The organism is Mycobacterium sp. (assembly GCF_032159765.1).
Classification (GTDB): Bacteria; Actinomycetota; Actinomycetes; order Mycobacteriales; family Mycobacteriaceae; genus Mycobacterium.
The window spans coordinates 1-55,486 of record NZ_JAVHWM010000109.1; the positions used below are offsets into that span (position 1 = coordinate 1).

General features: G+C 65.5%; 52 protein-coding genes, 2 tRNA genes and 4 pseudogenes. 37 read left to right on the forward strand and 21 right to left on the reverse strand.

Annotation, left to right across the window (positions count from 1 at the left end; all coding sequences use genetic code 11):
• Together QOH60_RS12460 and QOH60_RS12465 are read right to left on the reverse strand one after the other, a co-directional pair.
• Positions 1–779, reverse strand: a 779-nt coding sequence (locus QOH60_RS12460) for a ferredoxin-like domain-containing protein (protein ID WP_526420672.1), incomplete at its 3' end; no start/stop codon positions are given.
• A 110-nt stretch (positions 780–889) separates the two neighbouring features.
• On the reverse strand, positions 890–982 hold the full coding sequence (locus QOH60_RS12465; protein ID WP_526420674.1) for an Ms4527A family Cys-rich leader peptide: 93 nt from the start codon (positions 980–982) through the stop codon (positions 890–892).
• A gap of 102 nt (positions 983–1,084) precedes the next feature.
• Here QOH60_RS12465 and hemW point away from each other — a divergent pair, with 102 nt between their 5' ends.
• The gene (gene hemW / locus QOH60_RS12470; protein WP_526420771.1) at positions 1,085–2,212 is read left to right on the forward strand and encodes a radical SAM family heme chaperone HemW; all 1,128 of its coding nucleotides are present in this window, start codon (positions 1,085–1,087) and stop codon (positions 2,210–2,212) included.
• Positions 2,213–2,314: 102 nt separating this feature from the next.
• Here the strand turns inward: hemW and QOH60_RS12475 are convergent, their stop codons facing one another.
• Positions 2,315–2,629 carry a type II toxin-antitoxin system VapB family antitoxin gene (locus tag QOH60_RS12475; protein ID WP_526420676.1) on the reverse strand — a complete coding sequence of 105 codons (315 nt, stop codon included), beginning with the start codon at positions 2,627–2,629 and terminating at the stop codon, positions 2,315–2,317.
• 148 nt (positions 2,630–2,777) lie between these two features.
• Between QOH60_RS12475 and hrcA the strand changes: the two genes are divergently transcribed.
• The 10 genes and pseudogenes from hrcA to era all read left to right on the forward strand — a co-directional run bounded on the left by hrcA (position 2,778) and on the right by era (position 11,133).
• Positions 2,778–3,809 carry a heat-inducible transcriptional repressor HrcA gene (gene hrcA / locus QOH60_RS12480; protein ID WP_526420678.1) on the forward strand — a complete coding sequence of 344 codons (1,032 nt, stop codon included), beginning with the start codon at positions 2,778–2,780 and terminating at the stop codon, positions 3,807–3,809.
• 39 nt (positions 3,810–3,848) lie between these two features.
• Positions 3,849–4,979: a molecular chaperone DnaJ gene (dnaJ, locus tag QOH60_RS12485; protein ID WP_526420680.1), complete on the forward strand. Its 1,131-nt coding sequence runs from the start codon at positions 3,849–3,851 to the stop codon at positions 4,977–4,979.
• 3 nt (positions 4,980–4,982) lie between these two features.
• Positions 4,983–5,717 carry a 16S rRNA (uracil(1498)-N(3))-methyltransferase gene (locus QOH60_RS12490; RefSeq protein WP_526420682.1) on the forward strand — a complete coding sequence of 245 codons (735 nt, stop codon included), beginning with the start codon at positions 4,983–4,985 and terminating at the stop codon, positions 5,715–5,717.
• Positions 5,718–5,900: 183 nt separating this feature from the next.
• A pseudogene (locus QOH60_RS12495) lies at positions 5,901–6,599 on the forward strand (PhoH family protein); the annotation flags it as partial.
• A 561-nt stretch (positions 6,600–7,160) separates the two neighbouring features.
• Positions 7,161–7,406, forward strand: a pseudogene (locus QOH60_RS12500) (LAGLIDADG family homing endonuclease); the annotation flags it as partial.
• A 264-nt stretch (positions 7,407–7,670) separates the two neighbouring features.
• Positions 7,671–8,015 (forward strand): annotated as a pseudogene (locus QOH60_RS12505) (PhoH family protein); the annotation flags it as partial.
• Positions 8,016–8,027: 12 nt separating this feature from the next.
• Complete coding sequence (gene ybeY, locus QOH60_RS12510) at positions 8,028–8,564, forward strand: rRNA maturation RNase YbeY (protein WP_526420773.1); 537 nt, start codon at positions 8,028–8,030, stop codon at positions 8,562–8,564.
• Positions 8,561–9,859 carry a CNNM domain-containing protein gene (locus QOH60_RS12515; protein WP_526420684.1) on the forward strand — a complete coding sequence of 433 codons (1,299 nt, stop codon included), beginning with the start codon at positions 8,561–8,563 and terminating at the stop codon, positions 9,857–9,859. Before ybeY ends, QOH60_RS12515 begins: the two co-directional genes overlap by 4 nt.
• Positions 9,840–10,163, forward strand: coding sequence for a cytidine deaminase-like protein (locus QOH60_RS12520; protein WP_526420686.1), 324 nt, complete (start codon positions 9,840–9,842; stop codon positions 10,161–10,163). Before QOH60_RS12515 ends, QOH60_RS12520 begins: the two co-directional genes overlap by 20 nt.
• Positions 10,164–10,230: 67 nt before the next feature.
• Positions 10,231–11,133, forward strand: a complete 903-nt coding sequence (era, locus tag QOH60_RS12525) for a GTPase Era (RefSeq protein WP_526420688.1) — start codon at positions 10,231–10,233, stop codon at positions 11,131–11,133.
• 9 nt (positions 11,134–11,142) lie between these two features.
• Here era and QOH60_RS12530 read toward each other — a convergent pair whose 3' ends face one another.
• The gene (locus tag QOH60_RS12530; protein ID WP_526420690.1) at positions 11,143–11,604 is read right to left on the reverse strand and encodes a hypothetical protein; all 462 of its coding nucleotides are present in this window, start codon (positions 11,602–11,604) and stop codon (positions 11,143–11,145) included.
• 138 nt (positions 11,605–11,742) lie between these two features.
• Between QOH60_RS12530 and recO the strand changes: the two are divergent.
• The 3 genes and pseudogenes from recO to QOH60_RS12545 all read left to right on the forward strand — a co-directional run.
• Positions 11,743–12,468 (forward strand): annotated as a pseudogene (gene recO, locus QOH60_RS12535) (DNA repair protein RecO); the annotation flags it as partial.
• Between the two features lie 163 nt (positions 12,469–12,631).
• Positions 12,632–13,564, forward strand: a complete 933-nt coding sequence (locus QOH60_RS12540; protein ID WP_526420692.1) for a decaprenyl diphosphate synthase — start codon at positions 12,632–12,634, stop codon at positions 13,562–13,564.
• 48 nt (positions 13,565–13,612) lie between these two features.
• Positions 13,613–13,996 (forward strand): hypothetical protein, encoded by a 384-nt coding sequence (locus QOH60_RS12545; RefSeq protein ID WP_526420694.1) that lies wholly within the window; start codon positions 13,613–13,615, stop codon positions 13,994–13,996.
• Positions 13,997–13,999: 3 nt separating this feature from the next.
• On the opposite strand, the gene QOH60_RS12550 is transcribed toward QOH60_RS12545, so the two are convergent.
• A complete protein-coding gene (locus QOH60_RS12550; RefSeq protein ID WP_526420696.1) occupies positions 14,000–14,401 on the reverse strand; it encodes a Fur family transcriptional regulator in 402 nt (133 codons plus the stop codon).
• Entirely contained in the window at positions 14,398–14,736 is a 339-nt protein-coding gene (locus QOH60_RS12555) for an ArsR/SmtB family transcription factor (RefSeq protein ID WP_526420698.1), read from the reverse strand. The genes QOH60_RS12550 and QOH60_RS12555 overlap by 4 nt, the downstream gene beginning before the upstream one ends.
• Positions 14,737–14,795: 59 nt before the next feature.
• Between QOH60_RS12555 and QOH60_RS12560 the strand changes: the two genes are divergently transcribed.
• Positions 14,796–16,175 carry a glycine--tRNA ligase gene (locus tag QOH60_RS12560; protein ID WP_526420700.1) on the forward strand — a complete coding sequence of 460 codons (1,380 nt, stop codon included), beginning with the start codon at positions 14,796–14,798 and terminating at the stop codon, positions 16,173–16,175.
• A 163-nt stretch (positions 16,176–16,338) separates the two neighbouring features.
• Positions 16,339–17,226, forward strand: a complete 888-nt coding sequence (locus QOH60_RS12565) for a type IV toxin-antitoxin system AbiEi family antitoxin (RefSeq protein ID WP_526420702.1) — start codon at positions 16,339–16,341, stop codon at positions 17,224–17,226.
• A 74-nt stretch (positions 17,227–17,300) separates the two neighbouring features.
• Here the strand turns inward: QOH60_RS12565 and QOH60_RS12570 are convergent, their stop codons facing one another.
• Positions 17,301–19,376: a TPM domain-containing protein gene (locus QOH60_RS12570; protein ID WP_526420704.1), complete on the reverse strand. Its 2,076-nt coding sequence runs from the start codon at positions 19,374–19,376 to the stop codon at positions 17,301–17,303.
• 59 nt (positions 19,377–19,435) lie between these two features.
• Here QOH60_RS12570 and QOH60_RS12575 point away from each other — a divergent pair, with 59 nt between their 5' ends.
• The 3 genes from QOH60_RS12575 to QOH60_RS12585 are packed head-to-tail and all read left to right on the forward strand — an operon-like array spanning position 19,436 to position 22,929.
• Complete coding sequence (locus QOH60_RS12575) at positions 19,436–20,686, forward strand: deoxyguanosinetriphosphate triphosphohydrolase (RefSeq protein WP_526420706.1); 1,251 nt, start codon at positions 19,436–19,438, stop codon at positions 20,684–20,686.
• Positions 20,687–20,726: 40 nt separating this feature from the next.
• Complete coding sequence (gene dnaG / locus QOH60_RS12580) at positions 20,727–22,646, forward strand: DNA primase (RefSeq protein ID WP_526420708.1); 1,920 nt, start codon at positions 20,727–20,729, stop codon at positions 22,644–22,646.
• A gap of 10 nt (positions 22,647–22,656) precedes the next feature.
• Positions 22,657–22,929, forward strand: a complete 273-nt coding sequence (locus QOH60_RS12585; protein WP_526420710.1) for a DUF7155 family protein — start codon at positions 22,657–22,659, stop codon at positions 22,927–22,929.
• On the opposite strand, the gene QOH60_RS12590 is transcribed toward QOH60_RS12585, so the two are convergent.
• Entirely contained in the window at positions 22,926–23,183 is a 258-nt protein-coding gene (locus QOH60_RS12590; RefSeq protein WP_526420712.1) for a hypothetical protein, read from the reverse strand. The two genes, QOH60_RS12585 and QOH60_RS12590, sit on opposite strands and share 4 nt — an antisense overlap.
• Positions 23,184–23,303: 120 nt before the next feature.
• On the opposite strand from QOH60_RS12590, the gene QOH60_RS12595 reads away from it, so the two are divergent.
• From QOH60_RS12595 to QOH60_RS12620, 6 genes are all read left to right on the forward strand, one after another.
• Positions 23,304–23,376, forward strand: a tRNA-Asn gene (locus tag QOH60_RS12595).
• A 54-nt stretch (positions 23,377–23,430) separates the two neighbouring features.
• Positions 23,431–24,207 (forward strand): SDR family NAD(P)-dependent oxidoreductase, encoded by a 777-nt coding sequence (locus QOH60_RS12600; RefSeq protein ID WP_526420714.1) that lies wholly within the window; start codon positions 23,431–23,433, stop codon positions 24,205–24,207.
• A 140-nt stretch (positions 24,208–24,347) separates the two neighbouring features.
• On the forward strand, positions 24,348–26,000 hold the full coding sequence (locus tag QOH60_RS12605) for a peptidoglycan-binding domain-containing protein (RefSeq protein ID WP_526420716.1): 1,653 nt from the start codon (positions 24,348–24,350) through the stop codon (positions 25,998–26,000).
• Positions 25,997–26,695: a hypothetical protein gene (locus tag QOH60_RS12610; protein WP_526420718.1), complete on the forward strand. Its 699-nt coding sequence runs from the start codon at positions 25,997–25,999 to the stop codon at positions 26,693–26,695. Before QOH60_RS12605 ends, QOH60_RS12610 begins: the two co-directional genes overlap by 4 nt.
• Positions 26,692–28,284 carry a tetratricopeptide repeat protein gene (locus QOH60_RS12615; RefSeq protein ID WP_526420720.1) on the forward strand — a complete coding sequence of 531 codons (1,593 nt, stop codon included), beginning with the start codon at positions 26,692–26,694 and terminating at the stop codon, positions 28,282–28,284. Before QOH60_RS12610 ends, QOH60_RS12615 begins: the two co-directional genes overlap by 4 nt.
• Positions 28,285–28,288: 4 nt before the next feature.
• Positions 28,289–28,738: a YbjN domain-containing protein gene (locus tag QOH60_RS12620; RefSeq protein ID WP_526420722.1), complete on the forward strand. Its 450-nt coding sequence runs from the start codon at positions 28,289–28,291 to the stop codon at positions 28,736–28,738.
• 16 nt (positions 28,739–28,754) lie between these two features.
• On the opposite strand, the gene QOH60_RS12625 is transcribed toward QOH60_RS12620, so the two are convergent.
• Positions 28,755–29,183, reverse strand: coding sequence for a hypothetical protein (locus QOH60_RS12625; protein WP_526420724.1), 429 nt, complete (start codon positions 29,181–29,183; stop codon positions 28,755–28,757).
• A gap of 235 nt (positions 29,184–29,418) precedes the next feature.
• Between QOH60_RS12625 and QOH60_RS12630 the strand changes: the two genes are divergently transcribed.
• Together QOH60_RS12630 and QOH60_RS12635 are read left to right on the forward strand one after the other, a co-directional pair.
• Complete coding sequence (locus QOH60_RS12630; RefSeq protein ID WP_526420726.1) at positions 29,419–30,063, forward strand: cutinase family protein; 645 nt, start codon at positions 29,419–29,421, stop codon at positions 30,061–30,063.
• A 57-nt stretch (positions 30,064–30,120) separates the two neighbouring features.
• Entirely contained in the window at positions 30,121–30,765 is a 645-nt protein-coding gene (locus tag QOH60_RS12635; protein ID WP_526420728.1) for a cutinase family protein, read from the forward strand.
• Between the two features lie 9 nt (positions 30,766–30,774).
• Here the strand turns inward: QOH60_RS12635 and QOH60_RS12640 are convergent, their stop codons facing one another.
• Entirely contained in the window at positions 30,775–32,739 is a 1,965-nt protein-coding gene (locus tag QOH60_RS12640) for an acyl-CoA dehydrogenase family protein (protein ID WP_526420730.1), read from the reverse strand.
• Between the two features lie 100 nt (positions 32,740–32,839).
• Here QOH60_RS12640 and QOH60_RS12645 point away from each other — a divergent pair, with 100 nt between their 5' ends.
• Entirely contained in the window at positions 32,840–33,553 is a 714-nt protein-coding gene (locus QOH60_RS12645) for a VIT1/CCC1 transporter family protein (RefSeq protein WP_526420732.1), read from the forward strand.
• 4 nt (positions 33,554–33,557) lie between these two features.
• Here the strand turns inward: QOH60_RS12645 and QOH60_RS12650 are convergent, their stop codons facing one another.
• Together QOH60_RS12650 and QOH60_RS12655 are read right to left on the reverse strand one after the other, a co-directional pair.
• The gene (locus QOH60_RS12650; RefSeq protein WP_526420734.1) at positions 33,558–34,205 is read right to left on the reverse strand and encodes a hypothetical protein; all 648 of its coding nucleotides are present in this window, start codon (positions 34,203–34,205) and stop codon (positions 33,558–33,560) included.
• Positions 34,206–34,325: 120 nt separating this feature from the next.
• A complete protein-coding gene (locus QOH60_RS12655; RefSeq protein ID WP_526420736.1) occupies positions 34,326–34,778 on the reverse strand; it encodes a MarR family winged helix-turn-helix transcriptional regulator in 453 nt (150 codons plus the stop codon).
• A 187-nt stretch (positions 34,779–34,965) separates the two neighbouring features.
• On the opposite strand from QOH60_RS12655, the gene QOH60_RS12660 reads away from it, so the two are divergent.
• Positions 34,966–36,930, forward strand: coding sequence for an ATP-binding cassette domain-containing protein (locus tag QOH60_RS12660; protein WP_526420738.1), 1,965 nt, complete (start codon positions 34,966–34,968; stop codon positions 36,928–36,930).
• Entirely contained in the window at positions 36,927–37,754 is an 828-nt protein-coding gene (locus QOH60_RS12665; protein ID WP_526420740.1) for a CbiQ family ECF transporter T component, read from the forward strand. The genes QOH60_RS12660 and QOH60_RS12665 overlap by 4 nt, the downstream gene beginning before the upstream one ends.
• A 77-nt stretch (positions 37,755–37,831) precedes the next feature.
• Here the strand turns inward: QOH60_RS12665 and QOH60_RS12670 are convergent, their stop codons facing one another.
• The 4 genes from QOH60_RS12670 to QOH60_RS12685 form a co-directional block, all read right to left on the reverse strand.
• Complete coding sequence (locus tag QOH60_RS12670; protein WP_526420775.1) at positions 37,832–38,680, reverse strand: type IV toxin-antitoxin system AbiEi family antitoxin; 849 nt, start codon at positions 38,678–38,680, stop codon at positions 37,832–37,834.
• Positions 38,681–38,803: 123 nt separating this feature from the next.
• Entirely contained in the window at positions 38,804–40,096 is a 1,293-nt protein-coding gene (locus QOH60_RS12675) for an ABC transporter substrate-binding protein (RefSeq protein WP_526420742.1), read from the reverse strand.
• The gene (locus QOH60_RS12680; protein WP_526420744.1) at positions 40,093–40,920 is read right to left on the reverse strand and encodes a carbohydrate ABC transporter permease; all 828 of its coding nucleotides are present in this window, start codon (positions 40,918–40,920) and stop codon (positions 40,093–40,095) included. Before QOH60_RS12680 ends, QOH60_RS12675 begins: the two co-directional genes overlap by 4 nt.
• Positions 40,907–41,779, reverse strand: a complete 873-nt coding sequence (locus QOH60_RS12685) for a carbohydrate ABC transporter permease (protein ID WP_526420746.1) — start codon at positions 41,777–41,779, stop codon at positions 40,907–40,909. Before QOH60_RS12685 ends, QOH60_RS12680 begins: the two co-directional genes overlap by 14 nt.
• Positions 41,780–41,822: 43 nt before the next feature.
• On the opposite strand from QOH60_RS12685, the gene QOH60_RS12690 reads away from it, so the two are divergent.
• The 3 genes from QOH60_RS12690 to QOH60_RS12700 are packed head-to-tail and all read left to right on the forward strand — an operon-like array spanning position 41,823 to position 45,532.
• Positions 41,823–43,340: a metallopeptidase TldD-related protein gene (locus QOH60_RS12690; RefSeq protein WP_526420748.1), complete on the forward strand. Its 1,518-nt coding sequence runs from the start codon at positions 41,823–41,825 to the stop codon at positions 43,338–43,340.
• Positions 43,337–44,698 (forward strand): metallopeptidase TldD-related protein, encoded by a 1,362-nt coding sequence (locus QOH60_RS12695; protein ID WP_526420750.1) that lies wholly within the window; start codon positions 43,337–43,339, stop codon positions 44,696–44,698. The genes QOH60_RS12690 and QOH60_RS12695 overlap by 4 nt, the downstream gene beginning before the upstream one ends.
• A 9-nt stretch (positions 44,699–44,707) precedes the next feature.
• On the forward strand, positions 44,708–45,532 hold the full coding sequence (locus tag QOH60_RS12700; protein ID WP_526420752.1) for a carboxymuconolactone decarboxylase family protein: 825 nt from the start codon (positions 44,708–44,710) through the stop codon (positions 45,530–45,532).
• 1 nt (position 45,533) lies between these two features.
• On the opposite strand, the gene QOH60_RS12705 is transcribed toward QOH60_RS12700, so the two are convergent.
• Positions 45,534–46,064 carry a class I SAM-dependent methyltransferase gene (locus QOH60_RS12705; protein WP_526420754.1) on the reverse strand — a complete coding sequence of 177 codons (531 nt, stop codon included), beginning with the start codon at positions 46,062–46,064 and terminating at the stop codon, positions 45,534–45,536.
• 353 nt (positions 46,065–46,417) lie between these two features.
• On the opposite strand from QOH60_RS12705, the gene QOH60_RS12710 reads away from it, so the two are divergent.
• The 3 genes from QOH60_RS12710 (at position 46,418) to QOH60_RS12720 (ending at position 48,751) form a co-directional block, all read left to right on the forward strand.
• On the forward strand, positions 46,418–47,752 hold the full coding sequence (locus tag QOH60_RS12710; RefSeq protein WP_526420756.1) for an MFS transporter: 1,335 nt from the start codon (positions 46,418–46,420) through the stop codon (positions 47,750–47,752).
• Between the two features lie 135 nt (positions 47,753–47,887).
• Positions 47,888–48,643, forward strand: coding sequence for an acyltransferase (locus QOH60_RS12715; RefSeq protein ID WP_526420758.1), 756 nt, complete (start codon positions 47,888–47,890; stop codon positions 48,641–48,643).
• 34 nt (positions 48,644–48,677) lie between these two features.
• Positions 48,678–48,751 (forward strand) — tRNA-Ile (locus tag QOH60_RS12720).
• A gap of 172 nt (positions 48,752–48,923) precedes the next feature.
• On the opposite strand, the gene QOH60_RS12725 is transcribed toward QOH60_RS12720, so the two are convergent.
• From QOH60_RS12725 to QOH60_RS12735, 3 genes are all read right to left on the reverse strand, one after another.
• The gene (locus QOH60_RS12725) at positions 48,924–49,079 is read right to left on the reverse strand and encodes a DDE-type integrase/transposase/recombinase (protein ID WP_526420760.1); all 156 of its coding nucleotides are present in this window, start codon (positions 49,077–49,079) and stop codon (positions 48,924–48,926) included.
• A 40-nt stretch (positions 49,080–49,119) separates the two neighbouring features.
• Positions 49,120–49,398, reverse strand: coding sequence for an IS3 family transposase (locus QOH60_RS12730; RefSeq protein ID WP_526420762.1), 279 nt, complete (start codon positions 49,396–49,398; stop codon positions 49,120–49,122).
• A 303-nt stretch (positions 49,399–49,701) separates the two neighbouring features.
• Positions 49,702–50,673 carry an SDR family oxidoreductase gene (locus QOH60_RS12735; protein WP_526420764.1) on the reverse strand — a complete coding sequence of 324 codons (972 nt, stop codon included), beginning with the start codon at positions 50,671–50,673 and terminating at the stop codon, positions 49,702–49,704.
• 500 nt (positions 50,674–51,173) lie between these two features.
• Here QOH60_RS12735 and QOH60_RS12740 point away from each other — a divergent pair, with 500 nt between their 5' ends.
• Positions 51,174–52,181: a S1C family serine protease gene (locus QOH60_RS12740; RefSeq protein WP_526420766.1), complete on the forward strand. Its 1,008-nt coding sequence runs from the start codon at positions 51,174–51,176 to the stop codon at positions 52,179–52,181.
• A 115-nt stretch (positions 52,182–52,296) separates the two neighbouring features.
• Here the strand turns inward: QOH60_RS12740 and QOH60_RS12745 are convergent, their stop codons facing one another.
• Positions 52,297–54,843 carry an excinuclease ABC subunit UvrA gene (locus QOH60_RS12745; RefSeq protein WP_526420769.1) on the reverse strand — a complete coding sequence of 849 codons (2,547 nt, stop codon included), beginning with the start codon at positions 54,841–54,843 and terminating at the stop codon, positions 52,297–52,299.
• Positions 54,844–55,486 lie beyond the last annotated feature (643 nt).

A 55,486-nucleotide genomic window follows, 5' to 3' on the forward strand; every position in this document is an offset into this window, starting at 1 on the left:
CCGAGCATCGGGTTGGTGGACAACCCGCCGCCCACCCACACGTCCAGACCCGGCCCGTGCTCGGGATGGTTGACCCCGATGAACGCGATGTCGTTGACCTCGTGGACGACGTCCTGCAGTCCGGAGATCGCCGTCTTGTATTTGCGTGGCAGGTTCGAGAACTCGGGATTGCCGATGTAGCGGCGCACGATCTCGTCGATCGCCCAGGTGGGGTCGAGGACCTCGTCGAGTGATTCGCCGGCCAGGGGCGATCCGAGCACCACGCGCGGGCAGTCGCCGCACGCCTCGGTGGTCTGCAGCCCGACGGCTTCGAGGCGCTGGAAGATCTCGGGCACGTCCTCGATCCGGATCCAGTGGTACTGCACGTTCTCGCGGTCAGAGATGTCGGCGGTGTCCCGCGCGAACTCCGTGGAGATCGCGCCGATCGTGCGCAGCGCGGGCACCGAGAGCGCGCCGCCGTCGCAGCGCACCCGCATCATGAAGTACTTGGCTTCGAGCAGGTCGATGTTGTCGTCGCCGGTCCAGGTGCCGTCGTAGCCCTGTTCGCGCTGCGTGTACAGGCCCATCCAGCGCATCCGGCCGCGTAGGTCCTGCTTGTCGATGCTGTCGAATCCGCGCTTGGAGTAGATGTTCTCGATGCGGGCACGCACGTGGAGAGGGTTGTCGTCCTTCTTGAACTGCTCGTTGGGGTTCAGCGGGGTGCGGTAGCCGAGCGCCCATTGGCCCTCGCCGCGGGGCCGCTTGGGCGGCTTGGCTTTGGATTCGGGTGCGGTGGTCATTGGTCGGGCTCCTGGTCGGAGCCGGCTGCGGGTCGCGCTCTACACCGGTGGCTGTCCGGCGGCGCAGATCCGGATGCCAGCTCGAAGTTCTGGTGGTCGGGTCTACGACATCAAGGCAGACAGCAACAGCTACAGACGCGCTTGAAATCGACGTGCCGTCGCGCCACTAGAGAAACGCGAAAATGCTGGCTGGCGGCGGTCACCTGGCCATTGTGCCACGGGTGCGATCACATGCCATAACCGGCCGATATTTGCACTCAGCGTGAGTGGAATTCGCTAGCGGCGTGGTCTGGGAGACTCGAGGCATGGTGGCCCGGCCGTTCGGCATCTACGTGCATGTGCCGTTCTGCGCGACAAGGTGCGGCTACTGCGACTTCAACACCTACACCCCGGCTGAGCTCGGCGGCGCGAACCCCGACGGGTGGCTGGATGCGCTGCGCGAAGAGTTGAGACTGGCCGCCGGTCGGGCCGGGACGCGGCAGGTCAGCACGGTGTTTGTCGGCGGCGGCACGCCGTCGGTGCTCGGCGCCGAGCGCCTGGCCGCGGTCCTCGGTGCGGTCCGCGACCATTTCCCGGTGGCCCCCGGGGCCGAGGTGACGACGGAGGCGAACCCGGAGTCGTCGTCGCCAGAGTTGTTCGATGGCCTGCTCGCGGCGGGGTACACCCGTGTCTCGCTCGGAATGCAGTCGGTGTCGCCGCGGGTGCTCTCAGTGCTTGACCGTGTGCATTCGCCCGGCCGGGCGATAGCCGCAGCGGGCGAGGCGCTGTCGGCCGGTTTCGAGCACGTCAACCTCGACCTGATCTACGGAACGCCGGGGGAGAGCGACGACGATCTGGTGGCATCGGTGGACGCTGCCGTCGACGCCGGGGTGGATCACGTGTCCGCGTATGCGCTTGTGGTGGAGGACGGCACGGCGCTGGCGCGACGCGTCCGCCGAGGTGAAGTCGCCGCTCCTGACGACGACGTGCTCGCCGGCCGCTACGAGCTGCTGGATGCGCGGCTCGCCGACGCTGGGCTGTGTTGGTACGAGGTTTCCAATTGGAGCCGCGCCGGCGGGGAGTGCCGGCACAACCTCGGCTACTGGCTCGGCGGAGAGTGGTGGGGCGCCGGACCGGGCGCGCACAGCCATCTGGATTCGTACCGGTGGTGGAATGTCAAGCACCCCAACACTTATGCCCAATTGCTTACCGAGGGCAGGCTGCCGGTTGACGGCTGCGAACAGCTAGACGCCGAGGACACGCACACCGAGGCCATCATGTTGGCGATCCGGCTCAGCACTGGGCTACCGACCGCCGCGCTGCGCACCTCAGAACTCGAGCGCGCCGTAACGGCGATCGACGACGGGCTGCTCACGCAACGCGGCGACCGGCTTGTGCTCACCGACCGCGGACGGCTCTTGGCCGACGGTGTAGTGCGAGCACTGTTGGATTAAGGCGGCGTCCGCTGCCGTCGCCGCTGCGAATCTGAAACGTCTGCGACGACACGCCGATGCGGGTCGCAGAGACTTCAGATTCGCGGCCGGCGAGCGCGGCCGTCACGCCTGCTGAGGCCGCAGCTCGTCCATGTCGAAGACCCGGGCGTGCAGCACGACGCGGTTTCTCAGTGCCGACCGCACGGCACGATGCAAACCGTCCTCGAGGTAGACGACGCCTCGCCACTTGACGGCGTGCGGAAACAGGTCGCCGTAGAACGTGGAGTCTTCTGACAGCAGCCGGTCGAGTGCCAACACCGTTGTGGTGGTGACCAATTCGTCGAGCCGAATCTGCCGTGGCGGGATCTGTGCCCAGTCGCGGTGCGACAACCCGTGCTCCGGGTAAGGCTTGCCGTCGCGGACGCCCTTAAAAATCATCGGAGTAGACCATGCAATGTGTCCCCGGTCCGGGCCATGGTGGCAAAGGTAGTCGTGTCGGCGACAAACGGCAGATGCCGGTGGCGCTCGATGGGTATCGGCGCAGCTGATCACCGTAAACTGAAAACAGACCCGGGAGGTGACTGAATTGGGCAGTGCTGAAGACCGTCGTTTCGACGTGCTGCGCGCCATCGTCGCCGATTTCGTCGCCACCAAAGAGCCGATCGGGTCGAAGACGCTGGTGGAACGGCACAACCTGGGCGTGTCGAGCGCAACCGTGCGCAACGACATGGCGGTGTTGGAGGCTGAGGGCTACATCGCCCAGCCGCATACCAGCTCAGGGCGGGTCCCCACCGAAAAGGGCTACCGAGAATTCGTCGACCGGCTCGACGACGTCAAGCCGCTGTCGAGCGCCGAGCGTCGCGCAATTCAGGGCTTCCTGGAATCCGGTGTCGACCTCGACGACGTGTTACGCCGTGCCGTGCGGCTGCTCGCGCAGCTGACCCGGCAGGTGGCCGTCGTCCAATACCCCACGCTGTCGGCGTCGACTGTCCGGCATGTAGAGGTGGTCGGCCTAACACCGGCGCGGCTGCTGCTCGTCGTCATCACCGACTCGGGCCGTGTCGACCAGCGCATCGTCGAGCTCGGCGATGTCATCGACGAGCACCAGCTCTCCCAACTGCGCGACATGCTGGGCCAGGCTCTGGACGGCAAGCGGCTGTCAGCGGCGTCGGCCGCGGTGGCCGACCTGGCGTCGGAGGTCGGCGGTAAGAGCACACTGGGCGACGCCGTCGGCCGTTCGGCCTCGGTGCTGCTCGAGTCGCTGGTCGAGCACGCTGAGGAGCGGCTCCTGTTGGGCGGCACCGCCAACCTGACGCGCAACACGGCCGACTTTGGCGGGTCGCTGCGGCCGATCCTCGAGGCGCTCGAAGAGCAGGTCGTCGTGCTGCGGCTGCTGCAGGCGCAGCAGGAGGCGGGCAAGGTCACCGTGCGGATCGGCCACGAGACCGCCGTCGAGGAGATGGCAGGCACCTCCGTGGTGAGCACGACGTACGGGGCCGACGGGAATGTGTACGGCGGCATGGGTGTGTTGGGTCCCACTCGAATGGACTATCCGGGAACTATCGCTAGTGTCGCCGCGGTTGCGATGTATATCGGCGACGTCTTGGGTCGTCGATGAGCGCTCGCGCGAAGAGCAACAGTCGGTAGGAAAGGTCACATGGCACGGGATTACTACGCACTGCTCGGGGTCAGCAGGTCTGCGAGCGACGCGGAAATCAAGCGCGCGTACCGGCGGCTGGCCCGTGAGCTGCATCCCGACGTCAACCCCGGGGAGACGGAGCGCTTCCACGAGGTCCAGATCGCCTACGAGGTGCTGTCGGATCCGGAGAAGAAGCGCATCGTCGATCTCGGCGGCGATCCGATGGAAACCGCAGGCGTCGGCAACGGTTTCGCTGGGTTCGGTGGCCTCGGGGACGTGTTCGAGGCGTTCTTCGGCGGCGGATCGGCGTCGCGGGGGCCGGTGGGACGCGTGCGCCCCGGCTCGGATTCGCTGCTGCGGATGCGGTTGGACCTCGAAGATTGCGCACACGGGGTGACCAGACAGGTGACCGTCGACACGGCCGTGTTGTGCGACACGTGCCAGGGCAAGGGCACCCACAAAGGCGCCGGGCCGGTGCGATGCGACACCTGCGGCGGCCGTGGCGAGGTGCAGAGCGTGCAGCGGTCGCTGCTCGGCCAGATGATGACGTCGCGTCCGTGCCCCACCTGCCGCGGCGTCGGCGAGGTGATCCTCGACCCGTGCCATCGCTGCGGCGGTGACGGGCGGGTGCGTGCGCGCCGCGAGATCAGCGTGAAGATCCCGGCAGGCGTCGGGGACGGGATGCGCGTTCGGCTGGCCGCCCAGGGTGAGGTCGGCCCGGGTGGGGGACCCGCGGGCGACCTGTACGTGGAGGTTCACGAACAGCCGCATGACATCTTCGTGCGCGACGGTGATGACCTGCACTGCACGGTCGCGGTGCCGATGTTCGACGCTGCGCTCGGTACCAGCGTGAGCGTCAACGCGATTGTCGACGGTCCTACCGAGATCACGATTCCTGCTGGTACACAACCGAATTCGGTGGTGACGCTTCGCGGGCACGGAATGCCGCACCTTCGCACAGCAACCCGCGGCGATCTGCACGCCCACATCGAGGTGATGGTGCCCACCCGGCTCGACCGCCACGATGCCGACATATTGCGGGACTTGAAGAAGCGTCGCGGCGGTGATGTCGCTGAGGTCAAGTCGACGAGCTCGGCGGCCGGGGCAGGGCTCTTCAGCCGGCTGCGCGAGACGTTCACCGGCCGCTGACTGGTGTCTGCGCCGCTTTTTTTCGTCGACGCGCTGCCCGGCGTCGGTGAGGTGGTGACGGTGTCCGGCGACGAGGGATTCCACGCGGCCACCGTCCGGCGGATCCGCCAGGGCGAGCAGCTCATGGTCGGCGACGGCGCGGGCGAACTGGCGTACTGCGAAGTTGAGGACGTCGACCGCACGTCGTTGCGGGCACGCGTGCTGGAGCGGTCCACTGTCGCGCCGTCCTCGCCGGCGGTGACGGTCGTGCAGGCGTTACCGAAAGCGGAGCGGTCGGAGCTGGCGATCGAACTGGCAACGGAGGCCGGCGCCGACGCGTTCGTCGCATGGCAGGCCGCGCGCTGCGTGGCCCGGTGGGACGGACCGAAGGCCGACAAGGGCCTACGGCGATGGCGCGCCGTCGCGCGGTCCGCAGCACGGCAGTCCCGTCGCGCCCGCATCCCGGCTGTCACGGGACCGGTCTCGACGGCCGAGCTCGCGCGGCTCGCCGTCGATCAAACCGCCCTCGTCCTGCATGAGTCGGCCACTGACGTCATCTCTGAAAAGCATGTGGCACAAGCAGATCCACTGCTGCTGGTGGTGGGACCCGAGGGTGGGATCACCGACGAGGAGCTGGCTGTACTGACGGACGCCGGGGCGGTCTCGGTACGCCTGGGCCCCACCGTGCTGCGGACCTCCACCGCGGCGGCGGTTGCGCTGGGGGCTCTGGGTGTTCTCACGCCGCGCTGGGAAATCTGACCCACCGCTTGACTTGCCCCTCTAATTTGCTACATCTGCGCGCGCAGGGCGCATAACCTCTGGGCGCTGACGGGACCCGGCGGTAGACTGACCCCGTTGACTCAGCGCCGCGACCGGCAGCGATGAGCGCGTGCGCGAAGAGCAGAAGGCCCTAGATGGACGAAAGCAGGCACTGGTAACCACGTGACGCCCCGCGAGACGAACGCTGCTCCGGCTCCCAAAGTTCGCAGCAGCATCGAAGTTCCGCCCGACCTCATCATGGGCCTGCTGGGTTCCGCCGACGAAAATCTCCGCGCGTTGGAACGTGCGCTCACTGCGGATCTGCACGCCCGCGGCAACACCGTCACGCTCTCTGGATCGCCGGCCGATGTCGCGCTGGCCGAGCGTGTCGTGACCGAACTCATTGCCCTGGTGGCCGGCGGCCAGGTGCTCACGCCCGAAGTGGTGCGTCACAGCATCGCGATGCTCACAGGCGACGCCGGAGAATCTCCCGCCGAGGTACTCAGCCTGGACATCTTGTCCCGGCGCGGCAAGACGATTCGGCCGAAGACGCTCAACCAGAAAAGGTATGTCGACGCGATCGATGCGAACACGATCGTCTTCGGCATCGGCCCCGCAGGCACCGGCAAGACCTATCTGGCAATGGCCAAGGCGGTCAACGCGTTACAGAGCAAGCAGGTGACACGCATCATTCTCACCCGGCCGGCCGTGGAGGCCGGTGAGCGGTTGGGATTCCTGCCTGGCACGCTCAGCGAGAAGATCGATCCGTATCTGCGACCGCTGTATGACGCGCTGCACGACATGATGGATCCCGAGGTCATCGGAAAGCTGATGAGCGCGGGCGTGATTGAGGTTGCACCGTTGGCATATATGCGGGGTAGGGCCCAGCCGATGTTCACGAAGGTTCTGACACCCAACGGTTTTCGGCCAATCGGTGATTTGCGCGTTGGCGATTTTGTCATTGGTTCGAGTGGAGCCCCAACAGAGGTCCTAGGAGTCTATCCGCAGGGCTTCAAGGAGATCTATCGGGTCTACACCCAGGATGGATCATCAACCCTTGCGTCTGGAGACCACCTCTGGTCGGTATACACCCGGGCCGACCGGCGACGCGGTAAGCCGGCGCGTGTGCTGCAGACGAAGGAGATGATCGGCAACCTTCGGGCAGCGCACTACCACCGTTACGAATTGCCCTTGCTAAGCGCCCCGGTGATTTTCGCGCCGCGGCCGGTGAGCATGGACCCGTATGCGTTGGGCTTACTTCTGGGCGATGGATGTATCACATGTGCCACCACACCAAGTTTCGCGACAGCGGATCCCGAGCTGGCAGAGGCCCTCGAGAATCTCATCCCAAACATCAAAGTTCGACGAAAGTCGACGGTCGACTATGTACTCAACCGCGTACGCGGTCGAGGGGCGGGCAATGAGAACCCGGTCACTGGCGCGATGCGTCGATTAGGGATCGCGGGGACGACGTCCGCTTCCAAGTTCATTCCCGATGACTACCTTTTCAACTCCGCTGACGTTCGGTTGGCGGTTCTTCAGGGTCTTTTCGATTCCGACGGTGGTCCCGTGACCCAGAATCGGAGGACTTGCCGAATTCAATTCACAACGGTTTCTGATCGGTTGCGTGACGGCGTGGTCTTCTTAATTCAGTCCCTGGGTGGCGTTGTCTACTGTCGCACTAGGCCTGCAGCGCATCGGAAGCCTGGACTCGCTCGTGGCCGCGAGGTATATCACCGGTCAGACGCACACATACTTGACGTTCGTCTCCCTGCGGGCGTGGTGCCATTTCGTCTTTCACGCAAAGCACAAAAATACGAGGCTGCTGGCGGCGGGCGGCCAATGCGTTACATCCACCGCATCGAGGCTGCCGGTACTGAGGAGGCGGTGTGCATTCGCGTCGCCGCGGCAGACTCGTTATACGTCACAGAGGATTTCTTGCTCACGCACAACACCCTTAATTCTGCGTTCATCGTTCTCGACGAGGCTCAGAACACCACGCCCGAGCAGATGAAGATGTTCCTCACCCGGCTCGGCTTCGACTCGAAAATGGTTGTCACAGGCGATATTACGCAGGTCGATCTCCCCGGCGGTTCGACATCCGGGCTTCGGGCGGCCGTCGGAATTCTCGACGCGATTGACGGAATTCACGTCGCCGAGTTGACAAGTGCCGACGTGGTGCGTCACCGCCTGGTCGCAGATATCGTCGATGCGTACGCCCGCGCCGAAGACTCGTCCCTGACGATGAACCGCGCTCAGCGGCGTGCTGCGGGCACACGCGCGCACAGGTCGCAGTAACCAACGACCATGATGGGCATCGAAATTGCCAACGAGTCAGGGCTCGACGTCAGCGAGGACGAGCTCGTCAGCGTCGCACGGTTTGTCATCACCGAGCTGAACGTCAACCCCGATGCAGAGCTGTCGATGGTCCTGCTCGACAGTGCGACGATGGCCGACCTGCACATGCGGTGGATGGATCTGCCCGGCCCCACCGACGTGATGAGCTTTCCAATGGACGAGCTCGAACCCGGCGGGCGCCCCGACGCGCCGGAACCTGGCCCGGCGATGCTCGGCGATATCGTGCTGTGCCCCGAGTTTGCAGCGGAGCAGGCCACGGCGTCCGGACACACGCTCGGGCACGAGCTGGCGCTGCTGACCATTCACGGTGTGCTCCATCTTCTCGGCTACGACCATGCCGAGCCGGACGAAGAGAAGGAGATGTTCGCACTCCAACGCCGGCTGCTCGAGGACTGGGTTGCTGACCAGGTGCAGGCTTACCACCAGGATCGGCAAGGCGAAAAGGACCTCAGGCTGCTGGACAAGTCACGATACTTCGACCAGCCGTGAACGGATTTGCATCGCTTTTTGGTGCGATCGCGCTCATTGTGCTCGGCGGCGTGTTCGCCGCGATCGATGCCGCACTCAGCACGGTATCTATTGCCCGGGTGGAAGAAATGGTGCGCGACGAGCGGCCCGGCGCGGTCCGCCTCGCCCAAGTGGTCGCCGATCGACCGCGGTACATCAATCTCATTGTCCTGCTCCGTATCACGTGCGAGGCGGCAGCGACGGTGCTGCTGGTCGCGTTTCTCTGGGATGACCTGGGGCTGAAGTGGGGTCTCGTGGTGGCTGCCGCCGCCATGGTGGTTGCCAGTTTCGTGGTCATCGGCGTCGGGCCGCGCACGCTGGGCCGCCAGCACGCCTATACGATCGCGCTGGCGTCGGCCCTTCCGTTGCAAGCGATTTCAGTGCTTCTGACCCCGATCAGCCGGCTGCTGGTAGTGATTGGCAACGCCATCACCCCGGGCCGCGGTTTCCGCAACGGACCGTTCGCCTCTGAGATCGAACTGCGCGAGGTCGTCGATCTGGCGCAGCAGCGCGGCGTGGTGGCCCCCGACGAGCGACGCATGATTGAGTCGGTCTTCGAGCTCGGTGACACCCCGGCGCGTGAGGTCATGGTGCCGCGCACCGAGATGGTCTGGATCGAGAGTGACAAGAGCGCCGGACAGGCGACGTCGCTTGCCGTGCGCAGCGGACACTCTCGCATCCCGGTGGTCGGCGACAACGTCGACGACATCGTCGGCGTGGTCTATCTGAAAGACCTTGTGCAGCAGACGTATTACTCCAACAACGGCGGGCGGGACACCAAGGTCGAGCAGGTCATGCGCCCACCGGTGTTCGTGCCGGATTCCAAACCGCTCGACGCGCTGCTGAGGGAAATGCAACGCGACCGCAATCACATGGCGCTGCTCGTCGACGAGTACGGGGGGATCGCCGGCCTTGTCACCATCGAGGATGTGCTGGAGGAGATCGTCGGTGAGATCGCAGACGAATACGACACCGACGAGGTCGCGCCGATTGAAGACTTGGGCGACAACAGCTTCCGTGTCTCCTCGCGCCTACCGATCGAAGACGTGGGCGAGCTCTACGACGTTGTGTTCCCCGACGATCTGGACGTCGACACCGTCTTCGGGCTGCTGGCTCTCGAACTGGGCAGGGTCCCGCTCCCGGGAGCGGAGGTGACCTCGCATGGGCTGCGGCTGCGCGCGGAAGGCGGACACGACAACCGGGGCCGTGTGCGGGTGGGCACGGTGCTGGTCAGCTGCGAGAAGCCCGAGGAGCCTGATGCCCGAACACTTGAGTGACGAGGACGCGAAGCTCGTGGTTCTTGCAAGAGGGGCGATGGCCCGTGCCGAGGCGGCGAGCGGGGCCGCGGTACGTGATGCCGATGGCCGGACGTATGCGGGCGCACCCGTCGAGTTGGCGGCGCTGCGGCTGACTGCCCTGCAGGCGGCGGTCGCGGCGGCGGTGTCCAGCGGTGCGACAGCGCTGGAGTCGGCGGTGCTCGTCGGCGGTGACGCCGACGACGCCGGTGTCGAGGCGGTGCACGAACTCGCGGCCGACGCCACCGTGATCGTCACCGACCGCGCCGGGAAGGTTCGCGAATGATCGCCGAGACTGCGCACAGATCACGATTTCGGGGAAAAGTGCGATCTCCCAGCAGTCTCGGCGAGTGATGAGTGAGTTCCGCTCCGGTTTCGTCTGTTTCGTCGGCCGCCCGAACACCGGCAAGTCAACGCTGACAAACGCGCTCGTCGGCGCCAAGGTCGCGATCACGTCGAAGCGTCCGCAGACCACCCGGCACACGATTCGGGGCATCGTGCACCGCAACGACTTCCAGATCGTGCTCGTCGACACCCCTGGCCTGCACCGGCCTCGGACATTGCTCGGGCAGCGGCTCAACGACCTTGTGAAGAGCACGTACTCCGAAGTCGACGTCATCGGATGGTGCGTGCCCGCCGACGAGGCGATCGGGCCTGGCGACCGTTGGATCTTCGAGCAGATCCGCTCAGTAGCGCCGAACACCACGCTGGTGGTCGTCGTCACGAAGATCGACAAGGTATCGAAAGGCAAAGTCGCCGAACAACTTACCGCAGTCAGCCAGCTCGTCGGCGACGCCGCCGCCGACATCGTGCCGGTGTCGGCGACCACCGGCGAGCAGGTCGACGTCCTCATTGATGTGCTCGCGTCCAAGTTGCCGCCCGGGCCCGCGTTCTACCCCGATGGTGAGCTGACCGACGAGCCGGAGGAAGTCCTCATGGCCGAGCTGATCCGCGAGGCCGCGCTGGAGGGTGTGCGCGACGAGCTGCCGCATTCGCTTGCGGTCGTCATCGATGAGGTCACCCCACGCGAAGGACGCGACGACCTCATCGACGTCTTCGCGATCCTTTACGTGGAACGCGAGAGCCAGAAGGGCATCGTGATCGGCAAGGGCGGTGCGAGATTGCGCGAGGTCGGTACCGCCGCGCGCACTCAGATCGAGAAGCTGCTCGGCACCAAGGTGTTCCTCGACCTGCGCGTCAAGATCGCGAAGAACTGGCAGCGCGACCCCAAGCAGCTTGGCCGGCTCGGCTTTTGAGTCTGTTCGTCAGCGCTGGAATACGCACGGTTCCACCCCGGCCGGTGCCGGCGGGTGTTCAACGACCACCTTGGTGTCCACGGTGATCTTGCAGCCCTTGGGATTGTCATCTCTGCTCGTCCAGTTCAGCGCCACGTAATTCAAGTCGGCCGGCAGCGGAAAGCTCTTCGAGAACGGCAGCGTCGCGTGATCACTTGCGAGTGACCCGAACGGTTCTGCCCAGATGGCGTAGACGTCCCCCGACCCGGTGACCTCCAGCGTGATGGTCCCGGCCGCCTGCGCGGTGGTGGTCGGTGATGTCGTCGTAACCGGCTGTGACGAGGTTGAGGCCGGCGCTGTCGAGCCCGAGCCCGACGGCGACGACGGGCTCGTCTGCGGTTTCGTGCTGGCGCCGTTGCATCCGGCGACTGCGAGAGCAACGACGGCCGCGGACAATGTCAGCAGGGTCGAGTTCCTCGTCGCTGTTGCCATGTTATGTACCTCCTGTGTGGTCGCCAGGGGCCAGTGTGGCTGTGAGCCTCTGCCCTTCGCTGGCGAATGCCCGAAATGGTCGGCGGCCAATCGGTGTCGCCTCCCGGCTCCGTTGGACGGCAATGCGAGACTTGTCCGATGCGGTTGTACCGGGACCGGGCGGTCGTGCTGCGCCAGCACAAGCTCGGCGAGGCTGACCGGATCGTCACCTTGCTCACCAAAGAGCACGGGCTGGTGCGCGCGGTCGCCAAAGGGGTGCGGCGGACACGCAGCAAGTTCGGAGCGCGGCTTGAGCCGTTCGCCTACATCGACGTCCAGCTGCACCCCGGCCGCAACCTCGACATCGTCACCCAGGTGGCGTCGATCGACGCGTTCGCCACCGACATCGTCAGCGACTACGGCCGCTACACGTGCGCGTGCGCGGTACTGGAAACCGCCGAACGGCTGGCGGGGGAGGAACGCGCACCCGCTCCGGCGCTGCATCGGCTCACGGTCGGCGCCTTGCGCGCAGTCGCCGACGGCGCACGGCCCCGCGAGTTGGTACTGGACGCATATCTGTTGCGCGCCATGGGAATCGCCGGTTGGGCGCCTGCGCTGACCGAGTGCGCCCGCTGCGCGGCGCCGGGACCGCACCGTGCCTTCCATGTCGCCGCCGGGGGCAGCGTATGCGTGCACTGCCGACCGGCGGGATCCTCCACTCCGCCGGCGGGAGTCCTGGATCTGATGTCCGCCTTGCACGATGGCGACTGGGACTTCGCGCAAGCCGCGCCGCAGTCGTATCGCAGCCAGGCCAGCGGCCTGGTGGCCGCGCACCTGCAGTGGCATCTCGAACGTCAACTGCGCACGTTGCCCCTGGTGGAACGGCGATGAGCGCTTACGTGAAGAGCAAACGAACGGCGATGAGCGCTTGCGCGAAGAGCAAACGAACGGCGATGAGCGCTCGGCGCGAAGAGCAAAAGGCCAAGTTCCAGGGTCGAGGGTACGGTTGCCGACGCCCGAGTGAACTTGGTCAGGCAGGATGAAACGCATGGCGCGGAACCCGGTGGGCGGCTCGTTGCTGGGGGCTGACAAACGGCGACGGGCCAACAAGAAGAAGCCCGAGTTTCCCCAGCTGCCCCCGGCGCCAGACGACTACCCGACGTTTCCCGACAAATCGACGTGGCCGGTGGTCTTTCCGGATCTTCCGCCGGCACCCGACGGCGGTCCCCGGCGCCCGCCTCAGCACACCTCGAAGGCGGCTGCTCCGCACATCCCGGCCGACCAGCTACCCAACCATGTTGCGATTGTGATGGACGGCAACGGCCGCTGGGCCACCCAGCGCGGGCTGCACCGCACCGAGGGCCACAAGATGGGCGAGGCGGTGCTGATCGACATCACCTGCGGTGCGATCGAATTGGGCATCAAACACCTCTCGGTGTATGCATTCTCCACCGAGAATTGGAAGAGAAGCCCCGAAGAGGTCCGCTTCCTGATGGGGTTCAACCGGGAGGTGGTGGCGCGCCGACGAATCAACCTCGACGCGATGGGGGTGAACATGCGCTGGGTCGGTTCGCGACCACGCATGTGGCGCAGCGTCATCAAAGAATTCGAGATCGCCGAGAAGATGACCGTAAACAATGACGTCATCACGGTGAACTACTGCGTCAACTACGGCGGCCGTGCCGAAATCGCTGAAGCGGCAAGGCATATCAGCCGCGACGTGGCCGAGGGTGTGCTCAGCCCTGATCGGATCACCGAGGCCACCGTCGCGCGTCACCTGCAACGCCCCGACATACCGGACGTCGATTTATTCATCCGGACATCGGGGGAGCAGCGGGCCAGCAACTTCATGCTATGGCAGGCGGCGTATGCCGAATACGTCTTCCAGGACAAGCTTTGGCCCGACTATGACCGTCGAGACCTGTGGGCGGCGTGCGAGGAGTACGTGAACCGCAACCGCCGCTTCGGCAGAGCCGAATAATATGCCTGAGCGGCAGAGCCGAATAATGTGCCTGAGCGGTAGAGCCGAATGACGCTGCGGGACCGGCTCAAAGCGGCTCTCGACGGCGTTGTGCCGCTCACCGAGGAGGATGACGGTGCGCTGACGGTGCAGCACGACGGAACCCTCGCGTCGCTACGCGTGGTGGACATCGCCGAAGGGCTGGAGCTGATCTCGCTGTCGCAGATCCTGGCCTGGGATGTGCCGATGGACCGACGCGTCCGGGCCAAGATCGCCGAGCATGCGCGCAACACCATGCTGGGCACCGTCACACTGATCGAGAAGAAGCGGATCGGAGAAGTGCTGCTGCGCTACAACTTTCCCGGTGCAGGTCTTACCGACGATGCGCTGCTGACCCTGATCCTTCTGGTGTTGTCCACTGGCGCCGACGTCCGGCGCGCGCTAACCGAGTAACGGTCACGATCGCTTCGTCACGCAGTCACCGCAGATACCGAAGATCTCGATCGTATGACTGGCGTCCGAAAAGCCGTGTGAGACCGCAACATTTGCTGCCCACGCCTCGACTTCGCCGGCCTGTATCTCGACGGTGAAACCGCAGTTACGGCACACCAGGTGGTGATGGTGGTGCGTCGAGCAGCGGCGGTAAACCGACTCGCCGGTGTCGGTGCGCAGCGTGTCGACGACGCCGGCGGCCGACATCCCCTGCAGGGCGCGGTACACCGTGGTGAGTCCGATGTTCTCGCCACGGCGGCGCAGCTCGTCGTGAATCTCCTGAGCAGACCGGAAGTCGTCGAGTGACTCCAACAACGCCGTGATGGCCGCGCGCTGCCGTGTGCTGCGCACGCCGGCTCCGGTCACGGGCGCTCCTCCTGGGCATGGGTGACCGCGGCGATCGCGATCTGCGCGAGGTGCTGGTCGACGAGCTGGTAGAGCACTTCGCGGCCGGACCGCTCGCCTGCGACCACCCCTGCGCCCTTGAGGACCCGGAGGTGCTGGCTCACCAGCGGCTGAGGCACCCCAAGCGCGTCGACCAGTTCGTGCACGCATCGCTGCGACTCGAGCAGCTGCAACACGATGGCGATGCGAACCGGTGCGGCCAGCGCCCGCAGAATGTCACTTGCGGTGTCGAGCACCGCCCGCGTCGGCGTCGAAGCCCCACCCAAAGACTCCGCCAAACTGGAAACGGTTTTCATTAGACGTCCAGATTACATGCGAAGTCATGCATATGGAATGCCCGCTAGGGTGGTAACCCATGGCTTCCGTCATCGATACCGTCGCGAACCTAGCCAAGCGGCGCGGATTCGTATTCCAGTCAGGCGAGATCTATGGCGGGACAAAGTCTGCCTGGGACTACGGCCCGTTGGGCGTGGAGCTCAAAGAGAACCTGAGGCAGCAGTGGTGGCGATCGACTGTCACCAGTCGCGATGACGTCGTCGGTCTCGACAGCGCGATCGTGCTGCCCCGTGAGATATGGGTGGCGTCCGGCCACGTCGAGGTGTTCCACGATCCCTTGGTCGAGTCCCTGATCACACACAAGCGTTACCGCGCAGACCATCTCATCGAGGCCTATGAGGCCAAGCACGGGCATCCACCACCCAACGGTCTTGCTGACATTCGAGATCCGGACACCGGCGAGCCAGGGCAATGGACGGAGCCGCGCGAATTCAACATGATGCTCAAGACGTACCTCGGGCCGATCGAATCCGAGGAGGGACTGCACTACCTGCGGCCAGAGACCGCGCAGGGCATCTTCGTGAATTTCGCCAACGTGGTCACGACGACCCGCAAGAAGCCACCATTCGGAATTGCCCAGACCGGCAAGGGTTTCCGCAATGAGATCACGCCTGGCAACTTCATCTTCCGCACCCGTGAGTTCGAGATGATGGAGATGGAGTTCTTTGTCGAGCCGTCGACGGCGCCGCAGTGGCACCAGTACTGGATCGACACCAGGCATCAGTGGTACATCGACCTCGGCATCGACCCGGCGAACCTGCGGCTGTACGAGCACCCGAAAGAGAAGCTATCGCACTACTCGGACCGCACTGTTGACATCGAGTACAAGTTCGGCTTTCAGGGCAATCCCTGGGGCGAACTCGAAGGCGTAGCCAACCGCACCGACTTCGATCTCAAAGCACACTCCCAACACTCGGGTGTCGACCTGGCGTATTACGACCAGGCCAACGACACGCGCTACTACCCGTATGTCATCGAGCCTGCAGTCGGGCTGACTCGTATGGTCATGATGTTCCTCATCGACGCCTACACCGAGGACGAGGCGCCGAATGCCAAGGGCGGTATGGACAAACGCACCGTGCTTCGACTCGATCCGCGCATCGCGCCAGTGAAAGCGGCGGTATTGCCGTTGTCGCGGCACGCCGATCTGTCGCCCAAGGCACGCGATCTGGCCGCGGAGTTGCGCAAGTCGTGGAACATCGAGTTCGACGACGCGGGCGCGATCGGCCGGCGGTACCGCCGCCAGGACGAGATCGGCACGCCGTATTGCGTCACCGTCGACTTCGACTCGCTCGACGACCACGCGGTGACGGTGCGCGAGCGCGACGCGATGACGCAGGAGCGCGTGCCGATGGACGCCGTCGCGGGCTATCTGGCCACCCGCCTCACCCGCTCCTAACCCCGCCTTTTTCCGCGAGCGTGCGTGTCTGCAGCCGACACGCCGGTGATCTTGCGGAGTCGGCGCACGTTCGCGAATCTGCGGTTATTCACAGTTGCTTGCTCATCCACAGTCGCGGGGTATCTGCGGCCCGACTTTGTAGATGCGGGCTGACGATCTCTACATGTCCGATGAGATCGATGCGCTATTCACTGGACAGGGTGGCGTCGCTACCACTGCGCAATTGCTGACCGTGTTGAGTCGAAGCCGACTCGAGATCAACATCAGGCGTGGCGAGCTGATTAAGGTGTGGCCGGGCGTGTACAGCCGTGACGAACCTGATACCACTCTGCGGCTGCGGGGCCTGGACTTGCGCGCGGCCGAGCCGGTCGCGGTCTGCCTCGAAACGGCCGCCGCCGCACATGGATTCAACACAGAAGCAGGTGCGGACCTTCATGTGCTCAATCCCGTGGGACACCAGCTGCGCGACTCGGACGGCCTTAAGGTGCACCGGCGCGACGGCGCACCGTTGACCGTTGTCGAGGGCAGACGCGCGACGACTCCAGACTGGACTGCTGTGGAGGTCGCGCGCCAATTGCGTCGACCACGTGCCTTGGCCACGCTCGACGCCGCGCTTCGCAGCAAGACATGCACCCGGCGTCAACTCCGGTCCTCTGCTGCCCGGCAGGCCGGTCGACGTGGCATCGTGCATGTCCGCGAGCTCATAGCACTCGCCGCGCCAGAGGCTGAATCGCCGATGGAGAGCGAGGCGAGGTTGGTGATGATCGACGGCGGCCTGCCGCAACCGATACTTCAATACGAGATCGTCGATCTGAACGGCCGCACGTGGCGCGTGGATTTCGCGTGGCCCGACCGAATGGTGGCCGCCGAGTACGACGGTTTCGACTGGCACAGCGACCCGGACGCCTTTCGCCGCGATAGGCAGAAGCGGGCCGCGCTGCACGAGGTCGGTTGGTCAGTCGTGTCGATCGTTGATGACGACGTGAGACGACGCGGCTGGGATTTGATACGACGCATCGAGGCCGAATTGAAGTCCTCACGGGCGGCGTGACCGTGCGTGAAATCGCTCAAAAAACCGGCGTGTCGGCTGCAGACACGCACGCTCGCGCCCAAAGGAAAGAGCGGTTAGAAGCGGCCGCCGCCGCCCATGAAGCCGCCGCCCGAGGAGCCGGATGAGCCGCCGAAGCTGGTCGGGCTCCAGCCGCCGCCCATCCCGCCTCCCGATCCGCCGCTCAAGATGTTGCCGATGATGATCCCGCCGAGGATCGCGCCCATGCCCGATCCGCCGCCGCCATCGCCGTAACGTCCCTCGAAGCTGCGCTGCGCCCGATGCACGTCGTCGTTGGCCAGTGACTGCGCCTGCGCAGCAAGCGCCGCCGCGCCATTGGCGTAAGCAATCGCCTTGTTCACATCGGTCGAGCGGCTGGCCTGTGCACCCTCGAGCTGACGACTGGCCTCCGCAAGCCGCGTGCGCGCCTCCGGGCCGATGCTTCCACGTCGCGCGTCGATGTAATCCGAGACCGCTCGCACCCGGGATTGCGCCGTGAACAACGCCTGATCCAAGGTGCGGGCGCGCCGCGCGGCGGCCTCGCGCTCTTCGACGACGTCGGCGAGAAGCTTGTCCAACTCCGCGTCGGCCTTGGTCAACTGGGTAAACGCGCCGAGGGGATCGGTCTCTCCGCTGGCCTGCGCGTTGGCGACGGCGGTGGCCGCCGCGTCGCGCGCAATTGTGAGCTGCTCGGCGTGCGGGACACTGCCTTGACCGAACTGCGCGTCCGCCTGCTCGATCCCCTTCTGGACGTCGGCGATGGCCGCGGGCAGCGTCGCCACGGCGTGTTTGATGTCGGTCTCAGCGCTGTCGACGGCATCCAGCAACGACCGTGCCTGGGCCAGTGCGGATTCGGCCGCGCGCACTGAGTCGACAAGCTCGCCTTGCTGACCGGCGACAGGATGATCCGCAAGCGCACGGGCCCTGGTGATGTTCTTGTCCGCGAAGGTGATTCGCTGCGCAGCCGTGCTGACGTTGCCTGAGACCGATGCCAGCGCGGCGTCGTCGAATTCCTTGTGCAACGCAGCCAATTTCTCCTGCGACGGTGCACTCCGCGCGGTGAGATCCACGAGCTGCTGGGTCAGTGAGTCCAACTTGGAGGGCGCATTGATCACCAGGTCCCGCAGCTGCTCGAACGCCTCTCGTTGTGCATCGAGCTCGCGGTCCGCCGCGGCAGCGGCAGTGATGACGCGTGTGAGCATCTCGCGCCGCTCATCGGAGCTCTCCGGAATTGCGTCGTCGAGCTGCTGGCGAACTCTAAAGGCCTGCGCCAGAATGGATTTGGCAGTTTCGACGGCGTGGGTAAACGGCTCCGTTCTGGCCGTACCGAACTCCTCGACTGCTAGGTCGAGCTCGTTTCCGCTGGTGCGCGCCGCGTTGTCGACGTCGACAACCATCGACTTGGAGAGGTCGTCAAGCGCGTCGATCGAGACCGTCGCAAGCGCGTCGGGATCGCTGGGATCGAGGCGGCCGGCGGCAGCGGCCTCGGCCGCACGCCTGCGACGGCGGCGCCAGCGCAGCACCAGCAGCAGACCGCCGATCACGAGAACGGCGACGACAACGAAGACGAGCAGACCCACCCAGGACACGCCGCCCCCAGAATTGCCGGTATTGCCTGGAGAAGTGCCGGTATTCAGGCCATCGGCCGTCGCCACCGCAGCACCGGCCCAATCGCCGCTGCGCAGCGCCGGCTCGATCTCGTTGCGCCGCAAGTCGTCGACCTGACCCGGGCTGAGTCTGACGGATGTCGGCACTTGGAAGTAGTACGCCCTGGCGTCGGTCGCTACCGCGAGCAGCGAGTCATAGCCACTCAGATTGCTTGTCCGGTAGGCGATTCGGGCCCACTCTTCGGGGTCCTGATTGGAGAAGTCACGGACGTAGACCACCCACAGCCGGATTCGCTGGCGGGTGTACAAGTTGTCGATCGCGGTCTGCACCTGAGTGCGACCCGCCGTGGTGAGCGCATCGGCCCGGTCGGTGATCTGACCGGGGAGGCGGAACGGCGGATCGGCTGTTGCCTGTGGCGCGACGAGCAGGGCGGCGGTGAGCACCGTGAGGATGAGGCCGAGCAATCGAGCGCCGATGAGCCGCTTGCGCGAAGAGAAACGGGCGCCGATGAGCGACTTGCGCGAAGAGCAGATGACACAGCGCATGCTCGTCAATCTAGTGCGAAGCAGGGTGAACACGAACGGTCCTGGCAGACTGTGCTTCGGTGACCGCGACACAGCATCAGTACAACGCGCACGACCGCGAGCGGATGGTGGTCGAGGCGCCCAAAACCGCCGCGCTGCCGGGCACGGTGTCAGAGCACCGCACCGATTTTGCGCGTGACCGCGCACGCGTGCTGCACAGCGCGGCGTTACGAAGGCTGGCCGACAAGACTCAGGTGGTCGGGCCGCGGGAGAGCGACACGCCGCGCACCCGGCTCACCCATTCGCTCGAGGTTGCCCAGATAGGCCGGGGGATGGCCGTCGGGCTCGGCTGCGATCCGGACCTCGTCGACATGGCCGGACTCGCCCATGACATCGGCCATCCGCCCTACGGGCATAACGGCGAGAAGGCGCTCGACGAGCTCGCCGCCGACTATGGAGGTTTCGAGGGGAACGCCCAGAACCTGCGGATCCTGACCCAACTGGAACCCAAAATGCTTGACGCTCAAGGAATCAGCGCGGGGCTGAACTTGACCAGGGCCGCTCTGGACGCGGTGACGAAGTATCCATGGCTGCGTCGCGCTGACGGCGGCAAGTTCGGCGCATACGGCGACGACGCCGACGTGCTGGCGTGGGTGCGCGCCGGTGCGCCAGAAGGCCGGCCCTGTCTGGAAGCGCAGGTGATGGATTGGGCCGACGACGTCGCGTACTCGGTGCACGACGTTGAGGACGGCGTCATTTCCGGACGGATCGATTTGAGGGTGCTTGCCGACGACGACGCCGCCGCGACCCTCGGCCGGCTCGGTGAGACGGCATTCGGCGGCCTGGCGGCCGACGACCTCGTGAGCGCAGCAGGGCGGCTGACGCAGCTGCCCGTGGTGGCCGCTGTTGGCAAGTACGACGCGACGCTTGCCTCATCGGCCGCGCTCAAGCGGCTGACCAGCGAGCTTGTCGGCCGTTTCGCCTCCGCCGCGATCGCGCTGACTCGCGAGGAGGCAGGCACCGGCCCGTTGGCTCGCTACGACGCCGAGCTACGAGTCCCCGATCTCGTCCGCGCTGAGGTCGCGGTGCTGAAAATCCTGGCGCTGCAGTTCATCATGTCCGACCCTCGACACCTTCGGCTGCAGGAGCGGCAGCGCGAGCGGATCCACGAGGTCGGCCACTGGCTGCTCGCGGGCGCCCCGGCCACCCTCGATCCGATGTTCGTTCCCGCGTTCAACGCGGCGATCGACGACGGGCACCGGCTGAGGGTGATCGTCGACCAGATCGCGTCATTTACAGAGGGTCGGTTGGAGCGTCTGCAGCGCGCCTAAACATGATCGCGCCGGCCGTCCGGCGCTCTAAACTAACCCCGTGGCTGGCACTCGCATCTCCGATCGCGACATCGCCGCCATCCGCGACAAGAACCGCATCGACGAGGTCGTCGGCGACTACGTGCAACTCCGCCGGGCCGGCGCCGACTCACTCAAAGGCCTCTGCCCGTTCCACGACGAGAAGTCGCCGTCATTCCACGTCCGGCCAAACCACGGCCACTTCCACTGCTTCGGCTGCGGTGAGGGCGGCGACGTGTACGCGTTCGTGCAGAAGATGGAGCACGTCACCTTCGTCGAAGCGGTGGAGCGGCTGGCCGACCGCGTGGGCTACACCATCACCTACACGGGTGCGGTGTCCAACGTGCAGCGCGACCGGGGCGGCCGCAGCCGGTTGCTGGCCGCGAACGCGGCCGCCCACGAGTTCTACGCCGAGGCCCTGTCATCCGCTGAGGCCGCACCGGCACGCCAATACCTGACCGACCGGAACTTCGACGCCGACGTGACCCGGCGCTTCGGGTGCGGGTTCGCCCCGTCGGGCTGGGACACGTTGACAAAGCACCTGCTGCGCAAGGGGTTTGAGTTCAAGGAGCTGGAGGCGGCCGGGTTGTCCCGTGAGGGCAGGCGCGGGCCGATGGATAGGTTCCACCGGCGGCTGCTGTGGCCGATCAGGTCCAGCGGCGGTGATGTCATCGGCTTCGGCGCCCGTCGGATTTTCGACGACGACCAGATGGAAGCGAAGTACGTCAACACACCGGAGACGGTGCTCTACAAGAAGTCTGCGGTGCTGTTCGGGCTGGACATGGCCAGGCGCGACATCGCCAAGGGGCACCAGGCCGTGGTGGTGGAGGGATACACCGATGTGATGGCGATGCACCTGGCCGGGGTGACGACGGCAGTGGCGTCGTGCGGCACCGCGTTCGGTGAAGAGCACCTCGGAATGCTGCGCCGACTCATGATGGACGACAGCTTCTTTCGTGGCGAACTGATCTACGTATTCGACGGTGACGAAGCCGGCAGGGCAGCGGCGCTGAAGGCGTTCGACGGTGAACAGAGCTTGGCGGGACAGTCTTTCGTCGCAGTAGCCGCGGACGGCATGGACCCGTGCGATCTTCGCCTGAAGGCCGGCGACGGCGCGCTGCGCGATCTGGTGGCCAGGCGCTCCCCGCTGTTCGAGTTCGCGATCCGGTCGGCGTTGGCCGAGATGGACATGGAAAGCGCCGAGGGCCGTGTCGGGGCGTTGCGGCGGTGTGTGCCGATGGTGGCCCGGATCAAGGACCCGACGCTGCGCGACGAGTACGCCCGCCAACTCGCCGGCTGGGTGGGTTGGGACGATGTCGCACAAGTGATTTCGCGAGCGCGCGAACAAGCCGGCCACAAGGGTGGCCGACGCAACGCCACGGTCAAGGCAACGGCGGCACGCGCTTCGCCGCGTGTCAACCCGCCCACGGTCCAGACCGTGCAACGGCCCGATCCGGCCGACCCGACGCTGTGGCCCCAACGCGAGGCACTCAAGGGCGCACTGCAGTACCCGGCGCTGGCCGGGCCGGTGTTCGATTCGCTGCCTCAGGATAACTTCACCCACCCCGCGTACTCCGCGGTGCGGGCCGCGATTGAGTCGGCCGGCGGCACATCGACTGGAATGACAGGCGCGGAATGGCTCGACGCGGTCCGGCAGCACGCGGGCGCGGCGGCCGGCGTCGTGACCGAGCTCGGAGTGGAGAGCATCCGGGTGGACGACGACGAGAAGCTGCCCCGCTACATCGGTGGGGTGATGGCCCGTCTGCAGGAGGTATCCGTAGGGCGTCAGATCGCCGAGATGAAGTCGAAGCTGCACCGCATGTCGCCGGCCGAGCAGGCGGACAAATACCACGCGTTGTTCGGCGAGTTGGTGGCGATGGAGCAGTATCGGCGCAGCCTTCTTGAGCAGGCGTCGGGAGACGGGAACGACCTCACCGCGTAAGGTGCGCGTCATGTCGAGACGAAGGATCGTGATCCTGGGCGGGCTCGTAGCGGCAGCGGGGTTGACGATGACGACTAGTCCTGCGCCGGTCACCGACATCAATGCGCAGTGCCGATCGTTTTTGGGATCGCGCAACGATGGCATCTGCATCGACCCGCCGGACGCACCTGCACCGCAGTTTCCACCGGTCGGCATTGGTTCGACGGACACCGGCGGGCCGGGCCTGACGACCGGACCACTGCTGCCGGGTCAGTCGTTCGAAGGGACCGCCCCGATCGGCTAGGCGCGGTTGGGCGTGGCCGTCGATGTCTCCGGGTGCAGCACTGTGGTCTGGCTGTCGATTTCGGTCAACGTGACCATTTCCGGGTCTGGCGAGACTTTGCCCGCAATTTTGCGGCGTCCGGCGTCGATCACTGCTTTGGTGGCGGGATTGCCGGTCACGGCCTTATAGGTGCCGACGATCTGCTCGTAGCGGCGTCGCCCGGCCTTGGTTCCCAGGACGTATCCCACGCCCAGGACGACGGCATACCGGATCACGATGTCCCCTCCAGATTGTGTGCGTGGCCCCCATCCTGCCTGATGTGTGACGGCGGTGTGAGACGGGCGCGTCTTGGCGTTGAGGCGGTCTCGTACGCTAGAGTCGTCCCGCCGTTGCGATCCCCTGTAGCTCAATCGGCAGAGCATTCGGCTGTTAACCGAAGGGTTGGTGGTTCGAGTCCACCCGGGGGAGCGAGAATTCGCACACTGGTGAAGCGGTGTCGGTGGTCACTGCCAGACTTGCCGCATGGTCGATCGTGATGAGTTGGCAGGCCGCTCCGCATTGGTCACCGGGGGCACCCGGGGCATCGGCAAGGGCATCGCCGAGCGGCTGCGCGCCGGCGGTGCGCGGGTGCTGGTCGCGGCGCGTTCCGTGCCGGACGGCGTCGCCTACGACGACGTCGTGGTGGCCGACGTGAGCACGCCCGACGGCGTTGTCGCACTTGGCGTCGAGACGCAAAAACGGCTCGGCAGCGTCGACATCGTGGTCCACAATGTCGGCGGCTCCGGGCAGTACGAGGGCGGGGCGGTCGCACTTACCGACGACGACTGGCAATCGGCACTGGACGCGAACTTGTTGGCCGCCGTCCGGTTGGACCGCGGGATCATTCCCGGAATGGTCACGCGCGGATCCGGAGCCATCGTGCACATCACCTCGATTCAGCGCCGCGCTCCGCTGCTGACCTCGATTCCGTATGCGGCCGCCAAGGCGGCGCTGACCAACTACAGCAAGAGTTTATCGAATGAGTTGGCGCCCAAAGGCATTCGGGTGAACGCGGTCTGTCCCGGTTACATCGAGACGGAGTCGGCCTACCGGATGGCCGAGGAAATCGGGCAGATCAACGGTGTTAGCTTCGACCAGGCACGAACGCAAATCATGGACTCGATCGGCGGCATCCCACTCGGCGCGCCTGGTCGGCCGGCTGACGTCGGCGAGCTCGTCGCGTTCTTGGTCTCGGATCGCGCCGCTTACATCACCGGTGCCGAGTACGTGATTGACGGCGGCAGCGTTCGCGGGGTTTGACTCTCTGGGCACGCCACCACGACGGCGTCGAACCTGCACAACAGCTGGGAGATGAGTAACGGTGCAGACCCCGCTTCCCCTTCGTGCACCATCGCCCTTCGACTAGTGCGGTCGTGGCAAACACGCCATACGCTGCGGTCATGAGCGATCGGGCGCGTCGCGCCCCGATGCCTGCGACGGTCACGCCAGTTGCCGGCGCCCGTCGGCGTGCGCCTGTCCATCAGGTCGCCGAGCTACAGCGACAGGTCGGAAACCGCGCCGTCGCTGCGTTCCTCGCAGTCCAGCGGGCCGCGAAGGTGGGCGATCCCGACTCCCACGCCATCGGCGTCATCCAGCAACAGCTCAACGCTGCCGGTGCGACTCCGCGGCTGGCCATCACCGGCCACTTCGATACCCAAACCGAGACTGCGACAAAGGCGTTCCAGAAAAAGCTGATCGGAGAGGGCGTCGCGGGGATCACCGAGAATGGCATCGTCGACGGCGAGACGGAGAAGCAGCTCAACACCAGGGCACCGTCGGTCAACGTGAGCGGATCGGACACCGTGGTCGTGGGCGCGGGCAACACCCAGGTGCCGTCGGACCCGACCGCCGGAACGCATGCCGACCTCAAAGCGGGCGCGAGGGGCGTCGCGGTCAAGGAGCTTCAGGAACGGCTCAACAACAGCGGCGCGGCGATCGGCAAGAAGCTCGCTGTCGACGGCGTCTTCGGACCCAAGACCGATGCCGCTCTCAAGGTTTTCCAAACCGGTGCGAAGGTCACGTCGAACGGGATCGCCGACGTCGGCACGTGGACCAAGCTTGAAGCGGCGGGCGCCGCCACCCAAGGCCACGTCGAGTTCGACTGGCTGGAAGAAGTCGAGGGCGTCAAGGGCGTCGGGCTTCGGTCCGCCTTCGACTGGAAGCTGTCGAAGACAGCGCTCACCGTTACCGCCGGGATCACCTTCCACAAGAAGCACAAGAACGTGGACGGGCGGATCAACCAGTGGCTGGCCGACATCAAGGAGATCTGGTCGACGTTCGCGGCGGTCAACGACTCCGACCCAAAGAAGAAGAAAATGGACCTCAACTTCGAGGCCAAACGCGGCGGCAAGGACCACGAAGTAGACGTGTTCCAGTTCGACCCCAAGCTGCCCAAGAAGGATCGCGCCACGAGCCGGTCCGACTCGGGCACCTGGTACACCGTCGACACCCGCCGCTCGATGGCGCCGCACGAGTTCGGCCACCTCATCGGACTGGCCGACGAGTACAACCGCATCGAGGAGCACTACATCAACGTCACCGGCGAGGAACCGGCCGTTGGCGACCCGACCGGAACAGTGCCTCAGGCCACCAAGGTCGCCAGCGATATCAAGGCGAAGCTGCCTCTTGACGACAAGCTGACCGCGCCTATCGACAAAGAGAACGACAAGCGGTGGGGCACAAACCTGGCAGCCGTCATCACCCCGGCACTGGGCTCCAAGCAGGGTGGCTTCTCCCGCCTCACCGCCCAGGAGTACGCGAAGGCGAACGCTGGCGCGTCGATCTACACCGATATCCAGAAGGCGTTCAACGACGTAAGCGTGCCTGGGTTTCAGAACAACCTGTCCGCCTGCGTCACGCCGTTCCTGTATTCGAACCGGAGCCTGATGGGGACGATGGAGACCACACCCGCCAAGGGCAGCGGCGGCAAGGCCGCGCCCGCTCACGAGCATCCGATCGAACCGCGGCACGTTCAGCCGTTTGTCAACCTGCTGGCCAAGGAGTGGGCACTGCAGACCGGCAAGGCCGACAAGTGGATAGCCGAGCGCCGATGACTGTCCGGCTGACTCAGACGACGACCGGGCGGCCTCCGCAGTCGTCCGGCATAGAGATCGGCGACGACGGTCATGCCACCGGCTGGCAGACCGCCGGCCATCGGGTCGGCACGTTCGCCCGCGAGCTGTCTGGGTCCGAACGCGCCGCATTGGAGCGCGCGCTAACCGCCGCCCGGGATGCCGGCGCGCCAGCCGCACCCGCGGGCGGACCGATTCCGCCCAGCAGCGCCACCGATCAACTTGTCGCCGACGACCTGCCGGATCTCGTGCTCAGCTCCGGCGCGCAAGCGCCGCCCGGCTACGCCGAGCTATACCGGCTACTGCTCGAGTTACGCGAGAGTATCGCCGAAAGCCCGCTCGCGGCAATCGAGCTGGATGTTAGTGGTTCGCCGCTGAGCGCGCGGCTGCGGCAGGTCGGGTCCCGACCGTTGACAACGCGGATGGCGACACTGACCGTTCAGGCCACCCTGTTCGATCGGGACAGTGCCATCGTCGATAGCGCCACGCACACCGTCGACGCCTCCGGGGCATCCGGGCTCGTTGGCCCTGGCTGGGAACTCTCACTTGCAGACGACCTCGGCGTGAGACCCCCTCGCAAGGGCGGCTTTCTCACCGTCACCGTTGGCACGCCCGAGGTGGACACGCTTGGTGACGGAGTCTTACGTGGGACCGAATTCAGTTGGATGGCAGAATGATTCAAACAGACTCACTTCCTGGGAAATCGATTTCCTCTCTGCTGGGCACACCGCCAGGCACGCACGGCCCCGCGCGACGACTGTCGGAGTCGATGCTGTGGGACCATCAACGACGGTTCTACGCGGGTGACTCGGCGAACATCTGGGGTACAGCGACCGTCCCGCACGGCATCACGAGCAACCCCCGCATCGCGAATACGTACGCGCGCCTCGCGGTCGCTTTCCTGCGTTCGGCAACACCGACACCGGGCGTCGGCGACGAACACGACATCGCCCACATCGTCGAGTTCGGCGGCGGCGCAGGCCGGTTCGCGTATCTGTTCGTTCGCCAGCTGCGCGAGCTGGCGCCGGGCATGCGGTTCACGTATGTGCTCACCGATTTCTCGGCGGACCGGGTGGCGTCGTGGATGGGGAACCCGTCCTATCGCGCTCTGGTCGAGGAGGGCCTGATCGACTTCGCCGTGCTCGACGCCGACCGGCCCCAGCCGCTGCAGCTCGCGGTGTCGGGTCGCACTCTCGGCCCGGGATCGCTGCACGGGCCGGTGCTGGGAGTTGCCAACTACGTGTTCGACACACTGCGTCACGACGGCTTCGCCGTCCGCGGCGGTGAGCTTCTGGAAAGCCGCGTCCGCCTGCCGGATGACGCCGAGAAAATGGCCGACGGAGAGCCGGTGTTCGACGTGGCATGGGAGACGATGCCGTGCGGACCAGTGCAGGAAGACATCGCCGACGTCCTGGCGTTCTACCGCGAAATGCTGGACGACACTTCGCTTCTCGTGCCGGTGGGCGGCCTGCAGTGCCTGGACTTCCTCGCCTCGCTGACGTCGGGGCCGACGTGCGCGCTGGTCGCGGACAAGGGCCACTGCACACCGGTCGAGCTGTGCTCGCAGCCGAACCCGGCAGTTGTGCCGCACGGCGGTGGGTTCTCGATGATGGTGAACTTCGACTTCCTCGCGCGGTGGGTGCGGATGCGCGGCGGCGCGGCCATCCTGCCGCGTGAGCCGGCGCGCAGCCTGGTGGTTGCCGCGTTCGTCGAGGGCGATCTCGACGACCGGGCGCAGTTCGAATGCCTTGTGCAGGACCAGCTCCTGGACATCGGCCCCGACAACTACTTCACGATCCGCCCGCTGCTGAGCGCCTCAGCCTTGCCCTCGATCGATGCGATGATGGCAAGCCTGCGACTGTCGCGCTTCGACCCGGCACTGTTCGTCGAGTTTCTGCCCGGACTGCTCGAAGCCCTGCCGTCGGTGCTCGATGTGATGCGGGCCGAGGTCAAGCGAGTTCTGATGCGCGTGTGGGACAACTACTTTCCGATCGGTGAGCCGATCGACATGGCGCTCTGTGTGGGTCTCGGCTTCTCCGCGATGGAGCAGTTCGCGGACGCGGTCGATTTCTTGGAGATGTCAGTCAAGGAACACCCAGACAGTGCACCGGCGGCGTTCTCGATGGCAGTGGCGCGCAGAGGATTGCACGATCTGCGGGCGGCGATGGAATGGGTGAGCAAGGCGCTGGAACTCGAGCCTGGATTCTCGGAGGCTCGCGCGCTGCGGCTGGTGCTGACGGACGAACTCGGCGAGACGACGGAGTGAGCAGATGTTTCAGGAGATTCTGACGTTCCTGTCCGGTGACGGCTGGCCCGTGGCGCCGGACACGTTCGATGCCCTGCCGTGCATCCGCACGCGGTTCATCGGCACCGATGACGAATGGGACTGCCGGGCGCGGCCGTATGACCCGTTCGGACAGCTTGCGTTCGAGTCGATCCTTCCGGTGACTGTCGAGCCGCAGCATCGCGACGCTGTCATGCGGCTGATCGTTCGCACGAACTGGCGTCTGCTCACCGGCGCCTTCCAGCTCGACATCGACACCGGCGAGATCGTGTTCCGGACGATGGTCTTCCTCTCCGACGGAGCTGAGCTGTCCGAAGGACTGTGCCGGGGACTGGTCTACAGCAACGTCCTCACCGTCGACCGCTGCCTGGCAGAGTTCAAGAGCGTCGCCGCCGGCGACGACGTGCTGGAGGCGTTCGAACGCCTCGCGCTCTGAGGTTTCGGCGCCGAAACTAGTGCGTGCAGCCCTTCGGGTCGGGTGCGCGGCTGATGCTGACGTGTCCACCCTTCTCGACCCCGACGTAGAGCAGTTGAGCTGCGTCACCCCACGTCGATCGCGTCGCGTCGTCGTCGATTTTCTCGGCGCACCATGTGAGGTCTCCGAAGTCGCGATTGATCGGGAGCTGATTGCGCAAATCTTGCACGGTGTCGTCGTAAGCGGTGGGTACGGACCAGTACTCCGTCGTCCCACCGTATTTGCCCTCTGCGTTGTCGAAGGAGCCGTCAGGCAGCGTCGCGCCGGTCAGCTGAGATTTCGGATGCGGACGCTGCGACGCCGTCGTCTCGGGGGGCGAGGTCGGCTTCGCCGACGTGCTCGTGGGGCCGGGCGAGTTGCTGCACGCCACGATTAAGGCCGCAACCAGCACCAACAGCAACTTCACAGGGTTTGCCTTCTCCACGCTGTAGGTGACCGACCTCTTCCGCAGAATGCGTCGCGGCGGCATGCTTGTCTGAAGGCCAAGACCAAGCGGCCGAGGCCAAACCCATGGGCTTCATGAGTAGCTACCCAGCCGAGCCCGGGAAGACTGAATACGGGACATACCAACACCGAGCACTAAGCCGGCCCGCCCGACGGCCGCGGTGTATCAAATTCCTGTCCGCGGCCGATAAGTGTGCATGCGCGCTTCGTCATCACGCCGCACAGCCGGATTTCTCGCTGCGGTGGTCGTCACGTCGTTGCCGGTGACCGCAGCGGTCGTCATTCCTGACGCGGCCGCGGCGCCATGCCCCGACGTCGAAGTGGTCTTCGGCCGCGGCACCAACCAGCCGCCGGGGCTCGGCGAGGTGGGCGAGGCCTTCGTCGACTCGCTGCGCGCACAGGCCGGCGGGAAGTCGATCGGTGCCTATGCAGTGAACTACCCGGCCAGCAATGACTTCCCGAATTCCGTTCCCGCAGGCGCTCGTGACGCAAGCACACACGTCCAATCCATGGCGGCGAGCTGTCCCAACACTAGGTTGGTCCTGGGTGGGTATTCTCAAGGCGCGACGGTCACGGACGTGATCAGCGGGACAATGCCGCCAGCCGTGGCCAACCACGTCGCCGCGGTCGCGCTCTTCGGAAACCCGAAAAGTGCTTTCGCGGATACGCTTTCGAGCGGGCCGCTGCCGGCCATCAGTCCGCGGTACGTGCCCAAGACCATCGACTTGTGCGTTCCCGACGATCCGCTCTGCTCGGATGGAAAGAATTTCGTTGCGCACATCCTCTATGTACAGACTGGAATGACCAACCAGGCCGCCACCTTCGTCGCCTCTCGCGTCTAATGAAGACACGGATTGGCGCATTGTTACAAAATCGCCATCGCGAGATATAAATCAAACATGCGCATTGTGAGCCGACTCCGACTTGCTGGTTTTGTCGCTGCGGCGGTGGTCCTGTCGTCGCTGACGGCGATTGGCGGTGCTCCCGCCGCAGCGGCTTCCCCCTGCTCTGACGTCGAGGTGATATTCGCCCGCGGCACCAACGAGCCTGCCGGGGTTGGCGGGGTCGGCCAGCCCTTCCTCGATTCACTGCGCGCACAGGTTGACGCCCGGAAGACGGGCGCGGCATACGCAGTGAACTACCCGGCCAGCGACGACTACGCGAACTCCATTGCCGCCGGCGCGCGTGACGCGAGCGCTCACGTTGAGTCGACGGTCGCGAACTGCCCCCAGACCATGATTGTCCTTGGCGGGTATTCGCAAGGCGCCGCCGTGATGGACAAGCTCACCCAGTCGTTGCCGCCCGCGACGGCCGACCACGTCGCCGCGGTCGCGCTGTTTGGAACTCCGAAAAGCGCTCTCGCAGATTCACTCTCGATGGGCCCGCTAACCATCGGCCCGCTCTTCGTACCCAAGACCATCGACTTGTGCGTTCCCGACGACCCCATCTGCTCCGACGGCACGAACATCTTCGCCCATATGCTGTACGCGCCAGCCGGGTTGACCGACCAGGCTGCGACCTTCGTCGCTTCTCGCGTCCAGTAGCCGGCCGAGCTAGGCCTCCTCGATCAGCTCCGGATGCAGCATCGGCACGTCGCGCAGCTGTTCGGGAATTCCGAAGCCGTCGACAAGAGCCTGTGCGTACGGCCGCAGCGTGCGGCAGCGTTCGTTGATACCCCGTGTGACGGCTTTCGCGCGCTCAGTCGACAGGTAAGCGTGTTCGGTGTACCACGCCTTGTGCTGCTCGATCACCGACAGCGCGTACAGGTCGCACACCATGCTCATGACCCGCTGTGCCTCGTCGTCCTCGCAGGACTCGACACCGGCGACGAAGGCCTCCAGGATAATTCGGTCGATGTGCGCGCTGGCCGCGTGCAGCACGTGGTCCTGTACTTCGTTGAACGCGTCGAACGGGTCCATCTCGTCCGATCTCCTCTGCAGGCGGCGGGCGACCGTCGACAGCAGGTAATCCTCACGTTCCTCGAACATCTCGATCTGGGTTCCCCGGTTGAAGAGGCTGCCTTCTTCCTCGTTGTCTTGGCGGGTATCGATGAGCCTCTGCCAAAGCGCTTGCGCAAGAGTTCGTTTCACCACCCGATCACCGGCGGTGTTCACGGCGAACTTCACCCATTCGATCGGGCTCATGCTGTGGATGTCGTCGGCGTATGCGGTCAGCAGCTGCTTTGCGACCAGTTGCATGAGCACGTGGTTGTCGCCCTCGAATGTGGTGAAGACGTCAGTGTCGCCGCGTAGCGCGATCAGCCGGTTCTCGGCCAGATAGCCTGCGCCACCACAGGCTTCTCGGGCTTCCTGGATCGCGCGAGTTGCGTGCCAGGTGCTCGCGGCCTTCAATCCGGCGGCACGGGATTCGAGCTCACGCTGTTCTTCCGGGTCGGGTATCTCCGTGGTCTGGATCTCGTGGAGTGTGCCGAGGAGCTCGTTCTGCGCGAACCGCAGCGCATAGGACGCCGCGATAAGGGGCAGAAGCCGACGCTGATGGACGAGGTAGTCCATCAGCAGGACTTCTTTCCCATCCTCTGGATCCTTGAATTGCGTGCGCTGCAACGCGTATCGCGTCGCGATGTCCAGCGCCACCTGAGCGGCGGCCGCCGCGGCGCCACCGACCGTCACCCGGCCGCGGATCAGCGTGCCGAGCATCGTGAAGAACCGGCGGTCCGGGCTGTCGATCGGCGACGTGTACGTGCCGTCCTCGGAAACGTCGCCGTATTTGTTGAGCAGGTTGTTTCTTGGGACCCGGACGTGATCGAACATGATCCGCCCGTTGTCTACCCCCGGCAGACCACCTTTGTAGTCGCAGTCCGAAGTCGTGATGCCGGGCAGGTCATTGCCTTCGTCGTCGCGGATCGGCACCACGAAGCAGTGCACGCCGCGCCCCTCCGGCTCCTCGTCGGGACCGGCGGTGATCAGCTGCGCGAAAACCGCTGCCATCCTTGCGGTTTCGGCTGCGCCGCCGATGTAGTCCTTCCGTGAGGTCTTGGTGGGGGAGTCGATGACGAACTCGTCGGTGTCCCTGTCGTACGTCGCCGTGGTCTCCAGCGACTGGACGTCGCTGCCGTGGCCCGTCTCCGTCATCGCGAAGCAGCCGAGCAGGTCGAGGTCGATGATCTTCTGCACATATGCCTCGTGATGGCGCTCGGTGCCGAGGTTTTCGATCGCGCCGCCGAACAGTCCCCACTGCACGCCTGCTTTCACCGTCAACGAGAGGTCCGACATCGCCGTCATCTCGATCAACGTCACGGCTGCGCCCACGTCGCCGGTTCCGCCGTGCTCCTTGCGGAAGCCGTTCTCGGCGGCACCCCCGCTCGCGACGATCTTCATCTGCTCCATCGCTCTGGCGCGCGCGATCACCGTGTTCGGCGTGTAGTGCGGGCGGAAGGCCTCGCCCGAGAGTTGCTCCCGGCACCGGTCTTTCACCGCCTGCCAGCGGCCGTCGAGAGTGGTACGCAGATGCGAGGCGAGGTCGGGCGAGATCACGGGGGAGGACTCGGTCAGCGTCATACCCGACGGTAACCCGCCAAGGCGTCAGTTAGGCAAGGCTCTACCAACGAAGGTTTGCCTGAACGGTTGCGGCGTTGGCCACCGGCGTTGAATCTGCGTCATGACATCATCAGCCGCCGGCCTGCCGCACGAGTTCGACCACACCCACAGCGACGTGTCCGGCGGATGGCTGCGGGCGGCGAGTTTCGGCGCGATGGACGGCTTGGTCAGCAACACCGCGCTGATCGCGGGTGTGGCCGCCGCCTCCAACGCCCATGCTGTGCTGCTCAGCGGGATTGCGGGACTGCTGGCTGGCTCATTCTCGATGGCACTCGGTGAGTACACCTCGGTCACCACGGCCAACGAACAAATCGATTCCGAGGTCCGTCTTGAACGGCGGGCGTTCCGGGCACATCCGGAAGCCGAAATGGACGAGCTGGTGGCAATGCTTGTCCAGATGGGAATGTCGGAGACGACGGCAACGGAGGCGGCCAAGGAGATCCACCGGGATGAGACCCAGGCGATCAACTTGCACATGATCTCCGAACTCGGCATCGACCCCCGGGAGAAGCCCTCGCCGCGCATTGCCGCGATCTCGTCGTTCGTCTTGTTCGCGATCGGCGCGGTGATCCCGCTGATCCCCTACCTCGCCGGCTTCGACTCGCTGCCCGCTGGACTGGCGTGCGGTGGTGTCGGCTTGATGATCGCGGGCGGGGTTGCCGCGCGGTTCACCGGCAAGCCGATCTGGTGGGCGTCCGCGCGTCAGCTGGTGTTCGGCGCAGCGGCCATCGCCGCAACGTATCTTGTTGGATCGCTTATTGGTTCAGCTGTCTGACGGGTTAGCCGCCGGTGCTGGATCCCCAATACGAGAAGATCGCCTGGATGCTGCTACCAGTGATGTCGCCGAGCATGAGGTTTCCGTTGTCGGTCCAGATCAGATCCGGTTCGTTCTGGTACGTACCGCACGCGATCATGCCCTTGGACGTCTGAGATGGTGAGTCACTCATACCCGGGCACGGCTGCAACTGATCCTCAGAAGCGAATTGCTGGAATGACTGGTTCAGTGCCGTCTTGTTCGAGAAGAGGGCGAACCGGCCTGCGTCAGGGCCGTTGGGGTTGCTGCCGCAATCGACGGTCGCAGAGGCCCCTTGGACGGGCTGGTCGGCGTCGGAGCAGTTTGACGCGGTGAAGCCGGGCGGCAGCAGGCTGATCAGCTTGGCCGAACCGCCGCCGGTAGGCGGCTTGCTGCTTGAGCTGGACGACGAAGTCGATTCGTCTTCGCTGCTCGAGCTGCTCGAGCTGCTCTTTGTGGAGCTGCTGCTCTTGGACGACGTGGTCGCGACGCCCGTGATGTGCATCTGCGACGCTCCGGCTGCATCGACGGCTGAGCCGTCGTTGCCCAACACGACGCCCACCCCGCCGAGGGCCGTGAGGCCGGCCAGTGCCGTGATACCCAGCGCGATGCGCGGGCTCTTGACAACGCTCATGAGACCTCCCCTTGCTTCGGCCACGGCCCATCCGTGACCGCCGGTTTTTGCCAACCTATTCGTCGTGGCGTAGTAAATCAGCAAAACCGAAATTTTGCGCAACGGGGGCGCGGCCACTACTTATCTGCGGGGAGCCGCCGCAGTGTCGGCCAGTAACCGGTGAAGAACGCGGACACCAGCGGCCAATGTCTGGCGGTCCTGATCGTCCAATGCGGCGATGTGCGGATCGATCACCGCCGCACGATCGGCGCGCACCTGGCGCAACGTCGCGGTACCCGCCGCGGTGATCTCGATCAAAACCGCTCTGGCATCAGCGGGATCGGTGGCACGCGTGACGAGGCCGGCGTCTTCCAGGCGGCGCACCTGCATCGTCATCGTCGGCTGCGAGCAGTGGTCGAGGGCGGCGAGATCGGAGATCCGGGTCGGCCCCTGATCGTCGATGATCGACAACAGCCGGGCCTGCGCCCAGGGCAGTGGCAAACGGGTGCGCTGGGTTGCGAGCCGATTCAATTTGGCCACGACGCTCAGTAGGTCGACGCCTAGTGACTTTTCGACCGACGGCAGTGGAGACATGCCCCCAAACTACATAGTTTCCCTATGCAAATCAACGTGTCGCTCTTCATAGAGTACGGACGGCTGGCAGAATCGAGAAGTGCGTGGGATCGGACGGAAGCTGCCCCGCCGCCGACGTGACGACCCACCACCTCCTCTAACTGGCGGCGGACCCCTTCGACCGGGAGAACTCGCGCAGGCTTCGGTGATGGCGGCTCTGTCAGCTGCCACCGCCATCATCGCGGTCGTCGTCCCGTTTGCCGCCGGTTTGTCGCTGTTGGGCACCGTTCCTTCGGGCCTGCTGGCATACCGCTATCGCTTCCGCGTGCTGGTCGCGGCAACGTTGGCCGGCGGTCTGATCGCCTTTCTCATCGCCGGCATGGGCGGAATGATGACGGTCGGCCAGTGTGCGTACGTGGGTGCGTTGATCGGCCTGGTCAAACGGCGGGGTCGCGGGATGCCGACGATCATCTCTGTGGCGTTGTGCGCTGGCGCCATCATGGGCGCCCTGTCGGTCGGGGCGCTGCTGGTGCTCAGCCGGCTGCGGAACCTGATCTTCGAAGCGATGACGGCAAACGTCAACGGCACGGCCCGCTTTCTCTCCCACATTCCGTACATGGAGCCGGTTGGCAACTGGCTACACGACGGCTTCCCGCGGTGGCTGACGTACTGGCCGTGGGTACTCGGCCTCTCGTCGGTGGTCGCCATCTTGGTCGTCACGGTGTTCGGCTTCTGGGCATTGTCGGGCGTGCTGAGGCGACTGTCGAACATCCCCGATGCCCAGAAGCTCGATACCGCAGGCGATGCGGGCCCGGTCGATCCACTGCCCATCCGGCTGGCTGACGTGACGTTCCGGTATCCGCACTCCGACCGCAACGCGCTCGGACCCGTCACCCTCGAAGTCGCGGCCGGCGAGCACGTCGCTGTCACGGGTCCGAACGGGTCGGGCAAGACGACGCTGATGCTTGTTCTGGCGGGCCAACCCGCCACGACGGGAACGGTCGAGCGGCCCGGCGCCGTCGGCCTCGGCAAAGTCGGCGGCACTGCTGTCGTGATGCAGCATCCCGAAAGCCAGATTCTCGGTACCCGCGTCGCCGACGACGTGGTCTGGGGGCTGCCGCCGAGCCAACGGATCGATGTCAGCCAGCTCCTCGATGAGGTAGGCCTAGGTGGACTGGCCGAGCGCGACACCGGCGGGTTGTCGGGCGGCGAACTGCAGCGGCTCGCGGTGGCAGCCGCGCTGGCCCGCGAGCCGTCGTTGCTGATCGCCGACGAGATCACCAGCATGGTGGACCAGCCCGGCCGCGACGCGCTGCTGGCGCTGTTGTCCGGTCTTCGGGAGCGCCATCAAACCGCCCTGGTCCATATCACCCACTACAACAACGAGGCCGATTCCGCTGACCGCATCGTGAACCTCACCGGCGCCGGGATTACCGACAACACCGAGATGGTCGAGATCGCCTCTGCGCCAACGGCCGTTGTTCCCGACGTTCGATCCGAGGCGGCACTCTTCGAGGTCGATTCGGTGAGCCACGAATACGCCAGTGGAACACCATGGGCAACAACGGCTTTGCGCGATGTGAGTTTCGATGTTCACGAGGGTGACGGGCTGCTGATCCACGGTGGGAACGGCTCGGGCAAGTCGACGCTGGCATGGATCATGGCCGGACTCACGGTTCCGACCGCCGGCAGTTGCCGCTTGGACGGCCGAGCGGTCAGCGACCAGGTGGGCGCGGTCGCAATGTCGTTTCAGGCCGCACGGTTGCAGTTGATGCGAGGGCGTGTCGGGCGCGAAGTCGCGTCGGCGGGTGGGTTCTCGCCGCACGACACGGCGCGGGTCGAAGCCGCGCTTGCGACGGTTGGACTTGACGGGTCGCTTGCGGGCAGGCGAATCGATCAGCTCAGCGGCGGGCAGATGCGCCGGGTGGTGCTGGCCGGGCTACTGGAACGGTCACCCCGCGCGCTGATTCTCGACGAACCACTCGCGGGAGTGGACGCCGTCAGTCAACGCGGATTGCTGGGTCTCCTCGAGGATCTCCGCCGCCGTACCGGCCTCACGGTGATCGTGATCTCGCATGATTTCGCGGGACTGGAAGAGCTGTGCCCGCAGACGCTGCATCTGGCCGACGGCGTGGTACAAGGTGCTCCGGCCAGGACCGGCGGCGCCGCGTGACTGCGCCGACCCAGCGCCGCCCCGTCGTGCTGCTACGCCCTGTTCCCGGGACATCGCCAATCCATGAACTCTGGGCAGGAACGAAACTCATTGTCGTCTTCGGGATTTCAGTTCTGTTGACGTTCTTTCCTGGGTGGCTGCCGATCGGGCTGGTCGCCGCGCTCATCGGGGTGTCCGCGTGGCTGGCGCGGATTCAGCGTGGCGCCCTGCCGTCGATTCCGACCTGGCTGTGGGTGGTGATCGCGATCGGCGGGATCACCGCGGCGGCGGGCGGCGGCCCCCCGGACATCCACATCGGCTCGGTAACGATAGGGCTGGCGGGACTGCTCTTCTTCCTCCGGATCACGGCCCTATCGCTTGTGCTGTTGGGGCTCGGCGCAATGCTGTCGTGGACCACCAACGTCTCTGACGTCGCGCCGGCGGTCGCAACGCTGGGCCGCCCGCTGCGCAGACTGCGGATTCCGGTCGAGGAGTGGGCGGTGGCGCTGGCATTGGCGCTTCGTGCGTTCCCGATGCTGATCGACGAATACCGCATTCTGTACGCCGCCCGCAGGCTGCGGCCGCGGCCGACGCTGCGCACGCGTAGGGAACGCAGGCGCTGGTGGCGCGCGGAGATCATCGACTTGATCACGGCCGCAATCACGGTGGCGTTGCGGCGCGCTGATGAGATGGGAGATGCGATCGCCGCACGCGGTGGTACGGGCCAGATTTCGGCGGCGCCTTCGCGGCCGAAGTGGCAAGACGCGTTGGCGTTGTTGATCGTGTTCGCGGTGTCGGCGGCGGCAGTGGTGGCCGAACAATGGCTCGGCGGCACGCGACTCTAGGGCTCTGGTCGCGCCGAAACTGTATTCCACGCGGGAAAGTTCGAGTGGAGTCCACGCTGGCGTCAGTCTCGGTGAAATCAGGCCGTCCAGCCTCGTGAGGTCAACGCATCATGCACGCGACGGATGATCTCGTCGTCGCGATCTTCTTTGATGACTCTGATGATGATCCAGCCGAGTTCGGCCAACTTGCGCAAGACCCTCATGTCTTTGACGTATTGAGGACGGTCTGTGCGGTGCTGGTCGCCGTCGTATTCCGCCGCGACCATGAGGTCACGCCAGCCCATGTCGAGGCTCCGCACGGGCCGCCCGTTGTTGTCGACTACGCGAATTTGGGTGGCTGGCTTGGGAAATCCGGCGTCGATGAGCAGCAAGCGCAACCAGGACTCCTTGGGCGAGGCGGCGCCGCCGTCGACAAGCGGTATCAATTCACGCAGTTGGCGCAGGCCGCGCGCTCCCGGGTTGCGCTTGGCGATCAGCGTCACGTCTTCGATCGAGAAGGGTCTCGCGTGCATCAACGCGTCGAGCCGCTCGAGTGCTTGTCCGCGTGCCAGGTGTCGGCCGAGATCGAAGGCGGTTCGTGCCGGCGTGGTCACCGGCACTCCACCAAGCGTGCAGATTTCGTCGTCGGCAAGTGTCTCGTTTCTCGCGATGATGCCGCGTGGCGGGCGAGTGCAATTCAGTCTCAGTTCGATCGTCGCGTCATCGTCGACCCATTCCGCACCATGAATCGCCGATGCCGCGGCTCCGGCGATGATCGCTTTGCGTTTCGACCACAACCATGCCCCGACTGTGCGGTCACGAATTGTCGCGACCTGCTGCTTTGGCACGTACACATCGCGGAAGATCGGCCGGTACCAGCGCCGCAACACGTGCTCCGTCAGATCGCCAGCGGCGAGTGCCTCGCTTCCCACAAAGACTTCCCCCACGCCGAGGTTGACGTCCACGCAGTCCGTTGGGTTCCATCGCTCGCCGAGGCTGTATCCACCGCGAGGAATGTCGAGTAGGGACCGCGTGGAATACAGTTTCGGCGCTCGGCGGCGGCGATAGCTCTAGCGGGCCGCGGCGGCGTTGGCCGCCGACTGGCCCTCCCTCAGCGCCTCCGCGGGAGCGAGGCGGCCAAGGAACATCTCATCGAAATACGGTTTGAGAGCATCGAATCCGGCGGCGAACCCGGCGCCGCCCGGTGCGGCAATCCGAGGCCCGCGCAGCACATCGAAGAACGGCGCGACGTCGACGCCTTTCGCCGACCAGTAGTCGAAGTACCTGCGCTGCGCGGCTTTGACGGCGGGGACGGCGGCTCCGCTGGCGCCCAGATAGCCGTTTCCTTCAGGGCTTCCCATCCACTCCAGCACCTCCCGCACCGCGTCCGGATGTCGCGATGCTGAATTGCCAGCGGCCGCAATGCCGTTCGTGACGCTGACCCTGCCTACCGGACCTGTCGGCAACAGCGCAACGCCCCATCGGAACGGTGCGTTGTTCGCGACCTGAGCCAGGTTGTAAGTGCCGGACTGGAACAGCGCCATCCGTCCTTGCAAGAACATGTTGCGCGAGAAGTCGCTGTTGTCGTTGGTGTCGGATGCCGGAGGTGCCACTTTGTCGACGTTGATGAGCCGCACCAGGTAGCGGAACGCCTCGACGGCCCCGGCGTTGTCGAAGGCGAAGCGGTCGCCGACAGCGAACACCCCGCCGGCGGAGCCGATGTAGTTCAGGTAGATCCCTTGAAGATCGTTGGCGGCGTTGTACGCCCACGCGCGTGTCGGGTCCCGCGTCAAGCGTTTGAGCAATGGCCGCAGCGTGTCCGCGGAGTCGTCCGGGCTCCACCGCAGGGTGTTCAGACTCGCCGGGTCGACGCCAGCGCGGGCGAGCAGATCGGTGTTGTAGTACACCGCGATCCCCGCGTCGGTGAGTTGCGGCACTGCCCACAGGCTGCCGTTGCGGGTGAACTGGTCGATGACCGACGACTCCCACCCCGCTGCCCGCGATCCCAGCGCGGCCGTGATGTCGATCAGCCGGCCGTTGTCGGCGTACGGCGCAAGGTAGGCGTTGCTGATCCAGAAGATGTCGTCGGCGCCACCGCCGGCGACGTCGGTGCGCAAGGTGTTGAAGTAGCTGGAATACGGGACGACGTTGACGCGCACGTCGATGCCGGGGTGGCGACGGGTGAACTCGGCGAAGGAGTTTCGGTACGCCTCGGCGGCCTGCTGGTCCCAGAGTCGCACGGTGACGACGGTGCGCCCGGCGGGTCCGGTGTCGCGGCCCAGGACGACGGCAAGCCCGATCAGCAATGCGGCCACCGAGACCAGCGCAACGAGCGCCATCGTCGAGAACCTGACGCGCCTCACTTCAGCCCCGTCACGGCGATCGAGCGCACGACATGGCGCTGCACGGCGATGAAGACGACGATCAGGGGCGCCACCGCGATCGTCGTCGCCGCCATCACCAGCGTCCATTGCGCGTTGTACTGGGACTGCAGTCCCGCGGTGGCGACCGTCAGCACGCGCCACTTGGGTCCGCTGGTGATGACGAGGGGCCACATGAAGTTGTTCCATTGGGAGACAACGGTGATCAGGGCCAGCGTCACGAGGATCGGCCTGCTCGTCGGCACCACCACGTGCACCAGCACGTCAAGAGTGTTCGCACCGTCGATCCGCGCGGCTTTCATCAGATCGTCGGGAATTGTGCGGAAGTGCTCGCGCAACAGGAAGATCGCGTACGGCGACCCGAAAACAAACGGCAGCACCAACGCCCAGAAGGTGTTGCGCAGGCCCGCCTGCGCCATCATCAGATACAGCGGCACGATGGTCACGGTCGGCGGCACCATCAGCGTCGCGATGTACACCCAGAACAGGACGTCGCGCCCGCGGAAGGAAAGCTGCGCGAACGCATACGCGGCCAGCACCGAAAACGTCAGCTGCCCAAGCACAATGACCGCAGTCACCAGCGCCGTGACCGCGATGGCGCGGCCGAAGCCCGCGTCTCCGAGGCCTGTGTAGTTGGCTGTCGTCGGCGGGCTCGGCAGCCGAAGGGGCTGCTGCGTGGCGAATTGGCGCTCAGAGGTGAACGACGTCATGAGACTGAACACGAAGGGCGCCAAGGTGATCACCGCACCCAACGCCAGCAATAGGTAGACGGCGCCGTTCGAGACGACGCGGCTAGGCGAGGTCATAGCTGATCCGTCGTCGGAAGTAGAGGTGCTGCACGACGGTGGCGACCACCAGAATGGCGAACAGGATCAACGCCATCACCGCGGCCCGTCCCACGGCGCCGGCGCCGAACGCCTCCGTGTAGATGCGATGCGCCACGAGGTCGGTCCGGTTGCGCGGGCCGCCGCCCGTCAGCGCGTAGACGGTGTCGAAGACCTGTGCCGCACTGATGATTCCGGTGACAAGAACGAAGAACATCGTCGGCCGAATCATGGGCAGCGTGATCCGCCAGAACCGTTGGGCGGCAGTGGCACCGTCCATTCGGGCAGCATCGTGAATCCGCTTGGGAATTGCGAGGATACCCGCCAAGAAAAATAACGTGACGTAGCCGACGTTCGTCCACACGGTGACTGCTGACACCACGGGCAGGGCCAGGCCCGGGTCGGTCAACCACTCGACCCTACGGCCCAGCAGCGTGTTGACGGCCCCGTCGGTGGGGGCCAGCAGCCAGCGCCAGAGCACGGCGATGGCCAGCGGCGCGCATATCCACGGCAGCACATACACCGTGCGAAAAAACGTGCTCCCTGGCAGCTGCCTGGCAAGCATCGATGCGGCGGCCAGACCCAGTACAGTCTGCAACGGCACCACGAGCGCGACGAACAGCGCGGTCACCACTAGCGAGTTGCCGAACGTGCCGTCGTCGAGCACCGAGCGCCAATTGTCCAGTCCGACATAGTGGATGGGACCGAGCAGATCCCAGCGGTGCAGGCTCAGCCAGCCCACCACGAACATCGGGAGAAGCAGGAACACCGTCACGGCGAAGAGGCTCGGTGCCAGCAGAGTGAACGCCAGCGCCGGGGAGCCGACCCGCTGCCTGGCCATGCACGTATTAAAGCCTCCCGCGGCACCCGTTACGGTGGAACGCGTGACTTCGCGTGGGGGGATCGACGACGACTTTCTGGCCCTGCCGCGCGATCAACTTGCCGATGCGGCCCTCGGCGCGGCCACTGAAGCCGGCGCGAGCCACGCCGATCTCCGAATCCACCGGGTCGTGACAGAGCGAATCACGCTTCGGGACTCACAGCTCGAAACCTCGGAAGTGGTTCGGCAGGTCGGCTTGGCTGTGCGGGTCATCGTCGACGGGACGTGGGGTTTCGCGTCGCACGCTGAGCTGACCCCCGAGGTCGCCGCGGACACCGCGCGCCGTGCCGTGCAGGTCGCGCGGACGCTGCGCGTACTGAACGCCGAAACCGTGCGATTGGCCGACGAGCCCGTCTACCGCGATGCGCAATGGGTGTCGTCCTATCGGATCGACCCGTTCGAGGTGTCGGCCGCCGACAAGATCGCCGTGCTGCAAGAGTATTCGGATCGGCTGATGTCGTCGGACGGCGTCGATCACGCGTCGGCGTCGTTTCAGGGCGTCAAGGAGCAGACGTTCTACGCGGACGTTTATGGGACATCGACCACGCAGCAGCGGGTGCGGGTACATCCGCTGCTGGACGCGGTCGCCGTCGACACCGCGGCCGGGAGTTTCGACTCGATGCGCACCCTCGCGCCGCCGACCGCGCGGGGATGGGAAGCCGTTGCCGACGACGAGGTCTGGAACTGGTCTGCCGAACTGGCTGAAATCCCGTCGCTACTCAGCGACAAGGTCAAGGCGCCGACCGTGGCGCCCGGTCTGACGGACCTGGTGATCGATCCGACCAACCTGTGGCTCACCATCCATGAGTCGATCGGCCACGCGACTGAGTACGACCGTGCAATCGGATATGAATCAGCTTACGCGGGAACATCTTTCGCAACACCGGACCTGCTCGGCACGCTCCGTTACGGCTCGCCCGTGATGGACGTGACCGCCGACCGCACCGTGAATTTCGGGCTGGCCACCGTGGGCTACGACGATGACGGCGTGGCCGCCCAGAGTTGGGATCTGGTACGCGAGGGAGTGTTCGTCGGGTATCAACTCGATCGGGTCTTCGCGCCTCGGTTGGGCGAGAAGCGCTCCAACGGCTGTTCGTATGCCGACTCGCCGCACCACGTTCCGATCCAGCGGATGGCCAACGTGTCGCTGCAGCCGGGGCCGGAAGACCTGTCAACGGAGGACCTGATCGCCCGAGTGGAGAACGGACTGTACATCGTCGGCGACCGGTCATGGTCAATCGACATGCAGCGGTACAACTTTCAGTTCACCGGGCAACGGTTCTTCGCGATCCGCAACGGCGAGCTGGCAGGCCAGGTCCGCGACGTCGCCTATCAGGCGACCACCACAGACTTCTGGGGATCGATGGAGGCGGTCGGCGGCGAGTCGACGTGGCGGCTCGGCGGCGCGTTCAATTGCGGCAAGGCGCAGCCCGGGCAGGTGGCGGCGGTCAGCCACGGCTGCCCGTCGGCACTGTTTCGCGGGGTGCGGGTGCTGAACACAGTGACGGAGGCGGGCCATTGATACCGCCGCAGAAGGTAGTTGACGACGCACTGGCGGCGGCGACGGTCGACGAGACGATGGTGATCGTCGAAGATCGCGCCGAGGCGTCGCTGCGGTGGGCGAACAGCTCGATGACCACCAACGGCGTGTCGACGAGCCGCTCGATATCGGTGATCTCGATCGTGCGCCGCGGCGACAAGGCACACGTCGGCTCCGTGTCCACCAGTGAGGTCGACCCGGCCGTGATCGCCGACGTCGTTGCGGCGAGCGAGGATGCGGCACGCGACGCACCAGAGGCGCGTGACAGTGCACCGTTGATCGCTGAGTCCGGTTCGCCGGGTGACTGGGACGATGCCGTCATCGCGACCGGTGCGGAGGTGTTCGGTGCGCTGGCGTCGTCGCTGTCGTCCGGATTCCATCGGCCGGAAACACTTTTCGGATTCGCTCGCCATGAAGTGGCGACGACGTTTCTGGCAAGCTCGACCGGACTACGCAAGCGATTCACGCAGCCGACGGGTTTGGTGGAGATAAACGCGAAACGCGATGGTGCAAGCGCGTGGGCCGGGGTGAGCACGCCTGACTTCATCGACGTGCCGACGGACCGGATGCTGGCCGAGCTGTCCACGCGGCTGGGTTGGTCGCAGCGAACGGTGTCGCTGCCGGCGGGGCGATATCCGACGATCATGTCGCCGTCGACTGTCGCCGACATGATGATCTTCATGGCGTGGATGATGGACGGCCGCGCTGCGCAAGAGGGACGCACGCCCTTTTCTGCGGCCGGTGGGGGCACGCGTGTGGGGGAGCGGCTGACGCAGTTGCCGGTGACGATGTATTCGGACGCGTCAGACGAGCGGTTGCGGTGCCGGCCGTTCGTCGCCGCCAAAAGCTCCACACCAACCGAATCGGTGTTCGACAACGGAATGGATGTCGGTCGCGTCGACTGGATTTGCGATGGCGTGATCAACGCACTGGCGTACCCGCGGGCGACTGCGGCCGAGTTCGACGCGCCCGTGGCGCTCGCGGCGGACAACTATCTGATGACGGGCGGCGAGACGAGCCTGGAGGACATCATCGAGGGCACGGAGCGCGCGTTGTTGTTGACGACGTTGTGGTACATCCGCCTCGTCGACCCGACATTGTTATTGCTGACCGGGCTGACTCGCGATGGCGTGTACCTGGTCGAGAATGGCAAGGTGGCGGCGGCGGTGAACAACTTCAGGTTCAACGAGAGTCCGCTCGATTTGCTTTCCCGGGCAATCGCGGTGGGCGCCACAGAGGTGACGCTGCCGCGTGAGTGGTCCGATTACGCGACGCGCGCGGCGATGCCAACGTTGGTGATTCCGGACTTCTTCATGTCGAGTGTGAGCCCGGCGCAGTAACGTCGCCATGTGATCTCTGAACTGGAGCCCTTGGTCGCGCTATCGCCGGACGGCACGGGTGCGCGGGTCAACGCGTTGGTGCGACGGACGTGTGCGCGAGTGTTGTCGCTGCCACCGCTACCGGTGGAGAGCGAGGGTGACACTTCAGAGAACGACGAAGCGGTCGTCGACTTCGCGGAGCAATTCAGCATGGACGTCACAGGGGTCTCCCGCGAACAGCGAAAGGGACTGGTCTCGGCGCTCGGGGACGGGGCCCTCGCCGCGGTAGTGTTGACGTACATCGCCGATTTCGCTCCGCGCGTGGTGGCGGGATTGCTTGCACTGCAACTGGATTCGGTGCTATCCGATGAGCCGGTGTGGGATCACACCACTGATCCGGCCGATGCGTTGTTCAACCGCTTTCTGCCGGCGGTGGCCAGGAGGACGGCGCTGGACCCGCTGACCGCGGAGGTGGTGAGGTTGCGGGGCGCGGGTCAGCACCAGTGCCGGTTGTGCAACACCCAGCGCGAGATAGGTGCGCTGGAGGCCGGCGGGTCAGAAGACATGTACGGCGACATCGCGTCGTATGAGGAGTCGAGCCGGTTGAGCGACGCGCACAAGGCCGCGCTGCGCTACGTCGACGCTTTGGTCTGGTCGCCGGCCGATATCGCCCCTGCGGTTTCTGCCGGTGTGCGGGAACACTTCTCGGCGGACGCGGCAGCCGAGATCACGTTCGACGTGATGCGCAATGCGGCCAACAAGATCGCGGTGTCGATGAAGGCTGACGCGCCACGGGTCCAGGAGGGCGTCGAGCGCTTCCGCATCATGGCCGACGGGTCGCTCTCCTACGAGTGATCTACGGCTTTGTGAGCGCGACGTAGGCGTAATGCTCGTCGAAGCGATCTTCCGGGACCAGCGTCATCAACTGAGGTGTGAGGCCGCATTCGCTGGCCTTGACCCAGAAGTCCTCGATCGCGAAAGTGCTTCGCACAGAGAGATTTCGATGATAGTTCCGCTTGACGCGCGGCGGCTGCCAGCCAGGCTTCTGGTATTTGAACTGAACGAACGCCATGCCGCCGGGTACCAGGAGTCGTTCGGCGATGCGGAGCAGCCGGAACACCTCCTCAGGGGCCGCCATCACCTCGAAGACATAGAGGCAGATGAAGGTGTCGAAGGAGCTGTCTCGACCCTCGACTGCTTTCTCGGGCTGCGCGACGTCGACCAGAAGCGTCTCGACCGGGGTGTCGCACACCGCGGCGACCTGGCGGCGGCATTCGGTCAGGTTCTCCTCGGACAGGTCGGTGCCGACGAAGCGCGTGGCTGACGGCGATCGCGCCGCCGCCGCGTCCCCATTCGATGACAGCGCCGGGGGAGGCGGGCCGGTCAAGCGCCTTGGCAAATCGGCTGAACATCGCAAGCTGGTCGCGGCCCAGCTCGAGGAAGGCCTCGTCGCCGACGCCCTCGCGCCGATGGGAGTTGTTGGCCCAGCTGGGGCTGGAGGTGTCCGACCAGTATTGTCCCGCCTCGTCTACCTGCTTCGATAAGGACGGAGCGGGGCCGATGCGATCGGTGAGGCTCAGCACGCGCGCCAGCCCACGGCGCATTACGGGTTCCCGAGAACTGGGGTAGAGCAAATCATCTGCAAAGGATAGCCACGCACATCACGTCGCACTCGCGTCTGACAACAATCTGTGAGGATCCTGCGCGTTAGGAACCCGCCTTCAGCGGGCATGCACAGATATGGCGCCGGGAATCGCCGTTGACCGACCTCCCACTGAGGCGCAACCGGGTGCGGTGCGCAAAGCTATCGTCGGAGCGGTCCTCGGCAACACCGTGGAGTGGTACGACTTCGCGATTTACGCGTTCCTGGCCACCTTTATCGCAGAAAAGTTCTTTCCCTCCGGCGATGACAACGCTGCCTTGCTCAACACGTTCGCGGTCTTCGCCGCGGCCTTCTTCATGCGTCCGCTCGGCGGATTGTTCTTCGGGCCGCTGGGCGACAGGATCGGCCGTCAGCGTGTGTTGGCGATCGTCATTCTGCTGATGTCGGTGTCGACCGTAGGCATCGGCCTGGTGCCGAGCTACGAGACGATCGGGGTTGCGGCCCCCTTGCTGCTGTTGTTTCTGCGGTGTCTGCAGGGTTTCTCGGCAGGCGGGGAATATGGCGGCGGCGCATGCTTTTTGGCTGAGTACGGCTCGACGCGTCACCGCGGATTCGTGGTTGCGTTCCTGGTCTGGTCGGTGGTGCTTGGCTTCTTGCTGGGCTCGGTGACCGTCACGGCACTCGACGCGGCGCTGTCGGATAGCGCGATGAACGCATACGGATGGCGTATCCCCTTCCTGATCGCTGGCGTGCTGGGCGGCGTTGGGCTCTACATCCGGCTGCGGTTGAAGGACACGCCTGAATTTGAATCTCTCAGGGAGAGAGGCGAAGTCGCTGAGTCGCCACTCAGGGAATCCTTTCGCACGGCGTGGCGGCCCATCCTGCAGATCGCCGGGCTGGTCGTCGTCCACAACGTCGGGTTCTATGTGGTGTACACGTTCCTGCCGACGTATTTCACGAAGACGCTCGGGTTCACGAAGGCCGACGCGTTCATCTCGATCACGGTGGCCAGCGTGGTCGGGCTGGTGCTGATCCTGCCGATGGGTGCGCTGTCGGACCGGGTCGGCCGTAAGCCGTTATTGATCGCTGGCGCAGTGGGTTTCGCGGTCTTTTCCTACCCGCTCTTCATGCTGCTGAACTCGGGCTCTCTCACGGCGGCCATCGCAGCACACGCCGGGCTTGCGGGCATCGAGTCGGTCTTCGTGTCGGCATCGCTGGCCGCGGGGGCCGAGCTGTTTGCGACGCGGGTGCGGTCGAGTGGCTACTCGATCGGCTACAACGTCTCGGTGGCGTTGTTCGGCGGGACGGCGCCGTATGTGGCCACATGGCTGACCGACCGGACGGGTAATCCGCTCGCGCCGGCGTACTACGTGATCCTGGCGGCGGTGGTAACGCTGGCGACGGTGCTCACGATGCGGGAGACGGCCGCTCGCCCGCTGCGGTCGGTCGATGCTCAGCAAACGCCCACGTAGACGCCGATTGGGAGGTCACTTTTCGCGCACACGACAATGACGGCGAGCAGTGATAACGTTCGACGATCTTGACGGCTGGCGAGATGAGGCCGGATATGGGCGATCGGGCGTTGGGCGGATGCTGACGTGAGTCGTGTGCGGACGAAACGTGGACCCCTAGCAACCGCTGCGGAATTGCTCTGCTGGCTGCTGCCGCCGTCGAAGCTGAAAAATCGGCTGCTGCGGATGTGGGGTCACGACGTGGCCGAGACGGCTCGGGTGCTTCCGTCGATCGTCGTCGGTGTCGGACATTTCCATCTCGGCGAGCACGTCCGCACTGGCCTGCTGAACGTGTTCCACGGCTTGGGCACGGCCTGGTTCGACGATTGCGCCATCGTGGAGTCGTGGAATTGGATTTCGGCGCATCCGATTTACCAGGAACTCGACCCTGACGCCGGCACTCTGTTCCTCGGCGTCCGCGCCAAGATCGGCAGCCGCAACTATCTCGATTGCTCGGGCACGATCGTCGTGCGGACGTTCGGAACGGTAGGCGGACAGCGGTGCATCTTGTACACACACGAGCCCGATTTCGAGGAGGATCGTCAGGTCGCCGGCCGGATTTGCGTGGGTGCTCATTCCTTCATTGGCAGCGGCGCCGTGCTGTTGAAGGGTGCGACGCTGCCGGATCGTTCACAGCTGGCAGCGAATTCAACGCTGACGCACACGTCTGCCTCGGACGGAAGGCCCGGCCTCTACGCAGGCGCCCCTGCGGTCTGGAAGCGCGACGCGAAAGGCAAGTGGTTCGACCGCACCGCGTACATGATCAACGACCACGTGATCGAAAGCCCGATGGGCGTCGGTGAGGACGATCGTGGCGACCCGGACAAGCCACAGGTCACGGGTGTGATCTAGCGCTTGTGCGACCATGGTTGCCGCGCACGCACCAGGGGCGGTAGCTCAGTTGGTTAGAGCCGCGGACTCATAATCCGTTGGTCGCGGGTTCGAGCCCCGCCCGCCCCACAACTGAAATCGCAGGTCCAAGCGATGCCTGCGGGCGGTAGCCGGACCCACACGCGGGTCTCGGGACCCGCTACGTCCGCACCGCCTCCACATTTGCGTTGTACAGCGTGGCGGGCTGCGCCAGGGGCAACCAAGGGCGGGCAAGGCAGGTGCGGGGCCAAGTTTTGCGCGATTATGCCACCTGCAGCGCGTCGACGACCAGTTCGGCGCGCATGTGGTCGGCGATCGACCAGCCCACGATCATCCGCGAGTACACGTCGAGCACTGCGCAGCAATACACCGTGCCTTCCCGTGTCGGATGTTGAGTAATATCAGTGACCCACAACATGTTTGGCCGATCCGCAATGAACCGGCGCCGCACCAAGTCATCATGGAGTGCCGGCGCCGGGCGCTCGCCCGCGGCGCTTGCGTCGATGACATATTCCGGCGATGCCGGCCGCGCGCATCAAACGTGCGACTCGTTTGCGTCCGCATCGCACGCCCAGGCCGAGCCGAAGCTCGGCATGCACCCGCGGCGCCCCGTAGGAGTAGCGCGACCTGGTGTGGATCTCGGCGATCGTGGCCATCAGCTCCTGCTCAGCGACCTGGCGCGCCGACGGCCCCCGGCTGCGCCAGTCGTAGTCGCCCGACCGCGAACCCCCAGACACCGGCAGATCACCGCGACCGGGAAACCCTCGGCGGCGAGCTCATGGATCAGCCGGTAGATCATTTTGGGAGGACATGGTCACGGGCGAACAGCGCGCTGGCCTGCTCAACAAATTCCTCGGCCAACTTCACCACTGCCTGCACACCGGCCAGCTCTACAACGAACACCGGGGGTTCCCAACTCCTCTCCTGCGTGCGGCTTGACTTTAACTTCGTGAGATGTCTGACAGCGAGTTCTGATGGCGTGTCCGGGGTCGTCTGCGAATCCGGATTTCGTTGCCGGGCCTGGTCGTTCGGTGGTGGTCTCACGGAGGCGGTACGAGTCCTAAACGGACCAGGCTTCCTGCAGTCGCGAGGAGCGCTTCGTCGATCGGGCCTGGAGTGAAGCCGAGGACGGTCTTGGCCTTGCGGTTGCAGGGGCGCAGGACATCACCGATCACGGGTGCGGCAATGACCGATTTGACACCGGCCCAGTCGCGCAGGATGTAGGCGGCTTGCAGCATCGAGATGGGGCCGCCATCGCAGCAGGCGATGAACCGCTCACCGGCCGCGGCGTGATGGGTCATGGCGCGCACGTGGATGTCGGCAACGTCGCGCACGTCGGCGACGGGAAAACTGATGTTGGGCATCAGTGCCTGCGGGTCGATAAGCAGAGTCACGATCACGGCCAAAGACGCGGAGATGTCGCCGCTGAGCGTGGGCCCGAACGTGGCGGTTGGGTTGATCACACTGAGTTCGGTCTGCCCACCTTCGTTTTTGATGAAGTCCCAGGCGGCGCGCTCGGCCAGCACCTTGGATTTGACGTAGGCGGTGACGCCTTCGCCGTCGAGGTTGGTCCAGTCGTCCTCGGTGAACTCGCGGTCGACCTTGCCGTGGCCGCGGGCGATCGCGGCGAACGACGATGTGAGTACGACCCGTTTGACGCCTGCGTGGCGCGCGGCGCGCAGGACACGCAGGGTGCCGAGGCCGGCCGGCACGATCACCCTGTTTGCGTCACTGGGCTCATCCAGCGGGAACGGCGAGGCGACGTGAAGCACGTAGTCGCATCCGTCGACCGCCTCGGGCCAGCCGTCGTCGGAGGTGAGGTCGGCGACGGTGACTGTGAGCGTGTCTCCCGGCTCGGCGCCACCGCGCGCCACCATGTCTCGTACATCGGCCTCCCGCGCGCGAGATCGCACGCTCGTGCGCACGCTATAGCCGGCGTTCAGCAGCGCGACGACGCAGTGCGAACCCACAAAACCGGAGCCGCCGGTGACGAGGACCTGTTCGCGAGCCATGATGCCCCCAACCGCATTTGGAAGATCTTGCCGCCCACGCGTAGCCGGCACGGTACTTGGATACGCTTCGCGAGACCGGTGTACCCGCTTGCGACGGGCTTTATCGTCGACCGATTCTGCTGCGTCTGCTACCGGCCTGGGCGCGTGAAACCGCGGCTTCCGACTCGTCCCGACAGTACGAGGCGCGGTCCGCCTCGACGGAGCGGTCTTGCGCAGCAGCGAACTGCGGGTAGCCGGGAGGGTTCAACGAGCGCAAGCGCGACGGTCGGCGGTCGCTGCCGCGGTGGCCTATCTCGGCCTGGCAGGTCAGCTCAATGCGCCGGGTTTGCGACTCGCGTGGCCAGGCTGATCGCGCTCCTGCCTGGCAAGGTACCGGGAGTGGAGGGGTTGCGGATCCAATCCTGGCCTCGACACGGCATTCAATTCATTCACACGATTTTTCACGGAGGCGTTAGCTGATGCATCCTCCATCAACCCCGCGCCGGCCAGCCTGGACGCGTTTGCTCATCCTGATCGCCGTCGGCATACTCGCGGGGTGTAGTTCCTCGGCGCCGAGCGGCTCGACCACCACAGCGGCACCGAGCGGCGCGTCCGCCGCCGTGTCCGCGGCCCCCGCCGACCTACCGGCACTGGTCCGGCAGGTGGAGCCCTCGATCGTCACCGTGCTCACCGAAAGGGGGCTCGGCAGCGGCGTCGTTTACAAGACCGACGGCACCATCGTCACCGACGCCCACGTGGTCGCCGGCGCTCAACAGATAATGGTGGCGTTCGCCGACGGGCAGCAGGTTCCGGCGAAGGTTCGGGCCGCCGATCAGCTGTCCGATGTCGCCGTTCTCCAGGTCGACCGTGGCGGGCTGGCCGCGGCGACGTTCCAGAAAGACCTGCCCGAGGTCGGGGCGTTCGACGTGGTCATCGGCAGCCCGCTCGGGTTCGAGTCCACGGTCACATCGGGCATCATCTCGGGGCTGCACCGCCAGATCCCCGGTTCGGCGTCCGAGGGCGTGCCGCTGGTGGATTTGATCCAGACCGACGCCGCGATATCGCCGGGTAACTCCGGCGGTGCAGTGATCGACGGGCAGGGTCATGTTGTCGGCGTAAGCGAGGCCTACATCCCACCGACCGTCGGTGCAGTGGCCCTGGGCTTCGCCACCCCCGCCGCGACGGTCGTCGACGTCGCAGACCAGCTGCTGGCCACCGGAAGCGCGCATCATGCCTACATCGGCATTCAGCCCCGCACCCTGACCCCACAGCTCGCACAGAGCCTCGGGGTCAACCGCAACAGCGGTGTCGTTGTTCTCGCCGTCGGTAAACCAAGCCCGGCCGCCGACGCCGGCATCCGGCCCGGCGATCTCATCACCGCGCTCAACGGTCACGACACCCCGACGGCCGAGGATTTCATCGCCGCACTGCATAACGCCAAACCGGGCGACCACGTACAACTGACCGTGCTGCGCGGCAACCAGGCCCTGCAGATCTCGGTGACCGTGGCCGACCGTCCCGCCACCTGACACACCGCGAAGACCACCAATCATGGCCTCCAACAGCATCATTGAGGTGCGCATCGGCGCCCCGGACAATGTCCTCGAGGTTGAGGTCGGCACCGTCGAGGTGGATGACAACTTCTCATCGAATAGCAGACAGCGCCAACCGCTTCGCGAGATAGGGCGCCGTACGGCTGTGTTTCGCAAGTGCCACCTTTTTCGGCGGGCCCGCCGCAACCACCCGACCGCCGTTGCTGCCGGCGCCCGGTCCCAGGTCGATCACCCAGTCGGCGCCTGCGACCATGCGCATGTCGTGTTCGGCCACCACTACGGTATTGCCCGCGTCGACAAGGCGATGCAATTGACCATCGAGCAGATCCACGTCGGCGGGATGCAGCCCGGTGGTCGGCTCGTCGAGGACGTAGAGGGTGTGCCCTCGCCGGGGCCGCTGCAGTTCGGAGGCGAGCTTGATCCGCTGCGCCTCGCCGCCGGACAGCTCGGTCGCGGGCTGTCCGAGACGGAGATAACCCAGTCCCACCTCTCGCAGCGTGGTCAGACTCCGCGAAGCGCTGGCGACGTCGGCAAGAAACTCCGAGGCCTCATCGACCGTCATCGCGAGCACGTCGGCGATCGTCCTACCGCGATAGCGCACCTCAAGTGTCTCGTCGGAGTAGCGCGCACCATGACACGCAGGGCATGTGGCGTATGTGCCCGGCAGGAACAACAATTCGACCGACACGAACCCCTCCCCCTGACAGGTGGGGCAGCGACCGTCGGCCACGTTGAACGAAAACCTGCCCGCGGTCCAACCGCGACGACGCGCCTTCGGGGTCGCGGCGAACTCGCGGCGCACGGCGTCGAACAAGCCGGTGTAGGTCGCCAGCGTCGAGCGCGGCGTGCGCCCGATCGGGCGCTGGTCGACCGACACCAGCCGGTCGATCTCCTCGACCCCCTCGGCCGTCACACCCACGCTCGCGTCGTGGTCCAGATCGACGATCCCGGTGTCGGCTTCGCCGTCGTCGGATTCGGCCGGCTCGGCTGCGCGTCCCGAGCCGAGATGGCTGTTCATGACATCGCCGAGGACCTTGACGACCAGCGTGGACTTGCCTGAACCGGACACTCCGGTAACCGCCGTGTACACACCCAGTGGCAGGTCCACGTCGAGGTCTCTCAAATTGTGAAAGCAAATCCTGCGCAGACCCAGCCGGCCGGACTGCGTGCGGGGCTGACGAGACGGCGGCCGGGCTCGCTCGAAAAGGTACCTACGAGTGACCGACCCCTCGATATCGGCGAGGCCCGGCACCGGGCCGCTGTAGAGCACGCCCCCGCCAAGCTCCCCCGCCCCAGGTCCAACGTCGACGACCCAATCGGCACGACGGACCACGTCCATGTCGTGCTCGACCACGAACAACGAATTGCCCGCCCGCCGCAGGCGATCGAGCACGTCGAGTAGCGGTTCGGCGTCCGCGGGGTGCAGTCCAGCCGACGGCTCGTCGAGCACATAGAGCACGCCGAACAAGCCGGCTCGCAGTTGAGTGGCCAGCCGCAACCGCTGCAGTTCCCCGGGTGACACCGTCGGAGTGCGGCGCTTGAGGGTGAGATAGCCGAGGCCGAGATCGATGAGTACCTGCAGGCGTGCGACGAGGTCGGCGGCGATCATGGTCGCCACTTCCGTCAGCTCACCGGATTCCGTGGACTCGTAAGCGGCGGCGGCATCGGTCCGAGAAGCCGTCGGGCGCAACGTGTCAGCAAGGTCGGCCAACGGCATCGCCGCGTACTCGGCGATGGTGCGCCCGGCGAATGTCACCTTCAGCGCCTCCGGCCGCAGCCCGGAACCGTCGCACAGCGGGCAGTCGACGCTGTCGACGAACTGCAGCACGCGGCGACGCATCATCGCGCTATGGGAGTTTGCCAACGTGTGGCGGACGTGGCGCTCGGCGCTGGAGAACGTGCCGTTGTAGTAATAATCCGCCTGCACGGGGTGCTGGCCCGGATCGATTTCGACAGTCGGCTGCTCATCGGTGAACAGGATCCAGTTGCGTTGCCGCTTAGGGAGTTTTCGCCATGGCTTGTCGATGTCGTAGCCGAGCGTGATCAGGATGTCGCGCAGGTTCTGCCCCTGCCAGGCTCCCGGCCATGCTGCGACGGCGCCTTCGCGGATAGTCAGCGACGGGTCTGGCACCAGTGTCTCTTCGGTCACCCGGTGGATCCGTCCGAGCCCGTGACATTCTGGGCACGCCCCGACCGCGGTGTTCGGGGAGAAGGCGTCGGAGTCCAGTCGTTCCGTGGCCCCCCGCGGGTAGGTACCGGCGCGGGAGAAGAGCATCCTCAGCAGGTTCGACAGGGTAGTGACGGTGCCGACCGTCGACCGCGACGTGGCCGAACCCCGGCGCTGCTGCAACGCGACGGCGGGCGGTAGCCCGGTGATGTCATCTACCTTCGGCGCGCCGGTTGGCAACAGCAGGCGACGGGCGTACGGAGCGACCGATTCGAAGTAGCGGCGCTGGGCCTCGGCATAGATGGTCCCGAAGGCCAACGACGATTTGCCGGATCCGGAGATCCCGGTGAACGCGACCAGCGCATCACGCGGCGCTACGACGTCGACGCCCCGTAGATTGTGGACCCGCGTCCCGTAAACACGTACACAAGGGTCGATGGCGTCCGTGCTTCGGTAGGACGTTTCTGTCATCGCGCTCAGACGAGTACCCATGCTGAGGGACGAGGAAAACTCTTTGGAGAAGCAGCTGACGCCTGGTCGGTGCCGTCTTTCAGCCGCCTTCACTTGCGGCGGCCGCAGGACCGTCGCCCCACGCCGAACTGTGGCGGTGACAGTCGAGGAGGCGAACTACCAAGACCTCGAAAAACTCGCGGGTGGAGCATTCGCGGTCGACTAGCGCCGCAAGCAGGCCGAGCCGCTGATCGCACTGGCTGTTCCGCGGATGACGTAGGACGCCGTCAACACCCTAGGTCCCCGAACCTGGCCAGGATGCGGGCCGCGAGACTACCCGGAGGAAAGGCGCCTACCTACGCCGACCAGCTGATTGAGGAACTGCGTCACCTTCGGTGAGCTGATCCCGAGTCGCCGCTTAGGTTGTTGGACGTTTGGTCAGTCGTCGTCTTGCCACACACGCGTCCATGCGTAGCTAACACGGGACCGCCGCTTCTCACCCCGGCGTCACCCCGGCGTCCAGGGGCGATTTGCAGCCGTACCGAGGGCGTACCGGAACTGTACCGCCGGCGGCCAGATTCCATGTCTTGCAGGCGATTTGATGTGTTGGAGCGGACTATTTCGCCTGGTCGCGCGACCCGTGTCTAGGGGACTCATAATCCGT

Bases quoted from the DNA above. Each gene is read 5' to 3' on its own strand.
- hemW (WP_526420771.1), top strand. From the start codon at position 1,085: ATGGTGGCCCGGCCGTTCGGCATCTACGTGCATGTGCCGTTCTGCGCG.
- QOH60_RS12475 (WP_526420676.1), bottom strand. From the start codon at position 2,629: ATGATTTTTAAGGGCGTCCGCGACGGCAAGCCTTACCCGGAGCACGGG.
- dnaJ (WP_526420680.1), top strand. From the start codon at position 3,849: ATGGCACGGGATTACTACGCACTGCTCGGGGTCAGCAGGTCTGCGAGC.
- ybeY (WP_526420773.1), top strand. From the start codon at position 8,028: ATGGGCATCGAAATTGCCAACGAGTCAGGGCTCGACGTCAGCGAGGAC.
- QOH60_RS12520 (WP_526420686.1), top strand. From the start codon at position 9,840: ATGCCCGAACACTTGAGTGACGAGGACGCGAAGCTCGTGGTTCTTGCA.
- era (WP_526420688.1), top strand. From the start codon at position 10,231: ATGAGTGAGTTCCGCTCCGGTTTCGTCTGTTTCGTCGGCCGCCCGAAC.
- QOH60_RS12530 (WP_526420690.1), bottom strand. From the start codon at position 11,604: ATGGCAACAGCGACGAGGAACTCGACCCTGCTGACATTGTCCGCGGCC.
- QOH60_RS12540 (WP_526420692.1), top strand. From the start codon at position 12,632: ATGGCGCGGAACCCGGTGGGCGGCTCGTTGCTGGGGGCTGACAAACGG.
- QOH60_RS12545 (WP_526420694.1), top strand. From the start codon at position 13,613: ATGACGCTGCGGGACCGGCTCAAAGCGGCTCTCGACGGCGTTGTGCCG.
- QOH60_RS12555 (WP_526420698.1), bottom strand. From the start codon at position 14,736: ATGAAAACCGTTTCCAGTTTGGCGGAGTCTTTGGGTGGGGCTTCGACG.
- QOH60_RS12560 (WP_526420700.1), top strand. From the start codon at position 14,796: ATGGCTTCCGTCATCGATACCGTCGCGAACCTAGCCAAGCGGCGCGGA.
- QOH60_RS12565 (WP_526420702.1), top strand. From the start codon at position 16,339: ATGTCCGATGAGATCGATGCGCTATTCACTGGACAGGGTGGCGTCGCT.
- QOH60_RS12570 (WP_526420704.1), bottom strand. From the start codon at position 19,376: ATGCGCTGTGTCATCTGCTCTTCGCGCAAGTCGCTCATCGGCGCCCGT.
- QOH60_RS12585 (WP_526420710.1), top strand. From the start codon at position 22,657: ATGTCGAGACGAAGGATCGTGATCCTGGGCGGGCTCGTAGCGGCAGCG.
- QOH60_RS12600 (WP_526420714.1), top strand. From the start codon at position 23,431: ATGGTCGATCGTGATGAGTTGGCAGGCCGCTCCGCATTGGTCACCGGG.
- QOH60_RS12605 (WP_526420716.1), top strand. From the start codon at position 24,348: ATGAGCGATCGGGCGCGTCGCGCCCCGATGCCTGCGACGGTCACGCCA.
- QOH60_RS12610 (WP_526420718.1), top strand. From the start codon at position 25,997: ATGACTGTCCGGCTGACTCAGACGACGACCGGGCGGCCTCCGCAGTCG.
- QOH60_RS12615 (WP_526420720.1), top strand. From the start codon at position 26,692: ATGATTCAAACAGACTCACTTCCTGGGAAATCGATTTCCTCTCTGCTG.
- QOH60_RS12620 (WP_526420722.1), top strand. From the start codon at position 28,289: ATGTTTCAGGAGATTCTGACGTTCCTGTCCGGTGACGGCTGGCCCGTG.
- QOH60_RS12630 (WP_526420726.1), top strand. From the start codon at position 29,419: ATGCGCGCTTCGTCATCACGCCGCACAGCCGGATTTCTCGCTGCGGTG.
- QOH60_RS12635 (WP_526420728.1), top strand. From the start codon at position 30,121: ATGCGCATTGTGAGCCGACTCCGACTTGCTGGTTTTGTCGCTGCGGCG.
- QOH60_RS12640 (WP_526420730.1), bottom strand. From the start codon at position 32,739: ATGACGCTGACCGAGTCCTCCCCCGTGATCTCGCCCGACCTCGCCTCG.
- QOH60_RS12645 (WP_526420732.1), top strand. From the start codon at position 32,840: ATGACATCATCAGCCGCCGGCCTGCCGCACGAGTTCGACCACACCCAC.
- QOH60_RS12650 (WP_526420734.1), bottom strand. From the start codon at position 34,205: ATGAGCGTTGTCAAGAGCCCGCGCATCGCGCTGGGTATCACGGCACTG.
- QOH60_RS12655 (WP_526420736.1), bottom strand. From the start codon at position 34,778: ATGTCTCCACTGCCGTCGGTCGAAAAGTCACTAGGCGTCGACCTACTG.
- QOH60_RS12660 (WP_526420738.1), top strand. From the start codon at position 34,966: ATGGCGGCTCTGTCAGCTGCCACCGCCATCATCGCGGTCGTCGTCCCG.
- QOH60_RS12680 (WP_526420744.1), bottom strand. From the start codon at position 40,920: ATGACCTCGCCTAGCCGCGTCGTCTCGAACGGCGCCGTCTACCTATTG.
- QOH60_RS12685 (WP_526420746.1), bottom strand. From the start codon at position 41,779: ATGGCCAGGCAGCGGGTCGGCTCCCCGGCGCTGGCGTTCACTCTGCTG.
- QOH60_RS12710 (WP_526420756.1), top strand. From the start codon at position 46,418: ATGGCGCCGGGAATCGCCGTTGACCGACCTCCCACTGAGGCGCAACCG.
- QOH60_RS12725 (WP_526420760.1), bottom strand. From the start codon at position 49,079: ATGTTGTGGGTCACTGATATTACTCAACATCCGACACGGGAAGGCACG.
- QOH60_RS12735 (WP_526420764.1), bottom strand. From the start codon at position 50,673: ATGGCTCGCGAACAGGTCCTCGTCACCGGCGGCTCCGGTTTTGTGGGT.
- QOH60_RS12745 (WP_526420769.1), bottom strand. From the start codon at position 54,843: ATGACAGAAACGTCCTACCGAAGCACGGACGCCATCGACCCTTGTGTA.